Below are 57,671 nucleotides of genomic sequence, written 5' to 3'. Positions count from 1 at the left end.
TGTAGATCAGGGAATAGAATGGATTCTGTAAGCCTCTGTACCCTAATTGTTGTGCATTAGCCAGCTGTGGATCAGTTGCAACTGTATTGAGCGTATCGATCTTAGGAAGAATCGGCACAGAATGATAGGCATTGAACCAGGCCGCGTTACTGCCATCATAACGTGTGGCATGACTTCCATTGATGTTACCTCCCACGGTAAGCCAATTGGTCAATATGGCATCAACCCGTGTTCTGATGTTAAACCGCTGGAACTCGTTGCGGGTCTCATTCAATAAGCCTTCCTGATCAATAAACCCGAGCCCAATGGAGTACTTTGTTTGGTTAGTTCCTCCGCTAAAGCTCACATTATGGCTCTGCATAGGGGCAGGGCTCATAATGAGGTCATACCAGTCTGTATTCACCGCAGGGATGTTGGGGTCCACAGTACTTCTTCCGTAGCGCTGCATGGCGTTGTCAATAAACCCTTGGTCTGCCGCTGAACCCGTCTCCTGGATATACTGTGCAAACTGCTGAGCATTAGACATCTGAATGACGTTCTGTGGATTTTGTATACCGTAATATCCGTCATATGTAATCTGAGGTGCCTGGTTGTAGGAGCCGGACTTTGTTGTAATCAACACGACTCCATTACCTGCCCGGACTCCATAGATCGCCGCAGAAGACGCGTCCTTTAAAACTGACATTGTTTCGATATCCGAAGGATTAAGGAAGTCGATGTTATCTACAAACATGCCATCAACAACGAACAAGGGTGCTCCGGCACCCTCAAAGGAACCGATACCACGTACCCGGACGGTAGGTGCACCACCGGGGGCACCGTTACTTACAATTTGTACGCCGGCAACCCTTCCTTGCAATGACTGCATCGCTTGTGGTGTGGGTGTTTTCACGATATCATCCGACTCCACGGTAGAGATAGCAGAAATCAAATCGCGCTCCCGTTGAGTTCCGTAGCCAATAACGACTACTTCCTCCATATTAACCGCGTCGGTTTCCAAAGCCACGTCTATAGTGGTTTGAGCCCCAACTAATACTTCCCGTGGAAGAAAACCAACATACGAGAAGAGGAGTGTGTCACTTTCGGTTGCCCGAATGCTGTAGGCGCCGTCAACGTCTGAAATCGTCCCGGTCACGCCACCTTTGATCTGAATCGTTGCCCCTATGAGGGGTTCATTTTCCTCTGCCGAGAACACGGTCCCGGTAATCGTTCTCTGCCCAAAAGAGGTGAAGGCTGTAAAGCTAAAGGCAATCCCTAGCAAAATAGCCCTCACAACAGCTGAGTTTTTGAAAATCTTGTTCATAAACTAAGAGTGAGTTTAAATAATTTGGTACTTGATCGTTCTCTATAGAAATCCAAAGTACTAAGCTACCAATAAATTGTAAGTCGGCGAAGAAGCGTTGTGCCTAAATTTTATTTGGCAAAGCACCCTACACATTTAACATAAAAATTGTTTTTAAACAAGAAGGAGGGCTAAACACGCAGGTTTCTACCTCTGCCCGTTACTAAATAGTTTTTTGCCTGCCAAAATGCCTGAATAAATTCTAATCTTTTCCCTAAACCTAACATTTTAGCACACATTCTGCTCCTGGCCTACTTGTCTGCAGGGAATCCTCAACCAGCTCATAATCAAAGATCAAGAAGCCAAAACACCTATTTGGGATCGCCAAGCCATTTGTTATCGCCATTTTCCAGCAGGGGAACTTTTCTTTTTTCAGCAGACGAAAATCTAAAGCGTTAAACCGAAAGGTAGTACAGCAAAAGAAGAATCGTTAGGCACTTATTTTTTCAATCTGTATAAACAATTCCACTGCGTCCTGAAATGCCATTTTCATTAAAGGCTTCCACCTGATAATAGTAGCCTTGGTCCGTATTCAGCGCCCGCAGTTCGTATGATGCCTGATCGTACATCTGTGCCGACAAGTTGAGTTTATCCTCGGCAATGCCCCAGTAGATGACGTGCCCTGTCGCTTCGGGATCCGGCGTCCAGGAAAGCAGGGCGTTGCGGCGGTCTTCCTGCCGTTCTACTTTGAAGTCAGCCGGCGCAGCAGGTAAGGCTTCCTTTCCATTGCCAAACACCCTGAACTCTGAGATCGCCAAGTTTTTGGTGCTGCAGTGCACGTGATCGTATTTGATATAACGGGCTTCCACCGCCTCCGGCAGCTCAATGTAGCCGTGCGGCATGTCGCGTTGGTTGTCCGAGTAATCGGCAATCACTTCCCACTGCTCGCCGTCCAGGGAAGCGCTGATGACGAATTGCTGCTTCAAAGTATCCGGCCGGCCGAAAATCTCACTTTTGAAATCCTGGAAGTTGATTTGAATGGCTTTCACGTCCATTACTTCTTTCAGGTCTACCTGCACATAAATGGAATCGTGGTTCGCTACCGACACCCAGTAGGAACGGATTTCTTCATCGTTGATCTGCTCAATGCCAAAATCTGTGATCTGCCCGAGCATATAGCCGTCTCCGCTTTCGTCCACCACATTCACATCCGACTCCACCAGCTTGGAGTTGGTGGTGACCGGCTTGCCAAAAGACAGCAGCATCCAGCCCGTAAAGCGGTTTTTGTGATTCTCCACCTCCGTATCCGGCAGATAGTGCGGGTAATCGCCGTATGCGGTATTGACGTACATCTGCCCGTCCTCGTCAAAGCCTGCCGGGTACATGCCGATGCGGCGCTCAAACTTGAAGTTGACTGAAATCGCCATAGTGGCAAAGTGCCAGTAGTTGCCGTTATTGTCCTGCACCGTGCTGCCGTGGCCGGAGCCTTTCAAAAACCCTCCCGGCTTGTACGAAATGGGGTTATAAGGCGCATATTCGAAGGGGCCCAGCGGGGATTTGCTGGTGTACACGCCATCCGCGTAGACGTTCCACTGCGTTCCGGGGGCACCGTACTCAAGGTAGTACGTATCGCCGTGCTTCATCATCCAGGGGCCCTCGATGAAAGGCTTCAGGTCTGATTTATGGTCTTGCCCGAAGCGCTCCCAGCCGTGCTTTTCCGGGTTCAGATTGAACAGATCCACCTGCTCGCCAATGGGTACGTACCAGTTGTTGGGATCCAGCTCAATACCGTGGATAGGCCACTTGTTGGAGGACTCTTCGTACAAATAGACCCGCCCGTCGTCGTCTACAAACAGGTTGGGATCCTGTACGCCCCTCGGTACGTTGATGACGGCGAAGTTGGTTGTCCAGTCTCCCAGCTCGGGATTATCCGTCTCAATCACCGCACCCCGGCCGGAGGGGTCTCCCAGTAGGATGATTTTGCCATCCTTGACGGCTGCCGCCGGAGCGTTGCAACCATTAAAATACCAGCTCTGCGGGCGGATAAATTTCCAGTTGCTCATATCGTCAGAAACCCAATAGCCATGGGAGCGGGTGACGAAGAGGTAGTATTTCCCCTTGAAATTAACCACCGCCGGGTCTGCCCCGGAACGATAGGAGACATTGTTCCGGGCCCGGTAGTGCGACATGTAGGAGTAGTCGATGTCTATCGGATTGCAGTAGGTTTTGTAATTGCGTTCTGTAGCCAGGTCCGTAGTGCTTTCCTGCGCTTTGCCGACAGGCTCCATGCAGCTGCCTAAAAGAAAGAGCAGCAGCAGGTATACCTGCCAGCGAAAAATTGGCTTATTCATCATCGTTTTGTTTTGGCATACTCAAAGGATAGCATCTGCACATCCCGGGAATTCGGACCCACAAACACCTGAAACTCGCCGGGCTCCGCCGCCCATCCGTTCTCGGGGGTCCAAAATTCCAGCAAAGATTCATCGATGGCAAAACGGACCGTTTTTTCCTCTCCGGGCTTCAGCAAGATTTTTTCGAAGCCCTTCAGTTCTTTGACCGGTCGGCTGATGCTGCCTACCACATCGCGGATGTACAACTGTACGACCTCCTGCCCTTCGCGTTCACCTGTATTTTTTACGCTTACGCTAACCGTCACTTTCCCGCCTTTTTCCATTTCTGTTCTGGAAATAACAGGCGTTCCATACTCGAATTGGGTATAGCTCAGCCCGTAGCCGAAGGGATAAAGCGGCTCGTTGGGGATGTCCAGATAATTGGACAGGAACTTCCGGCGGCCTCCTTTCACGTAGGGGCGCCCAGTATTCAGCATGCTGTGGTAAACGGGGATTTGCCCCACAGATACAGGGAAGGAAGTAGTTAATTTCCCGGAAGGGTTCACCTCGCCGAACAGCAGGTCCGCCACCGCATTGCCCGCTTCGGTGCCTGGGTGCCAGACGTCGAGTATGGCGTCCATGTTTTCATCTTCCCAAGTTAAGGTCATCGGCCGGCCGTTGAATAGCACCAGCACAATGGGCTTACCGGTTGCCTTGAGGGCCTTCAGCAGTCGTTCCTGAGCGGGTTGCAACCCGATGAAAGCCATGCTTGAAGACTCTCCGCTCATATCGGCAGCCTCCCCCATTACTGCTACAATCACATCCGACTGATTAACGATATCGACCGCCTCCGCAATCATGGTTTCTGGTGAGCGCTCGTCAATGACAATCTGCGGATTAAAAGCATTTACCCGTTTGGCGAAGGTGCTATCATCAGAAATATTGGCTCCTTTGGCGTAGCGGATGCTTCCGTTTGCTCCAAGCTGTGCTTCCAGCCCCTGACGTACGGTGATCGACTTTTTATAATCTCCGGATACACTCCAGGTACCCAGCATATTGGTTTGGTTGTCCGCCAGTGGGCCGATCAGTGCGATATTCGCCGATTTGTCCAGCGGCAGCACACCACCTTCATTTTTCAATAGTACTGCCGACTGACCTGCCACTTCGCGTGAAAAACGGCGGTTCTTTTCCGAAAGGATTTCCTTAGGCGCCCGGGTTTCATCGAAGTAACGGTAAGGGTCATCAAACAGGCCCAGCCGCTCTTTGGCAATCAAAATACGCTGGCAAGCCAGGTCAATCTGCGCTTCCGTAATCAGCCCCTCTTCCAGGGATTTTTTCAACGTGGTTACATAGCCTTCCCCTACCATATCCATATCGACACCAGCCTTGAGCGACAAAGCGGAGACCTTCTGTAAGTCGCCCATGCCATGTTCGATCAATTCGTTGATGGTCGTGTAGTCGGTCACTACGAACCCATCGAAGCCCCATTGGTCCCGCAGGATGGTCTGGAACAGGTATTCATTAGCCGTAGCGGGCACATAATCGATGACGTTAAAAGAGGTCATGATGGAGCCCACACCAGCATCCACGGCCGCTTTGTAAGGCGGCAGGTACTCATTGTGCAGGCGCACCCGGCTCATGTCTACGGTATTGTAGTCCCGGCCCCCCTCTGAGGCACCATAAGCCGCAAAGTGCTTTACGCAAGCCATGACAGTGGTCGGGTCAGTGAGGTCATTCATTTGGTAGCCGCGCACCATGGCTTCGGCGATCCGCGCTCCCAGGAATGGGTCTTCTCCGGCACTCTCCGCCACCCGCCCCCAACGTGGGTCGCGGGCAATGTCCACCATAGGCGAGAAGTTCCACATCACACCATCGGCCGTGGCTTCCCGGGCTGCTGTACGGGCCACTTGCTGCAGCAGATCAGGATCCCAGGTGCAGGACATACCGATTGGGATTGGGAAGATAGTCTGATGCCCATGAATGACATCCATTGCCGTCAGCAGGGGGATGCCCAGGCGGCTTTGCTCTACGGCAATCTGCTGAATATCCCGCATCTTTTTAGCGCTGCGCGAGCCGAAGATGCCGCCCACGTTTCCGTCTTTGATCTTTTGCTCTACATCGCTGCTGATGACCGCTCCGGTTACGGCTCCACCTTGTGTGACGAGGTTGAGCTGTCCAATCTTTTCTTCCAGTGTCATGATGGAAAGCAGGGAGTCTACCAACAAAGAATAAGGCTCCCCCTTATACTTTGAAAAGAGCCAGGGCAAGTAGTCCGGATCGGCAAAAGTGGGGTCCCAGGAATTGTGGTTAGCGTCCGGAAACAGGGTGATTTTGGCTAACCCGCCTTCGCGCTGCACCGCCCGCACCATATTAATGGAAAAGCGGGGCTGCACGACATCGTCTTTCAAACCATGAAACGCCCAGATGGGCACCTCAGTCATCTTGTGCGCCATTTCCGGTGGGCCGCCCCCGCAAATGGGCGCTGCTGCGGCGATCTTCTCAGGCATCCGCCACAGGAGCTCCCATGTGCCCATACCGCCCATGGAAAACCCCGTGACGTATAGGCGGTTTTCATCTACATACGGCTTTTTCAATTCCTGGTCTACCAAGTCCATTACTGCTGACAGTGCGGGATTGGCAGGCCGGTCAGAGGGGAATTTGAATTGCAATCCGCCGCCATCTTTTTCAATACGATCGATATTCGACCAATAATCAGAGGTTGGGCATTGCGGAAAAATCACAATAGCCGGATACTCCGTTTGTGCTTCTAAAAACAACGAACTGCCGTGCACGAGCTGCTTTTCGTTATCATCGCCGCTTTCGCCCCGTCCGTGCAGGAATAAGACGATTGGGTAGCGTTGATGGTCATCAAACCCTTCCGGATAAAGCACCCGGTAATTGAGCGTATAATCGCCATGTTGATGCTGCCGGTACAGATAGGTTCCGGTCTCTGTCTGGCTCCACGCCAGGTTAGCGAATAAAAGTGAGACAAAGGAAAGAATAGTGGTACGGTTCATTATTTTGTGGTTGTATGCTTTTGTATATCCAGTTTTTTCAACCCCTCCTGTATTTCAGGGGCAGACATAAATAGTTCCCAAATCAGGCCCGAGCGGTAGTTCTCTATCATCACGGGGATGGGTAATTGGTCGATGGCCAGGTAGCAGGGCGGGCACCAGCCAGATTGCTCGCTAAAGGCATCGTAGGGACCATATTGCCCGATATAGTCCGGGTGATTAGTGTACAAATGCCGCAAAAAGGCCATGCTCTCATCCGGTGTGTAGGGAAAAGAGGAAAGCGCCGCAGTGGGCGTAATCACCCCCATGTCATTCGAAGGGGCGTGAGCAGTATAACCACCCAGGGAATAACTGGCCGTCATTCCCCAACAGGCTTCCGAATAGCCCTTGTACTCCCTTGGATTTTCAACAGCGTAGGCATGGTGGATCAGGGCGTGACTGCGGTTCAGCTCCCAATAATCGGCGTAAGAATCTTGCAGCCCCTGTGGGTTCAGCCCCAGAAAAGAATAGTGGGCCCAAAACAACGGACCTACCGGGATGGTCTGCTCGCCGTTGTGGTCAAGCACGACATCATAGCCGTAAGCGCTTTCGTTGGAGACAATCTCTCCATCCTTCATATAGCCTTCGTGCCAGGCGGCCGGGTCAATCGGGTGGGTAGGCGAAGCGGCAGCCAGAATGTACATGATGGTGCACTCGTTGTAGCCCGTCACTGCAAAGTTCATGCGCCATTCGTGGGTGGGGGACCAATGCCAGTACAGCACATTCTCACCCTGAGTATACCACGACCACTCTACCTCCCGCCACAGCTGATCCAGCAGCTCTGCCAGCTCGCGCTCTTTTTTGTTGCCCTTTCGGAAATACTGCCGCGCCACAATCAGTCCCTGTACCAGGAAAGCGGTTTCTACCAAATCGCCTCCATCATCGTAGCGGCTAAAAGGCTTGACCTTGCCGGAAGGGTACATCCAATGCGCCCAGGCACCGTGAAAGCGGTCGGCATCGCGTAGCCATTCCGCCAGCTTTTGCAGGCGCTTTCGCCCGGCCTTACGGCTGATATATCCGCGCTCAATGGCAGCGATCGTAGCCATAATACCAAAGCCCGTGCCACCACTTGTGACCACATCGGCATCGTCCTGAGGGTAGACGTCTTCGTGTATGCGTTCCGGTGCAGCGCCTGAGATGGGCTCTCCGCCCTCCCAAAAGTAGTTGAAGGTTTGCTGCTGTACCCGGTCGAGCAGCGCTTCGTCGGACTGCGCAACAGCCGGGCTGCCCAATAAGGCGCACAGTAAGCCTAGTGCAATGTATCGAATCATGTTTTCTGTTTTTTAGTAGGTGAAATCTAAAGCATCCAGCCCCTGCTGTACTTCCGGAGCGGACATGAACAACTCCCACAACAGCCCGGTCCGGTAGTTTTCCATCATACAGATGATAGGGCCCTGATCGATGGCCAGGTAGGAGTCCGCTACCCAGTTTTCGCCGGGGTGGAAGGCGTCGTAGAAACCGTACTCGCCCCAAAGGCGGTCTCCCAAATCGTAATAAAAATGACGTAAAGCAGCCATGCTTTCTTCCGGGGTGAATACAATAGATGACAAGGCGGCTGTAGGGGTAATAACACCGCGATCGTTGGTGGGGCTATGCGCCGTGTATCCGTTGAAGCTGTCACTTGCGGTCAAACCCCAGCACTGTTCGGAGTAGCCAAAGAATCTCCGTGGATTATTAGCACAGTACAGATGATTGATGAGGGAATGATTGATATTTTGTGTCCAGTAGTTGGCATAGTCGTCTTCCAGATTTCGGGGGTCGAGCCCGAGGTAGGAATAGTGGGTAAAAAACAGAGGCCCGCCAAAGTCACTATTGCCCAATGGCAGGGTGACGCCGTAGAAGGAGTCGCCATTGACCATTGCCCCTCCCCTTGCGTAGCCCGAATGGTATACGGATGGTTCTATCGGATAGGTTGGTGAGGCAGCTGCCAGGATATAGGTCATCTGGGTTTCGTTGTGCCCGCGTATTGGCAAATTGATTTCGAATTCGTGATCCGGCGACCAGTGCCAGTACAGTGCCTGATCCTGCCCTTTGGTGTACCAGTCCCACTCCACCCCTTCCCAGAGCACTGTGATACGGTCGATCAGATCAGTTTGTCCTGGCACTTCTTGTTTCAGGTACTCGCGCACGGTCAGCAGGCCCTGTACCAAAAAAGCGGTTTCTACCAAATCTCCCCCATTGTCCAGTGCGCTGAATGGCCGGGCTGCTCCGGTTTCTCCATCCATCCAGTGCGCCCACGCCCCGTGGAACCGATCGGCATTTTCCAGGAATCCGACGACCTGCTCCCAGCGACCGACGGCCTCGCTCAGAGTGATGAATTCCCTTTCTACAGCCACAATCATCGCCATAAGGCCAAAGCCACTGCCGCCGCTCGTCACCGTATTCAGGCTGGTATTGCGCTCGCGGGCCATACCCGAAACCGGGTGCCCGAAGTCCCAAAAGTAGCGGAAGGTCTGCTCCTGCACTTTGGTCATTAGGTCTTCATCTGACAACAACGGGAAATCCAGCTCTGCCGAAGCCCCGGTGTAAAAGGTCAGGTCCAAACCGGTAAAATCACGCCCGGCGACTGCTCCCAGGCTTGGGGACACCGATAGCTGGTAGGTTGTAAAATCGGCCAGTGGCTGCGCAAACTGCAACTGAAAAACGGAGTCATTCTGTGCCGAAACGGTAAAGTCCACCGCCTCAGGCCCTTCTATAGCCATCTGCCCCCCCAGTTCCTCCGGCGACATGGACAATGCGTGCGAAAAAGTAATGGTAAATGGCCCCGCCACCGGGATTTCGTCATTAAGGGACTCACCATCGAGTGCAAAGGCGACTGTATCAGACGTCAGCGCTTCGACAGAGAGCGCTCCAAGGCCGATGGTAAAACTAATGGAGAAAGCTTCCAGAGGCTCCAGTCCCGGGCTCGTGATTGGTGTACGTGTCTGTAAGGTATAGGTTTGGCCTTCCACCCAATCTTCCTCTAGCTGAATCGTTAGTCTTTCATCCAGCGAATTCCAGGATTCTGTATCCTCCAATAGTACCCCATCGGCGTATATCTGGAACAGGTCGTTTGAGGTCACTTCCACCGGGCTGGAGAACCGCATGGTAAGATCCCCATCGCCGTCCACGGTACTCATATCGGAAATATTCTGGCTCCCCAGGCGGACGAAAGTTATCGTCAGGCGCTCCATCCCCATACCTGAAGGGTCTTCTTCCTCTTCACAGGAAAGGAAGCAAAGGGACGCGAATAGTAGTAACGCCAGGAAAGGTAGCAGACGATTGGTTAGTGGCATATTACGAAGTGAATATTTCGATGATTGATGGATTGTTGTGTGAATCAGGGCTTACACAACGAAAGGGTAACCCTTTGCAGCGAACTGGGTGGTGTATTCTTTCAGCTTTTGAGTAGCTGTTACAACCGTGGGCTAATGAATTATGAAGATATGCAATTCCCGGAATCTCCCTGAATAAAGACACAACATTCTGTAATAATCGGTGGGCACCCGACATGGCAGTGAGCGAAGATCGATTTTGTTATTCCTGTGACAGGCCATTGCTTACCCCAAAAAAAAACGCCTGACCTCTGCGCAGGTTGCTATGATGTAAGCATATGAGCCGATTAGCAGCATCCTTTTGAAATTATAATGGCTTTCAGCAGATAGACTAAACTGAGTAGTTTTTTGTCTATTGATTATTCTTCGGAATGCTAATCCTGGCTGCCATGCAGATTCTACTGTCCTGAAGGCAATAGACTTGATGGGTTACTGCTTCTCTTTAATGATCCCCCGCTCCCGGTACAATTCGATGTATTTCTGGTCCAGTTCTTCTGAATCCTTGTACTGCTCCCGAAGCTCATAAAGTTTTTGCGTAAGCTCTTGCACTACTTTGGCGTAAGCCGGGTCATTGTAGACATTATTCAGCTCTCTGGGGTCTTTTTTGCGGTCGTACAGCTCCCACTCATCAATATCGTAGTAAAAGTGCGCCAGTTTATAATCCTCAGTGACGATACCATAGTGGCGCTTAACCATGTGCGCACCGGGGTATTCGTAGTAGTGGTAGTAGGCGGCATCCCGCCCCCACTGTCTGTTATCACCTTGCAGCAAGGGCATCAAGCTTTCGCCCTGCATATCTTCGGGAGCTTCCACGCCTGCCGCCTCCAGGAAAGTCTGGGCGAAGTCGAGGTTTTGTACCATTGCATTAGAGACAGAGCCGGGCTTGATCTTTTTGGGCCACTTGACCAGCAGCGGAGTCAGGAAAGATTCATCGTAGATGAACCGTTTATCGAACCAGCCATGTTCGCCCAGGTAGAAGCCCTGATCAGATGTGTAAACCACGATGGTGTTGTCGCTAAGCCCGTTTTCATCAAGGTAATCGAGGACGCGTCCCACGTTTTCGTCTACAGCTGCCACGCAGGCCAGGTAATCCTGCATGTAGCGCTGATACTTCCACCGCATGAACGTAGAATCGTCCATAGTGGGGTACAGCTCCGCAAATTCTTCGTTTATAGGCCCGTAGACGGCATCCCACTCTTGTTTTTGTTCTTCGGTGAAGCGGGAGTATTTGCTCTTGAATACCCGATAGCCCCATTCACTGGGCTCTTCCACGCCGAGTTCTTTGGCCAGTTCGGGGTAGATTTTATTGTCGGCAGATATGGTCATATGCTCCAGCAAATTCATCTCCGCCTCTTTAGCCGCTGTGCCCCGGCCTTTGTAATCGTCGAAAAGGGTAGCTGGCTCCGGGAAGGTACGCTTAGTAAACTCCTTGTAGTGGCGTGGAGCCGGGAACCACTCGCGGTGGGAAGCTTTGTGAAGGTAGAACAGCATAAACGGCTTGTCTTCCTCCCGGCGGTTGCCCAGCCAGTCGAGGGTCATATCCGTAATGATATCCGTCACGTAGCCTTGTATGCTGGTATCGCCTTCGCTGGTGATGAAATCCGGGTTGTAGTAATCACCTTGCCCGGGCAGGATTTTAAATTCATCAAAGCCTTTTGGGTTGTTCCCAAAGTGAAGTTTGCCGAACATGGCCGTTTGGTAGCCATTGTCATGCAGGATTTGTGGAAAAGTGATGTTGGTCGTATCGAAAGGAAAGACATTATCAATTTTTCCGTGGATGTGGGCGTGCTTGCCAGTCAGTATTGTTGCCCGGGACGGTGCACAGATGGAATTGGTGACCGACGCATTCGTGAAGAGCATGCCTTCTCTTGCGAGTCGGTCGATATTGGGCGTACTGATCAGGCGCTCATCGTAGGCGCTAATCGCCTGATAAGCATGGTCATCACTCATGATGAATATGATATTGGGGCGCTCTTCCGCCTCTTCGGCAGCTTGCTGGCAGGCCGAAAATGATAGCATGAATACCGTAAAGAATAACAGCAATCTCATAGTGCTAAGGTTAATACTTGTTTATATTTCCTGAACTTCAATCTTTTATTGCCAGCCCATAATCAACTACAAGCCTTCAGAAAAAGTATGGTTTTCGGCTATGCCCCGGTAAGGTGTAAACCGTAAAGATGTACTCTTTAAATGATAATGCCCCCAACACCTACTGCTTCAGCAACATGTGCACCGCTGTACCACCATCCTTTTGCAGAAAGCGCACCCAATATACACCCACCGGCAGTTCTTCGATAGAAAGCTGCTGCCTGCCCGCCGTTTGCAGCGGCACTTCTTCCAGCAGTTGGCCGGTAGCGCTCCAGAGCTGTATTCGACCCGCAGCCTCTGTCTGCACCCAGCAGTGCGTCTGGGCGGGATTTGGGAATAGCTTGAAGGGCGCTTCATCGGTTGCCTCAGCGCTCGACAAAGCCGGATCGAAGTACAAACCGACCAGGTCAACCCAGACCTTATTGGCGCTGGGTAGCGTAACATCCTGCACAAATTCCATATCGATCTTTTGAATCTCCGACATACTGGGTGGGTTAGTTGCCCAGCTCGCAAGGTCGAATTCCTCAACGGGGAGGTCAATCAGCGTCCAATCCGTGCCAATATCGATAAAAGTTTCGCTGCCACCGTCCTGACCATTGACACCTTGCGTATCCTGCAAGTTGATTTTCACATCTATAGCCGGATTTTCTGCCCGGGCCACGATGACGATGCGGTTGAAGGTACTCAAGTCCACGGGCGGGAAAGCCCACATGTAGTAAACGGTGCGCGATGTGCTCAACTCGGTATCGAAATCCAGCTCGACTGCCACGTCGCCGTATTCGCCAACGCCTGATTGATCCACCGCCGTCATACTGCCTGCTGAGAAGCCAGCAACCTCACGGAAGCCGCCCACATTGGTATATTCCCTCCCATCCTCAATAATGCTGAAATCGGAATAAACAAAGTAGTCAGCAGGCTCCACTGCTTGCCCCGTCAGGTCAATCTCCACGCCCTGAATGTGCAAGGTGGCCTGTTTTGCACCGACTGTCTCCGGTGCGAAGGCAATGGAAATACTGGTCTCTTCGAGCGTCGTCAGGGTGACCTGCTGAGAGATGTTTTCCAATACAAAATCGTCGGCATCCGCTCCGTCAATAAAGATATCTTCCGGTTGAAGAGTCAGTTGCCCGCCGCCTGCGTTGCTAAAGGTCAGTGCAGCCGGCGCGGAAACATCGCCGGTCTCCTGTTCACCAAAATCAATAACAGCTGTGCTCACCGTCAGTTCCGGATTTTCGGGTATGAAACCCAGCGTGATGTCATCAATATCCCATTGGGTAATATTATCGGTCTGCCCCTCAAAAATCCAGGCGAAGCGTAGATCATCCGCACCCAACCCATGCTCCTCCTGAGTGAGGATAGCGGAAAAATCAGCGGCATCAATGAGAGGTGGATCCACCCATTCTGCGATGAGGTGCTGCTCGCTCCCGGTCATGGCTACTACCTTCAGGGTATAAATACCCGGCGAACCAAAGTCACGAATGCGATACCTGAAGGAGAACAGAAGGCTATCTGCATCCCCCGTCAGCACCTTGGGCGAATACAGTGGGAAGGCACCCTGGGTTTCCGGCTGCCACCAGAAGGTCATCTCCGGGGATTCACCGCCGGCATTATTTGCGTTAAAGGCACCCCAGTTCTCCACTTCTGCATCCCAGCCGATAGGCAGCCCACCGCCAGCCAGCCCTTCGAAAGGCTCGATCCATGGCAGCTCAGCTATGGTAGGGTCCACGCTCGTTCCCGTGAGGGGAATGCTCAGGTGCTGCACTTGTAGTACGGCTTCTTGCAGCCCTTCCCCCATCGGTAATAAAGAGACAGCAACAGAGACCTGATCACCAGCGCCCAGCGCTACTTCTTCCGTCAGGTTTTCCAATACATACGCCTGCGCTGCCGGACCGGATATGGCAATATCCTGAGGGCTTATCCGCAGGGTATCGCCCCCGATATTGCGAATGGTGAAGGAGGTGGGCTCGGAAACCTCTTCCAGTACCACCGCACCAAAATCAGCAGAATCAGGGCTGACGCTCAGCGCCGGCAGTGCCCGCAAACCTATATCGTCAATATCCCACTGTGTAATGTCTGCGGTGTTGCCTTCGAAAACCCAGGCCAATTGCAGGGGTGCTGTCCCGATACCGTGCTGTGCCTTGTACAATGTAGTCTCGTACTCATTAGCAGCAATATCAGCGGGGTCCGTCCATTCTTGGATCAGGGACTCCTCACCTTCAGCGATGGCAAGTACCTTCACAGAAAAGGGGCCAGGCTCCCCAGGGTCCAGCACCCGGTGTTTGAAGGAAAAAGCCATACTGTCCAGGCCACTGGTAAAAATACCAGGCGTGGTCAGCCTCAGCTCGCCCGTAGTGATGGGTTCCCTCCAGAAGTTCATTTCCGGCGCACTGCCACCAGCCGAATTGGCATCGACAGTCCTCCAGTTCGGATGGGTCCGCGCCCACCCCTGAGGCAAACTGCCATCAGTCAGGTCGTCAAATCCCTCGAACCAAGGGAATGAAAGCACACGCGCATCGAAAGCCGTGCCGCTCACCGGTATTTTCAGGGTATCAACGACCAGAAAGATTTCCTTGAGCCCCACCGTCTCAGGCACAAAGCTTACTTGTACTGTGGCGCTTTGATTAGGTTGCAGGATCACTTCCGCATCCAGGTTTTCCAACACGAACTCGTCAGCATGAGAAAGCACATCAAAAGATGCCCCAACCGCGAAGTGGTCTGAGCCGTAGATACCGGTAGGCGATGGCTGATTCAGCAAAATACCGGCTTGCAAAGGCCGGAGCTGCTCCGCGCTCTCCCTGCTGAAGAAGATGTAGTCGATACGCCGCTGTTGATGATCCAGGTTAAAATTAAGCGTACCGTGCTCGGGTGCCAGATCGTTCTCGTGAAAGAGCGGATAGACATCGATAAAATCTTCATACACCAGCTCCATCTCTTCCCAGTCGGGATCGGCGTTGAAGTCGCCGCAAAGAAAGGTTAGATCACCTGTCTGTGTTTGGTCGATAAAGCTTTTCAGGCCCTCGATTTGCTCAACCCGGATTTGCTGGCCTACTGCCGAGTTATGCAGGTGGGTATTGTAAATGTCGATCACATTGCCCCCGATCTCGATCTGCGCGTGGATGGCGGTACGGAAATCACTAAGCGGCGACAGGTCCACCGCGTTACTTTCCTCAATGGGGTAGCGAGAGAGAATGGCATTGCCGAAGCGGGTCGGCGCGCCTTCCGGGTCGCGTGAGGTAAATACGTAGAAATAGCCCAGCGAGTCCGCCATTGAGGCCGCCTGATTGGGCAGATTGGGCCGTTGGATAACTTCCTGCAGGCAGATCACATCCGGATCGGCTTCCCGGATTTCACCCAGCATGTAGTTGAAGCGTGCGGGCCAGTTTTGAGAGTCAAACCAGAGGTTGTAAGTCATGATAGAAAAGGGAGCCGACTGTGCGCCCTGAGCCTCCAGATAAATCTGGTCGGGATTAAGTGCCAGAGGAGCCGAACCCGTATTTTGAATGTCAAAAGCCTGTGGGACCGAGCTCTGTAAAATCTGTTGATCAGGGAAAGAGTGGCTGGCCGGGCTCACCGCCAGCTCGGTCATCATACCTGGAAAAACCAGTATATCACCGCCTGTTTCTACCTCACGGGCATTGCGGTTGGCATTGTTCAAGCCGAAAGCCCCCTGGTTAGTTGTAGCGTCGCCTATCTGATTGGCTAATAACTCGCCACCAGTCAGACCATTTAAATCTGCTTGCCAGGTGATGGATTGCGCTGCGGAATACACCCAGGAGAAAAGTATGAGTAAAAGCAATGTCAACCTTGTAAGGGTGTTTTCTTTTATGTTTTGGTGAAATATCGTAAAAATTGTCATTGGTATCTGATTTGTAATAATGCCCGGCACCAGCCCTCCGTGCAAGGTCAAATTCATGGGATCTTCCATTTCCCACTTCTATTAAAGGAGGCATAACAATAAATATACATTTTTTCTCGCACAAACACATCCAGACCAAAAAGGAAGATCAACTTATGTTTTGCTTTTTTTAACTATCTTAGCAGACAGACGAAAACCAGTTAACTCATTTTACATCAGTACTTTTCGCAAAGCGCCAACGTAACTCAACTTTCCCTGGTCGCTAGTGGCTCAAGTTCTAAGTCTCTGATAATTAAGCCGCCGGAATTTTGTTCGCTGATAAAGCCTGGAAACGTAGGCGTAGCCGAAGCTACGGCGAGGCTTTTAGGTTACATCAGCGGGCAAAAGAGCAAGGCTTGGGTTGTCAAGGATTTAGGACTTGAGCCACTAGTGGTCTGTCAAGGCTAAAACTAGGGGTTGCCTGCGGCGACTTTTGAGGCTACTCTTCGTTGGATAACCCCTTACGTAGCGCTGCTATGCGCGGGAACATCCGCCTTGATTAGCCTCAAAATTCGCTCCCACTCAACCCATAAATTAACACTTGACAGACCACTAGTGCCCTTCCATGAAATTTCACAAATCTCAAAATATTTAGTTCCGTCTCCTGGTAGACGAAGTGCCGGTCACAATCGTTATAATAAAGAAGCTAAGGCATCTGGTCAGTGGCTTCCCAATGAATACTGATCTTTTAAAACCAAAATCTTTAAAAATCAAGACATCTATGAAAAATTGGCATTATTTAATTCTTAGTCTTTTTGCTATTTCCGCCCTCACTTTCATGGGCTGCGATGACGATGGTGATGACACCATCTCAACGGTAAACTTTACAGAGGATATTTACAATCTGACTACCAGTGACTTAAGCCCGATTGAGGTGGAGCTGGCTATTTCTCCAGCAGCTACTCAAGACTCAGAGATTGAGATTGAGATCTCTGGCGCAGACGCAGGCGTAGCTTTCAGCACTGATCCTGCTATTTCAGGCACTACAGTGGTGATCCCAGTACAGTCCGGTGCCAGCACGGCCTCTTTCACCTTTACGCCCATTGAGGCGGGTATTGAAGGGCAGCTTACTGCAAACCTTATGCTGACCAGCACTGGTCCTGGCCTTACGACCGGCATCACCATTGAATCCATCATTACAATTGTAGATGTAGGGGCTGACTTGCCGCTTATGGAAGATTTTGCAGGCTGCGAGGAAGACCCACAGCAGCCCATACCTGACGGATGGACCGAGGCCGTAATCCAGCAGAACGGCGAGGGCTCAGCGACCTGGGTCTGTGGCGATGCCAACTTCCTTGGCTCTAATGCTGTGCAGGTCAATGCTTTCGTCCCCGGCTCAGCCGACAATATGAGTTCAGAAGTTTGGCTGGTAACGCCCCGCCTGAACCTGACCGAAGCGACTAATCCAGTACTTAGCTTTGATGTTGACCGGCGCTTTGACCCTACTGCTGATTTCCCTTATCCGGAAGGGGCTTATGACGTACTGATTTCTACGGACTACTCAGTTAGTGTGGAAAATGCCACCTGGCAGCGTTTTGAGGCTGGTCATACCGCTATAGCTGATAATGATCCCGGTGTAGATAACCTTGCCAATACCGGTGACCTGGACCTTTCTGCTTACAATGGTGAAGTGATTGCCATTGCATTTGTGTACCGGGCAGGTGCTCCTGCATCTTTTGACGCTACGATACTCAGAGTAGGCAACGTATCCGTTACGGATAACTAGTAATTGCTCTGTAAAGGATTTAAAAATGGCTACGCTCTTCGGTGGCTTTCGCTTGAGAGCGTAGCTGTTTTTTTATCGTTTCATTTGCACACAGTTCGATTCTGCTTGTTTTTTATCCCTTCCTGTCAGGTCAAAAAAGCTCTTAAGAAATGTACCATACAATTGCCTCATATATCAACCGCCCATCAATGAGGAGCCTACTGTTCGCCGTACTGGTAGGCTTTGGCTTGCTGCAGTGCGCTTTTGAAAAAAAGGCGGTAGAAGTCACAGGTAAATCCATTACCCGGGATCAGGTTAAAGCAGCTTCTTTTAATATCCGATTGGATCACGCAGGTGATGGAGCCAACAACTGGCACAAACGCAAAGCAGCAGTGGCGGCCTATATTGAGTCGGAAAACCTGCACATTATTGGTATGCAAGAGGTGCTTGATAATCAGTTCCAGTACCTGAAAAATGAATTAGACCAATACAAAGTCATCGGCGTAGGCAGAGAGGATGGTATTAGTAAAGGAGAGTATGCTCCTATTTTCTACCGTGACGACATGTTTACCGTTTTAGACAGTGGCACCTTCTGGTTATCCGAATCGCCGGAGCAGCCTTCTGTGGGCTGGGATGCCGCCATGGAAAGGATATGTACCTACGCTGTTTTGAAAGACAAGCGTAACGGCCGGGAGGTACATTTCTATAATACCCACTTCGACCATGTCGGGAAAGAGGCCCGTGTAAACAGCGCTGCCCTGATTATGGACTCTATAGCTGCTAAAAGTGCTGGCCATTGGGTCATCCTAAGCGGCGACTTTAATGTTGAACCCAACACGGAAGCTTACCAAACTATCGTGCAAACCGATTTACAAGACAGCTACGAACAGGCAAAAGTTCGGCTGGGGCCAACCGGAACCTTCAATGGCTTCAATCCGAATTCCAGCCATGATCGCCGCATTGATTATGTCTTCTTCAAAGGGTTTTCAGTGGAGCTTTATGAAACCAATAACCTTTCGTACAATAATAATTATTTGTCTGACCATTTCCCAGTTATCGCTTTGATGGAATACCAGCCACATTAAAAGCATATCATCTATTGGTTGTCATTCCAAATATCGTGAGTCGTTTTCCATTCGCCGTTGGGCTGCTTTTGCAGGATATTCAGGTATTTGGAAACCGAAGCTGTTGTACTATCCCCATTTTTTGGGATGAGTGTCACTTCCGCTGTGCCTCTTCCAAATGCTAAGTCACCGGAAACCTCAACTTCATCGTAGTAACTGTGTAGACGGGTTTCATACTGGTCAAAAATGGATTGATAATAGGCTTCCACCTCTTTGGGGCCTATTTTAGGTTCAGCGCCCGGTGCCAGCAGAACTGCATCTTCAGAAAAATAGGCGGCTATCGTCTTTGCATCGCCCTCATTGAATGCCTTTGCCCTTGCGTTGCTCATAGCTTCTATAGCCTTAATATCTGAAGAAACGTCTTTTCCCATTTGACAGGAAACCAGCAATGATAAAACCAATATAAAAAAAGAAGTACCTTTCATTTTTTGTTATATTCAGTTACGTTTTCTTTTCTAACCTTAAAGATGACTTCCCGGTTGCCAATTAAAAATATTCATGGAAAGGACCAACAGCTGGGATAAGTACTCAGCATTTTCAGATTCTAACGGAGGAAGAATTTTTAGAACAACTGCAGTAATTTATGTAATTTGAAAACGCAAACATTGATTTGCACCGATTATAAACGAAAAACAAAAAACTATGGGTTTAATCTACACCTTAATTATCGGCCTCATTGCAGGGGCGCTCGCCAAAATGATTACGCCGCAAAATGAGAAGGGCGGCTGGATTTCTTCTATTGTCATTGGTATCATTGGCTCCTTTGTTGGCCACTTTTTAGGAGGCATTCTCGGCATTGAAAGCACCCATTTTATCGGCAGGATTCTGATTGCTACGGGCGGTGCCGTGCTCGTGCTTTTCATTTACCACCGTTACCTCGCAAAAGAATTGAACCTGCCGATCTAAGGCAACGAAGGGTTTGCGGCCAGTAAATTGCCTGCCGACGATGCCAGCCCCTAAACATTTATTGCACATCATTCATGACACCAAGCGCGATGAGCAGCAAAAAGTTGAAGGTCGCCCTTAGCCTAATGAGCCTGGGGCTATCCTTATTTTGGGCTGTCAGTGCAGATGGGCAAACCTACCACTTTAAACAGTATACGGCTAATGATGGCCTGCCTACCAATGCCGTATACGGAGGCATTCAGGACCAAAAAGGGTTCATCTGGTTCTATACTGAGCATGGCGTCAGCCGCTTCGACGGGCAGGAGTTCCGCAACTACACCGTAGAGGACGGATTGCCGGTGAATGATGTCTGGTATCTCGCTGAGGACAGGCAAGGGCGCATATGGCTGAATACTTTCGGGACGAAGCTTGTTGCTATAGAAGACGATAGCGTCAAAACTTACTATGAAAGTACAGATCCCCATTTTCAGCGTTTTGACTTTTTCGCAAATGACCAAGACCTGGCCATTTACGAAAAAGGTACCGGGCAGCTACTCATCCCGGATAGTCAGAGGGGATTGCAACGGCTCCCGGTGCCTAAGGTAATTGACAGCATTCCGGACTACCTGCTATTGCCCTGTTCCCGGGATACTTTTTTGCAGTTCCATAAATCCTTATCTCAAATCACCCTGATTGCTAATGGTGGATTCCGGGAAAGTTATCTCCTCGATAAGCAAGACGCTGCAACCTGGCGCCGCCTGAACCATAACCACCGGCATAGCCGTACTTACTGGAATAAAGAACTCTTTTTCTGGCCCCCTAAGGACAGCCTCCTGTATTATTTTTCGCTGAAGACCGGAAAACTACTGCACTACAACCTCAAACAGGTCTTTGGCGCAACCCCTCACCTGCTAAGGTATCAGCAACTGCATGGACAGCTGCAGATTCAGACTAACCTGGGGCTTTTCATTCTGGATAACCAACTGAATGGTGTAGATACGCTAAAGTTTCAACTTGCTGCAGACAGTGATGTCCACCGGTCTTTTCGTGACCGGGAAGGCAACTATTGGGTCTGTACAAAGGATCGTGGTGTCTTCTTTCTAACTGCCCGCCAACGGAACGCTAAACTATTCACGATCGAAGGCCGGTACGAAGTTGGGATCACACACATCCGGAAATCTGGCAAAGGGGCCATCGTAGCCGGCACCCGTAAAGGGGCCCTGCTAAAGTTGAATCCAAATGAAGAATTTCAACTGCTGCTACCTGAACTAAAAGGTCAACTCAATGATAGCCGGAATATCAATGCTATTTGCGTTCGGGACGACCAACACCTGTGGATTGCCCGCCCGATCCTACCGTTGGAATATGTTAAACTAAGCAACCATCAAACCATCACGCAGCCGGTTGATTACGAAAAACTATCTATAGAAGACCACGGTATTCCCCATTTTTTTGATACTCCTGCAAGGAAGCTTGGTCTGGGGCTGGGCATCAAGGACCTCGCCTGGCATGCCCCTTCCCAAAGGCTATGTGTTGCTCGTGGCACCCATTCCTATCTCCTCCATTTTGAGGGGAAAGACAGGCCCCAACGGCTGGAACTCCTGACCAGTAAACGAACTTATGCCTGTGCCTTTTCACCAGATGGCAAGATCTGGCTTGGCCATATTGACGGCCTGGCTGCGTACACAACAGAGGAGGGGTATCAGCCTGCTTTGGCACCCGAACTCATTCAGGGGCTTTACATACAGAAACTCATCTATGATTCCAGCCATGAAATCCTGTGGATAGGGTCTGATGGAGGAGGGGTTATTGCGCTTTACAAAGACACCGCTTTCACCGTCAAAGGCACGGAGGGCTTAAGCATTAATGACCTTCACCTTGAGGATAAGACCTTATTCGTCGCTACTAATCAGGGGGCTCAACTCATCAGAATTAGTCCGGATGTCATCCATTCACAGGTTGCGGAAACTTACAGTATCCGGGAAGGGATCCCCTCCGTGGAAACCCAGGCTATCACCTCAGACAGCGGGGCGATCTACATAGGCAGTGCCATGGGGCTGGCTAAAATTTCAAAGCAGGAAGCCTACTTCAACTACCGGCACCCGAAGCTCTATTTCTCAGGATTAGAGGTCGACGAGGTGCCGCTCCCTCCCGATACCAGCTATACGATGAATAGCGTGCCCTATCAGCTTTCTTTTTCCTTCATAGGCCTGTCTTTTAAGAGCCTGGGGGATATTCAATATTTTTATCAGCTCAAAGGCGTGGACGAACAGGTCATGCAAACTTCCGACCGGCAGATTCGGTATACCAATCTTTCACCCGGCGAGTATACCTTCACGGTGCTGGCAGAAGACAACAATCAACAGCGCAGTGAGATTTATACTGTTAACCTTACGATTCATTCTAATTTTTGGCAGCAATTCATGCCCTGGATAATCGCCATGCTAGTCGTTGCTTTGACGGCCTGGCTGTTTTACCGCTGGCGGTTACATCGTCACCGACAGCAAGCCGAACAGGAAAACGCGATTAACCGGCAGTTTGCGGAGTTGGAACTACAGGCGCTTCAGGCTCAAATGAACCCCCATTTTGTTTTCAACTCTCTGAGCGCCATACAGTACTTCATTGCGGCCAATGAAAAACAACAAGCTGACAACTACCTTTCTAAATTTGCGATGCTGATGCGGCAATTTTTGGAGTCTTCCAAAACCCGTTATCTCAGCCTACATCAGGAGTTGCACCTGATCAGGCTGTATATTGAGCTGGAACAAATGCGGTTCCCCAACCGGTTTGAGGCAGATATTACTATGGAGCCGGATATCAATCCGTATACGACCTTAATCCCCACCATGCTCCTGCAGCCTTTTGTAGAGAATGCTATCAACCATGGTTTGTTCCATAAAATGGCAGGTGGCAAATTGAGTCTGGACATTGTTAAGGATGAGAACCAGATGTTAATTTGTACGTTAAAAGATAACGGCGTAGGTCGTACTGCTGCCAAAAGTATTCAGCAAAAGGCAGGTAAAGCTTATCGCTCCCGCGCCATGCAGATTACTAACGAACGCCTGCATGCCCTTAGGGTCATTGAAGGTTACGATGTCAAAGTGGAAGTAGCAGACCTGACAAACCAGGATGGTTCAGCTGCAGGCACCCGAGTCATCATTGCGGTTCCGGAAATTGAGTAAGCACCCCATGATCAAAGCAATAATTATTGAAGATGAAGCCCACGCCAGGCTTACCCTGAAAAGTAAACTGGAAGAATACTGCCCGGAAGTTGAACTCCTGGGCATAGCAGACAATCCTAAAGAGGGCCGAATACTCATTCAGGACTTAAAACCTGAGCTGGTTTTCCTGGATATTGCCATGCCCGGCGAGAGCGGCTTTGACATGCTTAGCCAACTCGACAGTCTTGATTTTGAGATAATTTTTGTGACCGGCTTTGACAACTTCGCCATCGATGCAATTAACTTCTGCGCGATTGGCTACATCCTTAAGCCCATACAAACCAGCGTGCTCATCAAAACGGTGCATAACGCTGCTCAGCGCATTCGCCAAAAACGGGATAACGAGCGCAACAAAGAGCTCATCCGCAACCTTCAACACCCTGGTAGCACTTCCAACCGGATCGGTATACCCACAGAGGAGGGGCTGGAGTTTATCCCCACTTCCGATATTATCCACTGCGAAGGCCAGAAAAAGCTAACCAAATTATTCCTCGCCGGCAACCGCTCCCTGGTCAGCTCTTATAATATTGGAGAATTTGTCCGGTTGCTGGAGCCCTACGGTTTTTTCCAGACCCACCGGTCTCACCTGATTAACCTCAACCGCATCCTCCGCTACAACCGGGAGGGGCAGGTAACCATGGAAGACCACTCTCTGGTCCCTGTTTCTAAGCGAAGGCGCGGAGAATTCCTTCAACAACTTACCCGCTTGTAAGCATTATCTGCCCTCTCATTCCGCAATGGTGCCCGTTGGTCAGATGTGGGCTACAACCTCCGTGTTTTGGTCCTACCTTTGAAAATCATAAAGCTTTGCAGGCAGATGCACCGCTTCTGCACAAAGCCACCTAAACCTTACCGAATCATCTTCCTTTCTATTAGCCATCGGGCTCACAGAAATGGGAAAAGCCTTAACTCAGTTTGATATTGTCTGCTCTGCAGACTAATACGCTCTCTTAGCATAGCCGGGAGAGCCATCTGCAAACGGTGGCTCTTTTTTTTTATTCCATACACACAAATCCGGTTTGAGGCGTTATGATAGGTAAATGTTCAATCATGAATGCTTCTCAGCTCCTTTCCCTCTTCAGTCTGTTCACGCTGTTAACCGGCATTGCCTGCAGTTGCCCTCCGGATGAAGAAATCGGTCAGCTCGGCCTTAGTGAAGCCGGTCGGAATTTCCTGCCTTACGATGGTACCGAAACGCTGCGCTTTGTGAATGCCAGCGGACAAGCCATGACTTTTTCTGCGCCGCGGGGCGAGGAAGCAGGCAAAAACCAGCTCTGCGTTAATATCATCTGCACCGAGGCCCGGTTCAACAGCCCCTCCAGTTGTGAGTACTACCTAACAGATAACCTACGTTATATTTTTGTCTCTGAAGATAACGAACGTCTGCTCGACCTTGCTGTATTTACAGGGCTCTATGCATGGGAAACAGAACACTTCTTTGATGCGCTCCAGGCGTCTTTTTCTTCCGGCACACCTTCCATTCAGGCCGGGCAGGTCATTGAGCAACGCTTTGACGGCACGCTGATCCCGGAAGAAACCAGCATCACCAACCTGATGCAGAAATGGGAATCTGTAGGGCTCAATGGTACTACTTTTCATAACGTATGGAGTTTTGAGCAGGACAACCTCGGCTTTTTTATGCAGCCGGGCAAGGGCGTGATTGCTCTCAAAGAGAATAGTCAGATTTGGGTTTTAGAGCAGTAATGCCTTTCTTGAGTAGATAAGCATCCAAAACCTACAATGAAGTACCCGCTTTTCTACCTCAGCCTCCTGCTTTTCCCCCTAAGCCTCCACAGTGCGCAACTGCCTGCAGGGTTTGTGGAACAACAAATAGCCACCGGACTTGACCCCACAACGCTTACCATTGCCCCGGACGGGCGGGTTTTTATTGCCGAAAAGTCTGGCCGTATCCGTATTGTAGAGGATGACACGCTGCTCCCGGACCCCTTTTTGAGCATTGAAGTGGACAACTACAACGAACGAGGGCTGAGCGGGCTTGTGCTCGACCCTGACTTTGAAGCGAACAACTATTTCTACGTCTTTTACACCGTGCCCGGCGGCAACTATAACCGGATCAGCCGCTTTACGGCAAACGGCAACCACACCCTGCCTAATAGCGAAACTATTCTCTTTGAACTGGCTCCCCTTTCCGGCACCATCCACAACGGTGGAGCGATGGTTTTTGGCAACGATGGCAAGCTCTACATTGCAGTAGGCGATGGCGCCGACCCACAGAGCGGACAAGACCTGAATACCACGTTGGGCAAGATGCTGCGCATCAACCCGGACGGGAGTATACCTGAAGACAACCCATTCTACAATGAGCTCAGCGGGCAACAACGGGCTATTTATGCTTATGGCTTTCGCAATCCATTCACCATGGCTGTTGACCCTGTGACGGGCACGATCATGGCCAATGATGTGGGCAGTAACAACTTTGAAGAGGTCAATGCCATAATAGCCGGCGGCAACTACGGATGGGCACTACAGGAAGGCCCGGGCGCAGCACCTTTTCCCGATGGCTATGTTGCTCCCCTGCATGCTTACGATCATGGGGTGGGCTGTGCCGTCATTGGCTCCGCTTTTTATCAACCCACTCTGCAGCAATTTCCTCCGGAGTACACCGGCCGGTACTTCTTTGCTGATTACTGTGAAGGCATCATCTGGACCATGGACCCCTCCACAGGTAGCGTTTATGCCCCTTTTGCCACGGGCATTGAACGCCCCATCGCCCTGCACACCGCACCCGATGGCAGCCTGTACTACATTGAGCGTCGGGGACTTGGCGGCGGTTCAGAAATTGACAATACCAGCACCGCTAATGGCGTGCTTTGGAAAGTGTCCTATACCGGCAGCGGAGCTCCATTCGTAGCGGTGCAGCCCCAGCCGGTACTGCGGGTAGTGGGCGAAACAGCACATTTTTCCTGCACTGCTTCCGGTGCCCCTACCCTCTCCTATCAGTGGCAACGCGACGATATTGATATCCCGGGAGCAACAGACTCCATCCTGACCTTGCCTGCCGTCACCCTTGCAGATGATGGCAGCGCTTACCGATGCCGTATCAGCAATGGCGAGGGCGAAGTGTGGACGAGCGCAGCACTGCTTTCGGTAACAGCCAATAACCGCCCCATCCCTGAAATCACACTGCCTGCTACCGGGTTGACCTATCGGGCTGGCGATGTACTGGTATTTGAAGGCACCGCGGTCGACCCGGAGGAAGGAGCGCTGTCTCCTGAGCAGCTTACCTGGCGCATAGACTTCCACCACGATGACCATACCCACCCGGGCTTGTCTCCGCAAACAGGAGGGGGAGGCAATTTCAATATTCCTGTTATCGGCGAGACCTCCCCTAACGTCTGGTACCGTATCCACCTGACTGCTACGGATGCGGAGGGGCTGTCTCAATCCATCTATCAGGACGTCTTACCTGAAAAGCGCAATCTGGAGTTACTGACCGACCCACCTGGCCTGCAACTCCGCCTTGACGGCCGCTCCCTGACTACACCTCAAACCGAAGAAGGCGTTGTGGGTGTCTTAAGGTCACTGCAAGCCCCAAGCAGTCAGGTGATTGATAACGTGCTGTACACTTTCAACGGATGGGCCAATGCCGGTGCAGATCCGTTGCTGTCCTTTGCGATGCCTGAAGCCGACCAAACCTTCCTGGCTTACTACGAGGAAGCGCCCCTGGGCACTGGGACGGGACTCACCGGAGCCTATTACAACAGCCCGGTGCCTGACTTTAGCGGCAACCCGGCATTCTGGCGAATTGATACCACCATTCAATTTGACTGGGGCGGCAGTTCCGCGGCACCGGCATTGCTTGGTACTGACTTCTACAGTATTCAGTGGACGGGCAGTATCGAAGTGCCTTTTTCTGAAACTTATACCTTTTATACCCATTCGGATGATGGAGCCAGACTTTGGGTGAATGAAGAGCTGATCATCGATCAATGGGTACCGCAGCCGCCTACGGAGGTGAGCGGGGAGATTTCCCTGCAGGCGGGACAGCGCTATGCCATCCGGCTCGAATACTTTGAAGAAGGCGGTGGCGCGGTTTGTGAACTGCGCTGGAGTAGTTTAAGAACGCCTAAGGACATCATCCCGAAATCACAGCTTTATCCCAACCTCCCTTCCTCCGATATTGAAGCCCGGGCCGCTGAGCATTATCAAATACTTCCTCAACCCGCCCGTGAATCAGCAACACTTTGGATTAAAACCCAGGAAGACCGACGCTTTCATGCCCGTCTGTACCATATCAATGGTCAGGAAGTTTGGCGGGGGATCTTTCAGCATTTGCCTCCGGTCAGCCAGCACAATATTCCGGTCTCAGCATTGCCTGCCGGCTTGTACGTTTTGCAACTGCAATCCCGGACAGGCCAACAGAGCCTTAGGTTATTAGTGGACTAGCGAACATAGCTGACAGCACACCCGTTGCAGAACAAAAAGTATTCATGGGAAGAACAGCAACTTCCGTATGGAATGGCGCAAAGGCCAATTGCCCTATTTCTCAAGTCCTCAATGCAGACATTTCACTGGAGGCAGAGCTCATCAGCTAAATCAAATTTCCCGGGGGCCTCTCAGTCCAAGCCTCCGGGAATTTTTGACAGCAGCCAGCTCCGTTCCGTGAGGGGTTCCATATTTTCCACTTCCTTTCTTACCCTTGCCCTGCCCGGTATATCATAGGGGGGCAAGGCGATCAGTTGCCGGACTATCCGGATGATATTACCATAATTCTCCCGGTGGTACTGGCTAAACTCCCGCCGGGCTACAAAACTGCGCAGCCTTTCCAAATGGGCTTCCAATAGTTCATATTCGCCTTGCTCATAGTAGATTTTCAATAATAAGGTCCGGGCAATCAAATCATTAACCAAGTCTGTAATTTCCGTAGTCAGCAATAGCTGCCGGGCCCGGTCGTAGTCCTGCTCTGCGAAGTGCAGCCTTGCCTGATTGAACTGACTGGCCGACTCCCGATAGACATCCGGTAATCGGGGCGAGTATTCCTTGATAAATGCCCGCACCGCATCCAGGTAGCTCAGCCGTATCCCAACCGCCACGATATTGTTGAAGGTAAACCTCGAAAGCATCCCACCATCAAACAGTACTTCCTGCGCCAGCCCATCCTGGTACAAACGCCAGCTTTCTTCAGCGTAGAAGATATTACCGGTATTGATCTGCCGGATACAAAAATTCAGAGACAGCATGTATAAGTCCTTTTGCTCTTCAGCAGTGAATTGCCCCTGACAGGCCTGCTGCAGCTCGCGGAATGCCAGGAAATGTTTCTCCTGCTCCGCACTTCCGAGAAATCTAAAGCAGTGGTAGTAGAGGGCAACCGCCGGGTACTGCAAATACCCTCCTGCCTCAATTTGGCTGATTAGCGGTTCCAACAACCCATAATCGTAGGACTTTTTGAAAACGGCCTCGTGCGAGCGTTGGGTACAGGCATGCCGAAGCTTCCGCGCCAGATAATCCACGTCGAGCGTATCGGCAATCTCTTGCAGCTGTAAAGGCTCTGTGCGTCTGTTGTCAGCCTGATGCTCCAACTCGCTGACCTGGTACGTCAGTAAAGCCTGGTAATAGTCCGCATTCCTGAGGGGCTGCCGTTCCAACTGCTGTTTTTGCCGCCGCATGGTGCGTTGGAAGTGGCGGTCGAGGCGGCGATGCCGGTACAGCTTGGCCAATTGGCGGGTGCGGGGCAGACCGGAAGCCCGGGCTTCTTCCATCAACAGGAAATCTTCCAGTAAAGCATGCAGCTCGCTCATGGCATTCCGGAGCTGCTGATTGTCGTAGGGCTGCCCGGGGAAAGCATGTTTGTACAGTAATTTCAGCTCTGGCCAGGGTCTTTTTGCAGCTTTCCTTTCTACAAGGTAACTTAGCATTTGGTGTAGTTCTTCCCGCTTTGTAGCGTAGCCTGAGCTCAAAAACCACCTGAATTTACGAATCTCTCCGCTGGTAAGCGCCCCCAAGAGTTCGTATAATTGATATTTCCCCATACTAAAATGTAGCTTTCATTTCTACAATATAGAAATAATTGCATTGCAGCGGGGCGTTAAACCCTGCACTTTTGTGAGGTAATTAATACCAAACTCATGAAGACCCAGTATATCTACTTTTTACTATTCAGCTTCCTCACCTTACAACTCACGGGGCAGGGCTGGCGGCAGACTTATAACTTCCCAAGCAACTCCTACCGGGTATACAGCCTTGCCCAACACCCAGATGGAGGCTACCTGGCGGCTACCTCTGCCTCCCTGACCACTTCTTTCAATGCAGCCATTCTAAAAACCACAGCTGAAGGCGATTCTGTTTGGCTTAAAAGCTATCCTGGCGGGAACGGTATTTTTATTGCGGAGAACACCGATGGTACCTTCTCTTTTGTCACCGATGAATATGTCAATGTCATCGACACTGAGGGCGAGGTGGTTAGCACGGCTGCTATTCCGGAAACAGACAATTTTGACTTTCTATTCACGGCAAACCAGGCTGTCGCGTCTACAGGTAATGGAGATTTACTGCTTGGCGGGCATAATAATACCGGGCACGCCATGATCACCAGGCTGAACCCCGCCGGACAGGAAATATGGACGCGCACCTTCCCCCACCCCAACGAAGAAGAAGTACATGCCTTAGCGGAAGATGAAGCAGGCAACATCTACCTCGGGCTCCAAAGTACCCCACCGGGTGAGCAATTCTCCACCCGCATCGTACTGAAGGTAGATTCGGATGGAAATACCCTCTGGCGCACCGAGCTGCCCAATGATGGCAATGCCAGTGATACACCGGATGGCATTGTGGTAATGAATGGCACAGAAGGCATTATTATCGTGGGTTCGGGAGTACCACAAATTTCAAGGCTTAGCACCGATGGAAATCTGCTTTGGAGTGATGCCCTTTCCTCCAGTTACTCCCCATCTTCAATCGTTGAAGATCAGGAAGGCAACTTTACCATCACCGGCGTACAGGTTTCCAACGGTATCTACAGGAATGACATCTTCCTGCTAAATCTTGATGAGAATGGCAACCACAATTGGGAGCACACCTACACCCGCCTGGAATTTGAGGGTGGTGATGCGATTTTGCCCACAGTCGATGCAGGTTTTTTAATTGGTGGAAACACCGTGTCACAAGACTTTTCCTCAGGTAGTATGTTTCTTATGAAAACCGATGCCTTCGGCAATCTTTTCACCAATCAAGTTAGCGGGCAGGTATTCCTGGACCTTAACAACAACTGTCAGAAGGAAGATACCGAGCCTACTCTGCCCAATACCGGTCTCACCCTGACCAAACCGGGCTTTGAGAGCATCGCCATCACAGATACGGCCGGGCGGTTCACCATGCAGGCGGACACCGGTGCCTTTAACCTGACGCCCTTTTTTAACTCTCCTTACTACGCATCAGAATGCCCTATGGACGCTTTGGCTTTTTCCGGCTTTTTCGATACCCTTTCCATTGACGTACCAGCCACACCGGTTGTCTACTGCCCGCTGCTACAGGTCAACCTGAGCACGCCTTTCCTGCGCCGTTGCTTTTCCAATACTTACACCGTGGATTACTGCAATATTGGCACGGCATCCGCAGGTAATGTGCATGTGGAAATCACCCTTGACCCTTTCCTGGAGCTGCAGGAAGCTTCCATCCCATTTGAAGAGCTAAGCCCGGGCCGGTATAAGTTTGACGTGGAGAATCTCGATATCGGGCAATGCGGCCGTTTCAATATGACCGTGCTGGTCAGTTGCGAAGCCGAGCTCGGGCAAAGCCACTGCACCGAAGCCCATATTTTCCCGGATGACCTCTGCCTGCCACCTGTGCCCGGTTACTCTGGCGCTTTTCTGGAGCTGGAAGCCCTCTGTCTGGACACCACCGCCTTTTTCCGGATTCAGAATACCGGCGATGGGGATATGGCCGCACCACTCGAATATATCGTCATTGAAGATGCGGTGCTGCTTCAGCAGGAAACCTATGACCTGACGCAGGGACAGGAGACCCTGCTCACCTTCCCCGCCAATGGTAGCACCTATTACTTCAATACACCTCAGGAACCGGGCGCACCGGGGGCAGATTTCCTCAGCGCTGTGCTTGAAGGCTGTGGCACCAACTCCGATGGAGGCTTCAGCACCGGCTTTGTCAACATTTTCCCGCAGAGCGACAGCGACCCCTGGCTCGATATCGACTGCCGGGAGAACATCGGCAGCTTCGACCCCAATGACATACAGGTGTTCCCGAAAGGATATGGCCCTGAAGGGCAGGTAGAGCCGGGCACTACGCTGGAATACCTCATCCGTTTCCAGAATACAGGCACAGACACTGCATTCACAGTGGAAATCCTGAACCCCTTCCCACCTGAACTCAACCTGAGCACATTACAGCCCCTGGGAAGCAGCCACGACTATAAACTGACAGTCCTGGAGGACAACCTGCTCAGCTTCCGGTTTGATAACATCCTGCTGCCCGACAGCACCACCAATCTGGAAGCCTCACAGGGCTACGTACGCTACCGGGCGGAACACCGGGAAGAGCTTCCACTGGGCACCACCATCGAAAATGATGCCGCTATTTACTTCGACTTCAACGAGCCCATTTTCACCAACACGGCATTAACCACTATTGATGAAAACTTTATCCTGGTCAACATGGAAGAGATCTACGTACCCGGCTTGTCCCTGAATGCCTACCCCAACCCCTTTACCGATTTCCTGAACATTTCCTTTGATGGCTTGTCCGGAAATACAGTACAAATCCTGATTTACAACACGGAAGGCAAACTCGTCCGGCAACTGGAGCAGCCGTTTGCGCCGGTCGTTACCCTCCGGCCGGGAGCAATGCCCAATGGGCAGTACGCGCTGCAGGTCTGGGTAGACCAAAAGCTAACCGCCGCCGGCACTATTATTAACCACTAAACGCTGAAGCTATGAAAAGGCTAACCATCGCTAGTTTTCTAATGATCCTATTTGCAACGATCACAACTGCGCAGGACTCCCCATGGAGCGTACAAACCTCACTGGGCTACCAGCAGTTTGAAATCTTCAACGACTTCCGCACGGAGCTTATGACCTTTGAAAACGGTAACTCTGGCAGGAGTACTGGCAACGTGACCTACCCCATCCGAAGCATGCAATTTGGAATTGGCCTTAATTATGCCATACATCCAAGGTGGACTGCCAGCTTACAGGTCAACTATACCGGCTGGAAAGGCGAGTACGGTACTGACCGCTCCATGACTTTCAATGCAGTTGCGGAGAATGAAGTCACGCATAGCCCGAGAAGCCCGCGTGCGCTACGTCTCGCACAGTTCAACCTCATAGGCTATTACCACCTCAACGGCATCGGAGCTAAAAGTCAGTGGCAAATCGGTACCGGTGTGAGCGGGGCTTTCCGCCGGCACCGCTATGAGACCCTTGCGCGATACAATATCACCTCCACCTATGACCTGGAAGTACTGGAAAGCCAGATTGAGACCCTTGATAAGTGGATAGTGGGCATTCCACTGAGTGCACGGGTGCTTATCCCGGCAACAGAAAGATTGCAGCTTGGCGCACAGCTCGACTTCACCTTTTTCGCCAGTGAAGCGTTTCACCGGAGCCTTGTACTAATCGCTGCGCATACCTTCTGAAAAACACCTGACCTATATACCCCAATCATTAAAGAAGCCATCCCAAGGCATTTGCCTGGGATGGCTTACTTTTTTTCAAATTATCTCAACAGAGCAACAGGCTTAGCTCGCCAGTTCCTCCCGGATTTTGTTCAGTGCAGAACCCGCGCTTACCCAATCGATCTGCGCCTGATTGTAGGTGTGTGCTACCTCGAACTCTTCCGTTGAGCCATCCTTGTGGTGCAGCTTCACGGTCAGGTTCTTATCCGGTGCCATCTCATTGAAGCCGAGGATATCGATTTTGTCGTCCTGCCGTACTTTTTCGTAATCATCCGGATTAACGAAAGTGAGAGCCAGCATGCCCTGCTTCTTCAGGTTGGTCTCGTGGATACGTGCGAAAGACTTCACAATCACCGCACGGACCCCCAGGTGGCGCGGCTCCATAGCAGCGTGCTCACGGGAAGAACCTTCACCGTAGTTTTCCTCACCGAATACCACGGTGCTGATGCCTGCGGCTTTGTACTTGCGTGCAGAGTCTGGCACACCCAGGTATTCCGCTTCGTCCTCACTGTCCACGTAGTTCGCAACCTTGTTCATTTCGCCATTGAAGAAGTTGATGGCGCCGATGAAGCAGTTGTTGGAGATGTTATCCAGGTGGCCACGGTACTTCAACCATGGGCCCGCCATAGAAATGTGGTCCGTTGTACACTTACCCTTTGCTTTGATCAGCAGGCGCATGCCTTTCAGCTGCTCCTGAGTGATCGGCTTAAATGGGGTTAGCAGCTCCAGGCGGTCTGAATTGGGATCTACCTTTACCTCAATACCACTACCATCAGCAGCAGGTGGTATAAACCCGGCATCCTCAACGGCAAAGCCCTTGGCTGGCAGTTCAACGCCAGTGGGTGGGTCCAGCTTCACATCCTCCCCGTTTTCGTTCTTCAACGTATCTGTCAGCGGGTTGAAGGTCAGGTCACCGGCAATGGCCATCGCCGTCACAATCTCCGGAGAGGCCACGAAGGAGCGGGTCTGCGGGTTACCGTCGTTACGCTTGGAGAAGTTCCGGTTGAAAGAGGTGATGATGGAGTTTGCCCGGTTGGGGTCATCGGTGTGGCGAGCCCACTGACCGATACACGGCCCGCAAGCGTTAGCCAGCACAACGCCGCCCATCTTCTCAAAGTCCTGAAGTTGACCATCACGGTCTACCGTAAAGCGGATTTGCTCAGAGCCCGGCGTCACCGTGAACTCCGATTTCACCTTGAGCTTCTTATCCACCGCCTGACGTGCCAGAGAGGCCGCCCGGTCGAGGTCTTCATAAGAGGAGTTGGTGCAGGAACCGATCAGCCCTACCTCTAGCTTTTGCGGGTAGTTATTTTCCTTTACGGCCTGAGCAAACTTGGAAATTGGCCATGCCAAATCCGGGGTATAAGGGCCATTGATATGTGGCTCCAGCTCAGACAGGTTGATTTCAATCACCTGGTCGAAATATTTTTCCGGATTAGCGTAGCACTCGGCATCACCGGTGAGGTGCTCTTTCACGCCATCCGCAAGGTCGGCAACTTCGGCACGCTCTGTAGCACGCAGGTAGCGGCCCATAGCCTCATCGTAACCAAAGGTCGAGGTGGTCGCGCCAATTTCGGCACCCATATTACAGATCGTGCCTTTTCCGGTACAAGACAGCGACTCTGCGCCATCACCGAAGTATTCAACGATGGCACCAGTACCGCCTTTCACAGTCAGGATACCCGCCACTTTAAGGATGACGTCCTTGGCAGAAGTCCAGCCACTCATCTTGCCGGTCAGCTTCACGCCGATTACTTTAGGCATCTTGAGTTCCCAGGGCATGCCAGCCATAACGTCTACGGCATCCGCACCGCCCACGCCAATCGCAACCATACCCAAACCACCTGCATTAGGGGTGTGAGAGTCGGTACCGATCATCATACCACCGGGGAAAGCGTAGTTCTCAAGCACAATTTGGTGGATAATACCCGCGCCCGGCTTCCAGAAACCAATACCATACTTGTTGGACACAGAAGACAGGAAGTCGTATACTTCCTTATTCACGTCGTTAGCTTTGGCGAGGTCCTGTGCAGCGCCCTCTTCGGCCTGAATGAGGTGGTCACAGTGCACGGTGGAAGGGACAGCGACGTTATCGCGGCCAGCCATCATAAACTGCAACAGTGCCATTTGTGCGGTCGCATCCTGCATAGCAACCCGGTCAGGCGCAAAGAAAACGTAGTCTTTGGCACGGGAATAATTTTGCAACGGCGACTCAGGGTGCAGGTGGGTATAGAGGATTTTTTCAGTAAGGGTGAGCGGGCGGCCAAGGGTTTTCCTGGCTTCCTCTACTCGCGCAGGCAGTGCTTTATACACTGCCTTGATCATATCGAGATCGAATGGCATAGCAGATGAATTTAATTTGTTTATTGTAATGTGGGACTAGTGCGACTAGACCGGATTATCTGATAGTCTTTTCACGCCTGAACCGCTTTTGTTGACGGGTCTTAAACGGTCAAAATTTGCGGCTCAATTCGTCAGGCATGCGTTCATGCCCTACGCGGTTTTTTATTTGGTGTTTTCAATAGCTGCCTTCAGTAGTGCTCCCTGTTAAAAACAAGCAGGCGGACCGGGGTAAAACCCTTATTTTTCCAAGGATTTTGAAAGGTAGGCAAATGTACAATTTTTACCTCTTTTTGGCAATGCATATGTAATATAGATAGGATGGACCGAAATATTGTTTTGCCGGTTTGCACTTTTCTGCCTATCGTTCCACCGCCCATAGGTTTTGGTAGGCACGCCCCCAGCAGGTGACCTTGCGCAAATTGGGGATACGGGGCAGGCAGCCTTCCACCATAGAGGCGCCAAAGTACTCGTACCCGCAGCGGTAGTTGTCCATGTAGAGGATGTCGCCTCCGGTATTGTCGGCAAGGCAGGCGTATTCCGCGAATGCGTTGGTGTTGCTCTCCGTAGCATCCAGAAAAGTGAGGATATTGATAGTGATTTTCCGGCTGGACAAACGGCTGGCCCACTCACAGATGTCTTCCCCATCGGCCCGGCAAACGTTGGCTCCATCACTGATAAGGAAGATCGACTTCCGGGTTTGCGCATCGTCTGAAAACAGCTCCGGGCTGGCTTGCAGGCGCTCGAGGAGCGGTGTAGTGCCATTGGGTACCAGGAATCGCAGCCGGTAGCGCATATCGTAACGGCTCAGCGCCCCCACCGCATCCCAGGCTTTGGGCTCCGTCCAGCAGTCCCCATCTATGCTGCCCAGACCGAGTTGAGTGGCCTCCGGAAGGCTATCCAGAATGAACAAGGCCGTCTGTTTCATCACTTCAAACCGGGTGGTACCCATACAAGGCACTTTCTCCATTACCATGGACCCGGATAAATCGAGCAGAAAGAGCAGCTCCTCGTAGTCGGTAAACTCCAGGGTCCGGTTCGTATTGCCGGGGAGCTCCCCTACCGGCTTTGGGCCCGCAGAATCCTGTTGCGCATAGTAGTCTTTCATTCCCTCCATGCCGAGGGTGTCGCGCACCAGGAAGTAGTTGTAAAGGGCTGCAGCATTTTTCGTGTCGTACTTCACCGCCTGATCAAAATAGCCAAGAGAGCGGATCAAGTCGCGCCGGTGTACGTGGTAGTGCCAGCCCAGGGTATCGCTGCCGTGGTCGCTGCCCCCCTGATTGAGCATGGTAGCGTAGCCCAACGCGTTGTAATAAATGGATAACCGCTTGGGGTCTCCCAGTTTTTCCTGTAAGCCAATGCTCTTTTCCAGTGGTTGTAAAGCCTGCCCTGCCCGGTCAGCGTAAAGCAGAACCATGCCCTTGAGGAAATAGCGTGTAGATTCCTTTTGCGCGAGGTCAGGGTCGCCGGACCGGAGCAGGATATCGCTCTTTTGCAGCAGTCCCAGCCCTTCGTCCGCCCGGCCAACCCGGCTCAGCGCCAGGGCGAGGGAAAGGTTGAAATTGTAATTGTCCGGAATGATGCTGTGGGCTTTCTCAAAGTGGCTGACAGCCCGCTCATAGTGGGCTTCTGAGTACAGCAACATGCCCTTGTAGTGCGCACGAAAGGCGGCTTTCTGCCGGTTGCTCTCGGGTGCCAGCAAAAGCAGCATCAATGGAAAAATAACCAGGCTACTGTACTTAATGATCATGCACTACAAAGGTTCTGCTCAGAGAAAATCAGGCCATTTCAGCCAGCTCCATCCACCGGAGCTCCAGCTCTTCCAGCTCATCATTGACATCACTCAGCTCCTTCGACAAATCTGTAATTTGCTCAGCACTCAGGCTTGTGTCATTAAACTGCTCAGTTAGCTCCGTCTTTTTTTCTTCCAGTTTCAGAATTTTCTTTTCCAGCCGCTTCAACTCTTTACGTTCATCCTGACTCAGGGCCGTGGCTTTAGATTTTGGCTTTGGCGCAACAGGCGTGGAGGCTTCTGCTTCCTTGGCCAGGCGGGCTTTTTCCCGGTCTTCTTCCTTTTTTACCTCCCGGTAACGGGTATAACTGCCCGGGAAGTCACGGATTTTTCCGTTGCCTTCAAAAACGAAGAGATGCTCCACGATTTTGTCCATGAAGTAGCGGTCGTGGGAGACGATCAGCACACAGCCCGGGAAATCCATCAGGAAATCTTCCAGCACATTGAGCGTCATGATGTCCAGGTCATTGGTAGGCTCATCAAGAATAAGGAAGTTGGGGTTGGCCATAAGGACAGTGAGCAGGTACAGGCGGCGGCGTTCTCCACCACTGAGCTCAGAAACGTATACCTGCTGCTGCTTGCGGTTGAACATAAAACGCTCCAGTAGCTGAGGTGCGGTCAGTTTCTGCCCTTTTTCCATGGGGATAAACTCAGCAATGTCCTGAATCACATCAATAACCCGCTTATTTTCTTTGAGTTGGATGCCGTCCTGAGTATAGTAGCCAAAGACGGTATTTCCGCCCACCACGACCTTGCCGCTATCTGTGCGAATTTCATTCGTGAGCAATTTCAGGAAAGTGGATTTACCGACCCCGTTCGGCCCAACGATGCCTGCGCGCTCCCCTTTTCGGAACTTGTAGGTAAAGCCGTCCACCAGCACTTTGTCATCGTAGGCCTTGCTGATGTTGTGGGCTTCCAGCACTTTTTTGCCCATGCGCTGCCCCTTGATGTCGATCTTCATCTCTTCATCAATACGCTGCTGTGAGACCTCATCTTTCAGGTCGTGGAAGGCATCCACCCGGGACTTGGCTTTGGTACCCCGGGCTTTGGGCATGCGGCGTACCCAGTCCAGTTCCCGTTTGAGCAGTTTCTTGCTTTTCTCCAGCGTGGCAGACTCCACATCATGGCGGGTCGTCTTCTTTTCCAAAAATTCACTGTAGTTACCAGTGTAGCGGTAGAGCTTGCCCAGGTCCAGCTCTACAATGATGTCACAGACCCGCTCCAGGAAGTAGCGGTCGTGCGTCACCATGAACAAGGTGATGCGTGGCTGCTGCAGGTATTCCTCCAGCCACTCGATCATGTCGAGGTCGAGGTGGTTGGTCGGCTCATCGAGAATGAGGAATTCCGGCTCTTCGATGATGAGCTTAGCCAGGGCCAGGCGTTTTTTCTGCCCTCCGGAGAGGTTTTTGACCAATTTATTCAGGTCGCTGACTTCCAGCTTGGTCAGCACTTCCCGAATGCGGGCTTCAAAATCCCAGGCTTTCAGGGTATCCATCTTAGCGATGGCTTTGTGCATGGCCTCAGTATCGTCCGGAAAAAGCATAGCATACTCGTATGCCCGCACGGCCTGAATCATAGCATTGTCTGAATCCAGTACAGCCTCCAGAATAGTATGTTCCTCGAAAAACTCAGGGTCCTGATTCAGGAAGCCAATGCGTACATCCTTGTGCAGGTAGACTTTGGCGGCCTCTCCTTCCGGCGCTTCTTCGCCGGCGATCACCCGGAGCAGCGTGGTTTTCCCCGATCCGTTTTTGGCGACCAATGCGATCTTTTGCCCCTGATTAACCTGCAGGGAAATATTGTCGAAGAGAACTTTCTCTCCGTACATTTTTGTGACGTCTTCGAGGTTGAGATAATTCACGCTTATGGATTCTGTGAATGAATATGCAAAAGTACAAAAGACTTAAGCAGTTGCCCCCTGTGCCGAAAAAAAACGGAGGCTTTCCCACCCAGGTAGAAAAGCCTCCGAAGCTGAGGGGCCCAAAAGCCTATTTCTCTTTGATCATATCATGCATGATCGCCAGTGTTTCCTTGATGTAAATGTCTTTGGAGACACTTTCCAGCCACTCGTCATTACGGGCTTTTTTGGACTCGTCGGCTTCGATGCCAGGCAGGTCTTCCTCCAGGTTGGAGATATTCTCCAGGACCACCTGATCCATGACGCCATCAAACTCATCGGCCTGTTCCTGACGTTTTTCGCGCATTTCGCGGTAGGCCTCCAGCCCAATCGGGTAGGCAGACTCTTCGCGCTGCTGCTCTACGCGCTTGGCATTAGCCAGGATTTTCTGGAAAGCCGCATTTTCTTCAATCCGCTTTTCACTGCGGCGGCGCAGCTTGCTGATGTTATCCACCTGCAGCACATCCTGATCGTACTCCACAGGGTCGATTTCCGTCCACTCCATGGCATACTCCCGGTCGCGCTCGCCGGTCTTGATGTAGAAGAAATTGTCTGGCAGGATAATGTCCGGCGTCACGCCTTTGAGCTGGGTGGAACCGCCATTGACGCGGTAGAACTTCTGAGTGGTCAGCTTGATTTCGCCCAGTGGCTTCAACTCATTGAAGCCACGGATCGTGCGGTCCAGGTCGATAAAGCGCTGCACGGTGCCTTTACCGAAAGTGGAAGGGCTACCTACAATCACCGCCCGGCCGTAGTCCTGCAAGGCTGCTGCCAGAATTTCCGAGGCAGAAGCACTGTAAGAATTGACCATAACTACGAGCGGGCCATCATACTGCACACGCGAATCGGAGTCTTTCAGCACTTCAGGGTCCGAAATACGGGATTTCACCTGTACAATCGGACCTTTCTCAATGAACAGGCCAGTCATTTTGACCACATCCCGCAGGGAACCCCCACCGTTGTAGCGCAGGTCCAGGATGATGCCATCTACATTTTTAGCTTTGAGCTTCTCGATTTCTGCTGCCACATCCGTAGAGCAGAAGCGCCCGTTTTTATTCTGAAAATCTGCATAGAACGAGGGCAGCAGGATGTATCCAATACGCTCTTCGCTGCCTTCCTCCCCTTCCAGGATGAGTGATTTTGCAAACTGCTCTTCCAGGACGACTACATCGCGGGTGATCGTTATATCTTTCACACTGCCATCGATCTTCTTTACTGTTAAGGTCACCTTGGTACCTTTGTCCCCACGGATGAGCTGCACCACATCGTTGATGACCATGCCTGCAATATCCTTAGGCTCGTCTTCATCCTCCTGCTTAACCTTCAGGATGACGTCGTTTTCATCCAGCTCTTTTTGTTTCCATGCCGGCCCACCAACTACGATACTCACCACTTTGGTATAATCATCCTCAGTACGCAGAGTGGCGCCAATGCCTTCCAGCCGGCCACTGAAGCGGATATTGAAGTTTTCTTTATCAATGGGCTGATAGTACTCGGAGTGCGGGTCGAATATATGCGTGAAGGTATTGAGGTAAACACTCAGGCGGTCTTCCCGCTTCAGTTTGCGCATACGGCCGTACCAGTCGTCCAGAAATTCCAGGACTTCTTTGCGGGATTCCTGCTCAATTTCTTCAAAGGACTTTGGGGCTTCCTCTTCCCCTTTCTTTTCCTCTTCTTTGGTTTTGTTGACGATGCGCTCTACCGTTTCGTACTTCAGGTACTTACGCCAGTACTCCTTCAGCTCGTCGTCATGCTGAGCGAAGGGCTTCTTATCGCCATCCAGCTCAATAAATTCGTTGGTATCATAATCAAAAGGCGTCTCCAGCATTTCCCGGTAATAACCCTGTGTTTTATCAAGAGCGGCCTCCAGCATTTGAACAGAGGCATCGAAAAATTCGAACTGCCCGGCCTGCGCCTGATCATCAATACTCGTGCGGTAGCCTTCAAGCTTAGCAATATCTTCCTGTGTCAGGAACCGGCGGCCACCATCGACCTGATCGAGGTAAAAATCAAAAATCTGACTGGAGAAATCGTCATTGATATCCTTCGGCTGATAATGCAGCTGTCCGAAACCGCTCAATACGGCCTGCATCAGAACAGCTTCCTTTTCAGCATTATTGGGTTGCGGGTAGTAAGCCGCGGCAAGTAGGGCGACTAACAAAACGGAGAAGAAGATCTGACCTCTGTACTTCATGATAAATTTCTTTATTGACATCCTAAGGTGTGCTTTCTGGATTAATGCACGGTTTGCAAGTAGCAATATCCGGTGCCAGCTGTCTTAGATTATTCTGCTAATTTTTTCTGCTAGGCAATTCAACGAATAAATATACTTCATTCAACAAGAAAAGGGAATAATCGTACCTGCACGGGTGTTGCTTTAACGGTATGGTAACAAATCCAGTGCCAAATTATCGAAAAGGTAACGATAAAACCAGAAAAGAAGTTGTGCCAGCCCCAAACAGAACAGCCCCGGTAGCGTCATTCTACCGGGGCTGTTACAATTATTCCTTCGCTGAGATTACAGCAGTGGCGCAATTACCAGTGCGACCACAGACATCAGCTTCAGCAGAATGTTCAGTGATGGGCCGGAAGTATCCTTGAACGGGTCACCCACGGTATCACCAACAACGGTTGCTTTGTGGGGGTCAGAACCCTTGTAGTACATTTCGCCGTTGATATCCACCCCTTCTTCAAACATTTTCTTGGCGTTGTCCCATGCACCGCCAGCGTTAGACTGGAAGATGGCCATGAGTACACCGGTTACGGTAACACCTGCGAGGAGGCCGCCAAGCATTTCTGCACCCAGTTGGCTACCCAGGCCTACCAGGCCAGGCGTCAGGCCAACCACGACCGGTGCCAGTACGGCCAGCAGGCCAGGGCGCACCATCTCGCGGATAGAAGCCGCAGTGGAGATTTCCACACACTTGCCATATTCGGCCTTGCCGTCGGCTGCTTCGAAGGTCTTCTGATCGGCATCGCTCCAGTCAGCGAAGTCTTTGCCGTCGTTTTTGCGCATTACGTCAAGCGCTGCAGTCAGCTCAGGGATAGACTTGAACTGACGGCGCACCTCCTGAATCATATCCATTGCCGCACGGCCCACTGCACCCATAGAGAGGGCAGAGAACAGGAAAGGCAACATACCGCCCACAAACAGGGCCGCCATGACATAAGGGCTGGTGATGTTGATGCTGGTTAGTCTTGCATCCGGGTGACTGAGGTTGTACGCAGTGATGAAGGCAGCAAAGAGTGCCAGGGCAGTAAGTGCCGCAGAACCGATTGCGAAACCTTTACCAATTGCAGCCGTAGTGTTACCTACTGCATCAAGCTTATCTGTACGCTCGCGCACTTCTTTTGGCAGCTCCGCCATTTCAGCGATACCGCCGGCGTTGTCGGAAATCGGGCCATAAGCATCTACCGCCAGCTGAATGCCGGTATTGGAAAGCATACCTACTGCAGCAATTGCGATACCATACAGGCCAGCAAAAGAGTAAGAACCTACGATAGCAACTGCCAGGATCAGAATAGGGATAGCCGTTGACTGCATACCCACACCAAGACCAGCGATGATGTTAGTCGCCGCACCCGTCAGAGACTGGTCCACGATGCTCTTTACCGGCTTGGTACCGGTACCCGTGTAGTATTCCGTAATCATACCGATGAGCAAACCGCCGGCAAGACCGAAGATCACCGCCCAGAATACCCCCATAGAGGTGTAAGTGGTGCCTTCGAAAGTCCATTCTGCAGGCAGCATAAAGTTAACGATGGCGAAAGTAGCCGCCAGCATCACACCGGCAGACAGAAATTCCCCACGGTTCAGGGCTTTCTGAGGGTCACCGCCTTCTTTTACCTTCACAAAGAAAGTACCCAGGATAGAGGTCACGATGCCCACACTTGCGAGTACCAGTGGCAGAAGCACGGCATTGAGCCCTCCAAAGTCATTTGAATTTTCAAAACCGGTCAAACCGATGAACGCAGCACCCAGTACCATCGTACCGATGATAGAGCCCACGTAAGACTCAAAAAGGTCAGCGCCCATACCGGCTACGTCACCTACGTTGTCGCCTACGTTGTCGGCGATAGTTGCCGGGTTCAGAGGGTGGTCCTCAGGGATACCAGCCTCCACTTTACCCACAAGGTCGGCGCCCACGTCAGCAGCTTTGGTATAGATACCACCACCCACACGTGCGAAGAGGGCAATAGAGGACGCACCGAAGGAGAAGCCAGTGATCACGGTAATCACGCGGTTAACATCCCAGCCGATGCTGGAGTAGCCCAGGAAGAGCACACCGAGGCCGACCACACCAAGACCAACCACACCGAGGCCCATAACAGAGCCGCCAGCGAAGGCAATTTCGAGTGCTTTGCCCAGCCCCTGACGAGCAGCGTTGGTGGTGCGCACGTTGGCTTTAGTCGCCACACGCATGCCAATAAACCCTGCCAGTGCAGAGCAAATCGCGCCCAGTACGAAAGACAGAGCGATAAGGGGAGAGGAATCAGCAGTATTACCGCTGATGCCCAGTAGGATTGCCACGGCCAGTACGAAGATGGCCAATACGCGGTATTCCGCTTTGAGAAATGCCATAGCGCCATCCGCGATATTCACCGCGATACGGCCCATGCGTTCTGTTCCAACTTCCTGCTTAGACACCCAGGCAGAGCGCCAGAAGGTGTACAACAGGGCGAGTACACCAAAGACGGGTACTAAATAAGTGATCGTTTGACCCATACCATTTTTTGTTTAAAGTTATAGTTGTTTCCGAGGAACCATCGGTCCCCCTTTGTTTTAGGTTCTGCTAATCGCTTATGATTTAGCGGGGCAAAGCTAACGCAAATTTGTTTTTTGTCCAACTGTTACAGGAGGAGTTGTGAATGACCTTATATAACAAGGTGTAATTTGGTGGAAGCCCCTCAAACCTATTCGTTCGCTATTTTGTAGAATATATCCTAAAATCATTAAACAGACACCTTGCTACTATGACACCTAATTAGTATAGCACTCGACTGGACCCCCAACACCAATCATACCGGCTTCTTTGTGGCGCAGGAGCTGGGCTACTATGAAAACGCCGGGCTACAGGTCCAAATTATTGACCCTTCTGCAGATCAATACGCCACTACCCCGACCAAGAAGCTGGAACTCGGACAGGTAGACTTTGCCATCGCCCCAACGGAGAGCGCCATCAGCCTGAATACTAAATCCAGGAAGGCGGAGGCCAAAGCCGTGGCTGCCATCCTGCAGGAAGATGCGAGCGCCATCGCGGTACTGGCTTCCAGTGACATCAACCGCCCCGCTGCGTTGGATGGCAGAAGCTATGCCTCCTATGGTGCCCGGTACGAAGACAAAATCGTGCAACAAATGGTGCGCAACGACGGCGGCAGGGGCGAAATCTACCTCAGCTATCCCGACAAGCTCGGCATTTGGAATACCTTGCTTGAGAACAAAGCAGATGCCACCTGGATATTCCAAAACTGGGAAGGAGTGGAAGCCGAAACACAGGGCATTGAGCTGCGTTGTTTTGAACTTGGCAATTACGGCATACCTTATGGCTATTCACCGGTGCTTCTGGCGTTGGCAGACCAAATTGAAAGTCGCCGGGAAGCCTACCAAGCCTTCTTACAAGCCACCAAAGCCGGCTACCTCCACGCCCTGGAAAACCCCGAATCAGCGGCCCGTATGCTGGGGGCTTTTGTAACCGCACACGACCGGGAGCGCATTGACCTGGTAAAAGCCCAGAAACGCACCAACCCCTACTACGGAACTGCCCAAACGTGGGGGCAAATGGATGCAGCGCGCGTCTCCAGGTTTGTAACGTGGCTGAAGGCAAACAATATCGAATCCACTTTGGAAGCTATTGAGCAAATATTCACCAACGAACTCCTTTCAGGATCAGGAACTTAGTTCAACAAAAAAATTTGTGCAACTTTATGACCGAAGCCTGACAACGGTTCGAGCCTACACTTCGTATTTATACTTGACTATTGCGACAAAAACGCTGAAACAGAGGCATAGCAGGGCTTTACCAAGCTGTGGCCTTTCAGAAAACCAACATTTCTTTTGTCATTTTTTCGTAAGGAGATATAAGATATTGATAAATGTCATGACAAGAAATACGGTCGATAAATAGTTTTGTTGAACCTTGTTGCAGTTTTGTGACATTGATGCAACGAGCGAAAATTACTTTTGTAACCGAACACTGAATTTAAGGGCTTTATGCTGGCGAAGTACAATATACTTACGGTAACACACAAATGCACTAACCTCAAGGATATAGGCGATTTTGTGATCAAGGTGGACGATCAGGAGGCACTGAAGCAGCAACTGCAGCAGCTTAAGGCGCAGTTTCAAATTGATGAGCTGTTCTACCTGCCCACCTGCAACCGGGTCATGTACTTCTTCACCACCAATCATCAGGTGGACGAGCGCTTCATCGCGCGTTTCTTTCAGCGTATTAACCCTGACATGCCGATCGAGCTTGTGGACGAGCTTGATGATATCGTTTACCACTATCAGGGAGAAGAAGCCCTCAGGCACTTTTTTGATGTTTCCGCTTCCATCGACTCCCTCGTGATCGGTGAGCGCCAAATCCTCCGTCAAATCCGCGAAGCTTACGAGCTCTGCCACAGCTGGGGCACTACCGGAGAGTACATCCGCCTCGTTTTTCAGCAGGCCGTAGTGGCAGCCAAAGCCGTTTACAACCGTACCCGGATTGGCGATAAGCCGGTTTCCGTGGTTTCTCTGGCTTTTCAGCAAATGCTCAAAGCGCACGTCCACAAAGAAGACCGCGTGCTGCTCGTGGGTGCCGGACAGACCAATCAGCTCGTCGGCAAATTCCTGAGCAAGTACGAGTTTTCCAACATCACTGTTTTCAACCGCAGCCTCGACAAAGCTGAGCAGTTGGCCAAAACCCTAAACGGCCGGGCGCTGCCGCTAAGCGACCTGTCTGACTATCAGGAAGGCTTCGATTGCCTGATCGTATGCACCGGGGCTACGGAGCCGATCATTACAGCCCCGCTTTACGAAAAGCTGCTGCAGGGCGACACCGAACGCAAAGTTGTCATCGACCTTTCCATCCCCAACAACGTAGCCGAAGCCGCTGTCGAGCAATTCGATTTCGAGTACATCGAAGTCGAAGGGCTGCGCAATCTCGCCAAGCAAAACCTCGCTTTCCGCGAACGCGAAGTGGAACGCGCCCACAAAGTCCTCAACGAGTACATACAGCAAATGCCTGCCCTCATCAAGCAGCGTCAGATCGAACTGGCCATGCGGCAGGTCCCCATCGAAATCAAGGCCGTCAGGGAGCGCGCCATAAACGAAGTCTTCCACAAGGAGGTCGCCACCCTCGACGATCAGACCAAAGCGCTGATGGAAAAGATGCTGGCTTACATGGAAAAGAAGTGCATTGGCATTCCGATGAAGGCGGCGCGGGAGGCGGTGCTGTAGGGCGTTGAAGTGATGGGTTTTGTGGTGTGATCTTTAGTGCTACTATTCGATTGGTTTCTTGAAAAGCCCCAGCATAATGCATCTGTTTTTAATGATCCCAATCTTCAAACCTCTCAATTGTTAGCTTATAACTGACCTTTCGCACGCGAAATATTTGGAAAATTGATTAATAATGTCAGGGCAGTTATCTTGCAGCTCAAAGGAGCGAAAGATGAAAGACCCAAAGTTACTAGACTTGTATTCGGACTACCTGCTGGCATCGTTTCGCATGGCGACAGCCACCGGCTTGTCCGAGCTGACCGATCAGGCACTGAGCCATGACAAGATCAGCCGTTTTTTAGGGCAGGAAGCCTTCACGGCAAAGGACTATTGGCGTTGCATAAAGCCTTTGGTACGTAAAGTGGAGCACCCGGACGCGGTCATCAAGATAGATGACACGATCGAGGAGAAGCCGCACTCTACGGAGAATGAAGTGGTCACTTGGCACTGGGACCACTCCAAGAAGCCGAAAGCGGGGCACACCAAAGGGATCAACATCCTGAATTTCCTTTACCAGAGCCCACAGGGCATAGAGCTGCCTGTTGCTTTTGAGATCGTGCGCAAGTCGCAAGAATACGTGGATACCAAAAGCGGGCAGGTAAAGAAGCGCAGCCCCCGCAGCAAGAACGAGATGCTGCGCGACCAGCTTTTTGCACTTGTCAAATACAACCGCGTGCCCTTCCGCTATGTGGTCTGGGACACTTGGTTTGCTGCCAAGGAGAACTTTGAGTTCGTGCACTATGAGCTGGGCAAGCATTTTATCAGTGCCTTAAAGAGCAACCGCAAGGCTGCCCTTACCATGGAAGACAAACTGGAAGGCAAGTTCCACCGAGTCGACGGGCTAGAACTGCAAGCAGGCCAGGCCATTACTGTTTACCTTAAAGGGCTGGACTTCCAAGTCCAGCTGGTCAAACAGGTCTTTATAAACCAAGACGGCTCAACTGGAGACTTGTACCTGGTCACCAACGATCTGGAGCTAAGCGGCCCAGCTATCTGCACAACCTACGGGACACGCTGGGGAGTGGAGGTATTCCACAAATCGCTCAAACAAAACGTGGGGCTGGAAAAGTCCCCCACCAAGCACGAGACATCCCAGTGCAACCATGTTTTTGCTGCCATGATTGCCTGGACTAAACTCGAACTGCTGTCTGCAAAAGAGCAGACCAACCACTTTGCCCTAAAAACCAAAATTTATGTCAATGCCCTCAGGGCGGCTTTTCAAGAGGTGCAAAGGCTCAAAGCCTATGTCCCTGCAATTGGGCCGCCAAACGGGCTAGCCACCCCTCTTTTGGGGTAAGGCTTTGATTAACTTGTTCATGCGAGTGCTTTTTCAGTGCCATGCACTGAGTGGGATTGCTGTGCCAAGCACCCTGAATACTGCTAATTTTTTCAATTATCATAACCTTTCGCGTGCGAAAGGTCAGCTTATAATCTCTTTTGTTGACGTTTTTCAAGCTATCTACTATATAGGTGGTTGATCTAAGCTTTTCTCCTTCTTTACCAAACCCGAACCAGTCTCTACCTATACGATACCCAAATACTACTACCGTATTAGAGTCAAGGTTTAAAGTGCTATCTGCCCTTGCAAACACATATTGCTTTAGCTCTAGTAAGGTATCTGGTTTTTGGTAATAGAAATTCAAATCCTTCCTTGCATCTATCGTGCCGCTATTGGATTTAAATTTGGTTCGCAGCACTCCGGATTTTGGAATCCTGTAAACCCTTGCATTTTCATCATATTCTCTTGCCCTGCCCTCGCTCTGATTAAAAAATATATATACTTTCCCCGTGTAGCCATCCGGCAAAAAATGTGTTTCAGGAGCCATTCTGTTACAGCCCCCTCCAAACGCAAGGATTGCCCATAAAATATAAGCTCCGTACAGAAGAACCATAATGAATAGGGCTGAGATTATTATACTGCGTATTTTCATGTAAAACTTGCCATGCTTTTAAAATTGTGAGTTCCTGAAATTAGGGGCTTGGCTTTAGTGCTACTATTCGATTGGTTTCAGTAAATAATTTGTGCTCCTCCCCCCTGCATGATCTTTAACCAAGATTCCTTTTTTCAACAAATCCTGAATATCCCTTAATGCCGTATCAGAAGAGCATTTTGCGATTTTAGCCCATTTCTTCGTCGTCAGGTTTCCAAAAAAATCATCTATAGTTCAAGTATTCCCCTTCTATCTCTGTTGATTTCACAACTTCTAAGGTGAGTGATTCCAGGGTCGCCTCATTTTGAAGGTCAAACCCTAAACTTTCCATCTTGCCGATTAACCGGCCTTGCGCGTTTCTCACTTTGCCCAACAGGGTGATTAAGCGTTAATTATTCCAGATAAAATTCGGCCAGTTTGGTTGTTGATGGATGTAAGCGCCTCTATTCACCGCTATTTTTGCGGTAAATATACGCTTTATTCACCGCAAATGCTATAATCAAGTGGCCTTGCATACCCGATTATTGCTACACAACTGCTGATATCTGTATGTTGGCGCCCTTCACGATTCGTGTTTCTTCGTGTCATTATTGGCTTTACTGATTTTCAGGATTGCCGCAGCGCAAAGTGTCTGGTGAAGCTTAGCGAAGGTGGAACTGCTGGCGTTTTCACCTCGAACCTGATAGCTGGGGAATCCCATGCTGCCCTTAAGCTTTCAAATACAACGCAATGCTCGTACCAGCCTGCAGCTACGATGCCGCTATTGGTAGCAGGTCTACCCTTCCGCCCAACGCAAAACAGCCCCATCCTGATCTGGCTCTCCATAAGCGCTGGCGCTTTTTAGTTGTGTATGCATGCCCTCCCAGTCAACCGGCTCCAGCCAGTGGCTAAAGGCAGATGCCCGTTCCATCATCCTTACGAATACGCTGGCATCTCTTTGCCTCGTCAATCTTCGTAAAGCCAGCATATAATCGTCACGATAAACAGTAGGGATGATGATTTTGGAGCTTCCTCCATGGACTAATTCCGCATTCATCATTATCCTGGCAATACGTCCGTTGCCATCATCAAAGGGGTGCACTTCACTGACCAGAAACATCATGTAAATGGCCCGGGCAATAGGGTTCATATCAAATGTTTGCGCATAAAATAACTGACCTCTTTAAAATTGTTAAATTATTGCGCACAAAACAAGTTAAGAGGCAAATTATTGCGCGTAAATATCTTTTATTGTTGATCGCCTCAAGGCATAGACTGATCGCCACGGGATTGAACCCCGGTATATACAGCCGGGTAAACTTAGCTTCCCCCCAATATTAAACCAGTGAAGCCGAATATTTAGTTGGAGTGAAAAAAGTTTTTTTTTCCCGAAGAAGACCTCGGCAGGCTTCTTCCGCAAGCTTATGTCAGAACGGCAGACAGCGAAGGTTATGTGCAAGTGCATGGCATGAAACTGGTGTGGTAGCCTGTTTTCAAGAATCGACAGCGTTTCAGTCTTTCACTGCCTGATGCTTGCGGTGAGTGAATTTGGTTATCCTCCTTCGCATCCGAGAATAGTAGGCGTATCGCAAAAGATTGAGTGTCCTCTTCCCGCCCTGATAGCTAGCGCGTAGACGCAGTCTACTTGCAGCGTTGGGCTTGGTTTTGGGTTTCATGCTACGGGCAGCGGGGGGGGGATGCACGCACAGCCTACCTAACCGGGTCGCAGTTGTTTTTTATGTGATACTGCTATGACGTAGGCGTAGCTTGCGCCTAACCGGATTATCTTTACTGTGTAAAAGATAGGATATGTCAACAAGAGATAAATATCATGACGTTGTAAAGCAGGCGTTAGAAAAGGAAGGCTGGACCATCACCGATGATCCATATTCTTTCAGCTACGGAAAAGTTGACTTCAGGATAGACCTTGGACAGAAAAGCTAATAGCAGCGCAGAAGGACAACCACAAGATAGCGGTAGAAATAAAGAGCTTCATCAAACCTTCACCAGTACAGGACATGCACGAGGCTGTTGGGCAGTATGAAATGTATTCATTGGCTCTTGACTTTGATGACCCTAATCGCGAACTTTACTTGGCAATACCCAAACGGACTTACGATGGCTTTTTTCAACGGCCATTCATCAAAGAAATTGTCACAAGGAAAAAAATAAAGCTATTGGTTTATCAAATTGGAGCCATAAAAATATCAGCATGGATAAAGTAACAAGATACCAGGAAGCAATACTAAAAGTGTTAAATGAATATGCTAAAATCAAACCAGCGATTCCCGCTTTGGCACACAACCCACTGATAAAGAATAAGGTGTACCTTTGAGGAAAAAAGAGAATGAAAAAGCCAAGCGGCACCAGCTATGACAGCCTATATGGCTTATGCAGAGCGTTTTACAGTGGAGTGCCTGACCCGCGTGCGCCGAATGCGTCCATCAAATTGCCCGATTATTTTCTGAGCGCCATGGCGATGTTCCAGTTGAAGTACCCTTCCTTATTGGCCTTTGACAAAGGGCGGACAAAGAAGGAAGAGGTTAACCTTCGGCAGCTGTTTGGCATAAACAAGGTGCCATCAGACACCAGTATGCGCCAAACGCTGGATGAAATCCCCCCTTCTCAGCTTCAGCCTTTATTCGGGCAGGTATTGGGCGAAGTTGAGAAGAGCGGCAAACTAAAGCAGTACGAGCTCTTGGGCGGGCACCTCCTGGCCCCGATGGACGGGGTAGAGTTTTTTTCGTCTAGCCAGGTAAGCTGCGAGTACTGCCAGCAAAAGAGAAGCCGCGGCAAGGACAAGGCAGTCCGCTACTCCCATGCTATGTTGGGTGCTGTGATTGTAAAGCCGGGTGCTGGGGAAGTCCTGCCATTGGACTGCGAGCCGATAAACAAGCAAGACGGGCAAAAGAAGAACGACCATGAACTGGTAGCGGCCAATCGGCTGTGGGGCCGCTTGTGGGAACGCCACCCAAACTGGAAGTTCTTGCATGGGGGGGATGCCCTGTTTGCAAATGGCCCGATGATCAGGGAAATCACACAAGCGGGGCACAGCTATATTTTGAGCGTCAAGCCTGATAGCCATGAAATGCTTTTCGCCCACTATGGCCACCCTGGAAATAAGCATGCTTATCAGCACCATTACCAAAAAGTGGGCGATGAAGAATGGCATCTTTCCTGGTGTGATAATTTGCCACTGAATAACAGCGCGGCAGATGTGCGCACGAATTTTTTAATTTTAAAAGTCACGGGCAAAAAAGGCAAAACCGCTACTTTTACTTGGGTTACAAATATTAAAATTAACAAAAGAAATGTAGTGCTTCTTGCCCGATGCGGCCGCGGCCGGTGGAAAATCGAAAACGAAACGTTCAACACGCTGAAAAATCAGGGCTACAATTTTGAGCACAACTATGGGCATGGGAAAAAACATCTATCAAATTTGCTAGCGACTTTGATGATGCTCGTTTTCCTCATTGACCAAATCCAGCAATTGGCCAGCAAGGTTTTCAAAAAGGTATTGTCTGCGGTAAAAACTAAAACCCGTCTTTGGGATGAATTCAGGGCTGTTTTCCGTTTTCTGGGGCTCAACTCATTTAAACACCTGCTCATGGCTTTAGCTTCAAATCATTCAGCTTCAGGGCCTTAGATGCCAAAGCGGGAATCGCTGAAATCAAACCTTCAAATATTAAAAATATTGAAAATCAGGTAATTGCTGATAAAGCTAACAACCACTATCAGCTCATGCGTGTAGGATGGGAAAAAAACGAGTTCGTCCATGACTGCGTTATGCATTTTGATATAAAAGAAGAAAAGGTATGGATTCAGTGCAACTGGACAGATATTGACGTTGCTGAAGAACTAATGAGCTATGGGGTAGCTCGCCTTGATATCGTTCTTGGCTTTATTCCAGAAAATGAGAGAGCGTTAACCGGTTATGCAGCATAGTATTATAGGGATTGCCGAGGTTGTAGTAGAGCCCCCATGCTGCCCGTAGCTTGCCACCCCAAACGTAACGCTCGCCCAGGTGGTTTGTCAAGGCTCAAATCTGAGAATTTTAAAGAAAACCTGTTATCTTATCCTCAAAAACATGGGTGCATTTCTCTCTATAGGGCTAGTCAATGAAGTCAGCGTTAGTTGTGATACAATGGCAATCGAAGAAGTGAAAGTTCCACTCGCCGAACACGGTATCCATCTAAACATCTATGAAGGCAAAATCAAGGAAAGCAGCTGGGAAGGCAAGCTACGTCCAGATATTCTGGAAAAAGAACTGCTGCCTTTTCTTCGAGCGTTGTATGATTCTATGGGTACATTCACTAAGTTTGGCGATGCAGAAGACATCATAGCTCTGCTGGAAAAAACGCCTGCTAAGGAAAGATACAAGCGATTGTTAGCAGCAAATTTTTCCAGTTTCTCTGATATAGGACTTTCACAAATAATTCGTCTGCCAATCCATCAGCGGCATGTCGGCGTACGCTATTATAGCATCAGGCTTCATTCAGCAGGAAAAATATTGATGGAAGAGGACGGTGGCATGTTTGATATTTTCACCATCGCCCTGCAAAAGCAGTTTAAGGAATTTGAGTTATCTAAAGCTATCATGGTCGATATTCTTTAATACCCTCCGCTACCCGTAGCTACCTGCTCCAACCAAACAAAACGCTCGTCGTTGCTTGCGGCTGCGACGCCCTATTGACCTAAACTGCCATTTAGCAGGTTGCGCCTGCTGGAAATCCCCAAGCGTCAGACAGGACACCTGCGACCTTGCTTTTGATTGTGGTGGCTGGTGGCTTGGATTTGGGGTGTCAGGCTATGGGCAGTGGAGGAGGATGCAGACACAGTCTACCTAACCGGGTTGCAGTTATTTTTTGTGATACTGCTATGACGTAGGCTCAGCCTACGCCGAACCGGGACATTGTCTTGCAGGTAATCAAGAATGTCATTGATATCTTTCTTAGCTGCCTCAGTGACAATTATTTGGTACGTTTCAGCCATTCCTACGATTCCTTTTCAAGTTCTTCCAATGTGATGTACTCGCCTCTCGCGACTTGCTCTATGGCGTCATCAGCTTGCTGCTCTAAGGTTGACGCGGTAATCGGTGTGCCATCTAGCTCACCACCTACAACAGGGTCATCTTCCCGCCGCTTTTGGTAAGTCTCCAGCATGGCGTGAATCGCCTCTAGCGGCGCAGGGTCAACCTCGCCAATTATCTGATGAACCTTGCCTCTCATCTCCACAGTACTCATAATCATTCGTTTAGGACTATGAATATAACATTTCCTGCTTAGCAAACAAAAAGAGGAAAAATCGGAAAGCTTCGATTCTTATAAGTCAAAGATTTAAAGGTTTCTACTTGGAGTGAGAAAGAAATAGAAGCGATGCAGGCAAACAGCAAAAAAATGAATACATGGCAAGTTCCCCAATGGTAGGATGTTTTCATCGGTGCTACGGCATTTATTCACGGATTGCCTGTACTTACTCATAATACGAAACATTTCGACCGAATTGATGGCTTGTCAGTTCTTTAAGTTGAAGAGCACAGCATACGCCAAACAGAGGGTTACGGTAAATTCTCTAAGCTAGAAGGGCTCATTTTTTGGTTATCAACACGGATAACTACAACAATTAGCTGTTTTTCTTCGATAGTGAAAATGATCCGATATGACCATTTCAATACCCTTCGGTATACGATGCTGCTGGAATGACCTTTTAATAGCCCGTTTGCTTCCGGTGATTGCGATAGTCTGGCAATTGCTGCCTCCAAGCCTTCTTTCACGTGTTCTGCTGTCTCAAGAGAAACGTGATCATGAAGATAATCATAGATGTCACGTAAATTCTGCTGGGCTCCGCTGGAGAGTACTATTTGGTACGTTGGTTCCATTGCGCAGATTCTTTTTGGAAGTCCTCAAAGGTAGCGAACTCCCCACGAAGGACAGCGGCAACTTCTTCTTCAAGAATAGCCGTCAGCTCAGAAGCAGACCTAGGCGTTCCAGTCACTACGTCATAACTCGCAACAGAGTCATCTTCCTGCCGCTTTTGGTAGGTTTCCAGCATAGCGTGGATCGCCTCTAGCAGCGTATTATCAACTTCGTCGATCATCTGATGAACCTTATCTCTCATCTCTACCGTACTCATAAGCATTCGTTTAAGTCCATAAATATAACGTTTCCCAGTGCAAATGATTCATTTCAAAGTATGATTTGTTTTTCCGCTACCCATAGCTTACCCCCAAGCGCAACGCTCGTCATAGCTTGTGCATACTGACGCTTCGGTGTATGCTGGAGAACGAACTGCGTTGTCAGCTTCCGAGAACCGATAGCGTCCGTACGCCTTGCAGCGGCATGGCTGCTAACCTACCGACAGCGGGGGAAAAGAAATACTCCAATGATTCCCGAATTCTAATTGGTCACCTTTAGTCCGATTTGTCAATTGAGTACCCGACTTTGACATAAAAATAACCTCCTATTGTACGGTATTGCTCTACTCTTATCTCATTGTCTGAAAAATCTGCTAAAGCGTAGCTGTTGCCATTGAAATTGAGCAGGTCAAATACGCCCATCTCCGTTTTGAGTTTAGAGGTAGGTGCCCACTGTATATTAAATGAAAGTATATTCTGCGGGTTGAAATTTCTCAGGCTATCGTACCTCCCTGACATTTCAAAATACCACTTTGCAATTTTGTAGGATATATCTACCCTTGGGACGATACGGAATGCCGAGTAGGCCAATGTGGAGCCTTGAAAGGCCTGCCTGGTGTAGCTCAACTCGAAGTGCGTACTAGTCGAAAACCTTTGTCGTACCGGAAAAAACTGATAGCCCGGCTGCACTTGATACAGCGTGGTTGTGCTTGCCCGGGGCAGCCCATCTGCATTCAGGGTTTTGCCTTTGATTTGCATGCCTGTTCCTCTGATGGTCATTCTGTTTTTATTCGCACACCGAAAGGACCCTGCAAATATGAACCCTGCTCGGGTATTGCCTTCAATCATCCGTCCTGATTGCACCTGATAGCCCTCCAAGTATAAGGGGTAGCCATATATTACGCTATCTGTGCTCGAATAGAAAATATTGACGAAGGCAAAGGCAGGAATACTCGGGCGTAAATATTTGATGTTAACATTGAGGCTGCTCATCGCTATATCCGGGAAGGTACGCACCGGGTCGAATTCGTAGTTCCGATTATCCTGTACTAAAGGTACGCGCCTTCTTTGTAGTGGCGAGATATAATCTTCGCGATACTGGTACCTTAGTTCTGCTTGCACATTTTGGGAGAGCTCATACTGCAACGACACCTGTACATAAGGTGCATTATTTTGTCGGATATCCTCGTCGATTACGGTAGTGCTCCCATAGGAAAAGGCATTTTTTGACTTTAGCAGAACAGAAGACTTGAAGGCATCTCTATTGAATGAAGCTTTTAGGAAAGGGGAGTACTCAAATATTTTCTTTTCGTAAAGCAAATTAAAACGATTCGATTCAACAGGGCTTTCGGATTGGTTGACAACACTAGCCCACACAAGGTTGCTGCCAACTGCCAATTCAAGGTTTTTCATTGCTTTTTTAAAGCTGAAAGCATTGAAGGCGCTCTTGGTTGTTACAGCTTGATCTGTCGAAAAGCTAAACTGTCCGCTAGCGAGCAGTTCAGCTGCCTCAAAAACATCGTAGCCGTCTAATATATCGTGGCTGGAGGACTCTCTGTCGAGGGTAGTGCTATTGTAAAAATCAAAGTAGTACCCATTCCCTAACGCGTAGATAAGGTTTGCGCTCACATAGCCCACAGTATTGGCTTGCTTGGATTGGTAAGAATGGGTTTGCTGCGCTCCCTGAAAGAAAGAGCTTCCTGCCGATTCATTGCTCAATATGGCTAAGTTTACTCCTGCGAATAACTTGAGAGAAAGTCTGTCTCTATCAAATTGATGGGACCCCCTCACTAAGGCGTCTTGTTTTCTGCGATTGCTCAGCTCTTCCGACCCACCAATTGGCGCATTGTCAAAAACGGAAAAGAAAATATGCTCTTTCTCCACTGTTTTATCAGATCCCAGGTAGCGTACAAAAATATTAGTCGTAGAAGCATCATTTTTCCGGTTCAAACTTAACTGAAAAAGCGATTCCTCTTTATCAGAAAAAACAGGAGGCGAAAAGGTTCCAAGGTCTAAATCGATGGATTCGGAGCGATTATATTTCCGCTTCAGGACTATGTAGTCGAAGTCCTGAGCTCTAAGGAAGTCTTGTTCTGATAAAACCGGATTTGCCCAATTGTTAAATCTCGCTGTGACAACACTGCTCCATTCACTTCCAGGCTGCAACTTTAGCCTATTGGCGTCCAATTCCACGCGCTTATCGTGCGTTAAGCCTCCGGCTATTTGGAACTTTTCCTTTCGGGGCTTATCCAGAATCAAATTTAGCATCAAGGGCGCCTCTTCCTTTTTTGCGTTTATCATTTCGGCAGTAAGCAGTTCATCAGGCCGAAATAGGTTATTCAATACTTCAAATTGGCTTTGGATGACGTTTTTGTCATTCAATAATATCTCATCCACTTTCCTGCCATTGAAGCTGATGCTCCCATTTTCACCTATCTCCAGGCCAGGTACAGCCCTTAGCAGAGATTTGACATCATTTTCATTGCCCGTCCGCAATACGCTCAGGTCAAAAGAAATAGTATCTCCCTTGAAAATCACGCCCGACCTGCGCGAGCTGACAACTACTTCTTCCAACTCAATTTTTTTTGCTGCTAGATTTATTGCAAGTTTATTTCCCTGCCATTCCGCCTTGTTCTTTTTTATTTTATGTATTCCATACGAGAGGTGACTAAAAAAAAACAGTAAACTGTCATACGTTCCTGCATCAAAGGAAAACATTCCCTTTTGATCAGTTATTTCAAAGAAAAGTAAATCACCGCCCTCCTCGGAATAAACCTCTACGCTTGCGTCAGCAACAGGTAAGCTGTCTTGTGAAAAAACGGTCACCAGAACTCGATTCTGAGCATATAATTGAGCGAAAGTACTACTTGCGGATAGTACCAGAAAGACAAATAAAATGGCTCTTCGCCATTAATAGTGGGTTTTGTATTTTTAGCAGATGAAAGACACCGAACTATTTGCAGCAGCCCTAGCGCTAAAGTCACCGTGGTATATCAAGAAAATTGACTTTCGAGATGCAGCACAAGGAGAAAAGGAGCTCCATATTGAAGTAGACCACCATAAGCGGGTCAAATTTGAGTACGAGGGCGAGCTGTGCCCTGTGCACGATCATCAATTGCGGAGTTGGCGGCATCTGCGTTTTTTCCAACATGACTGCTATCTGCACGCACGTGTGCCGCGGGTGAAGACGGAGTCAGGAGAGGTACGCCTGGTAGCTGTGCCCTGGGCTGAGCCGGGCAGCTCCTTTACCCTTTTGTTTGAGCTTGACGTTCTAAAGCTTATGGATAAAGGCATGAGCGCCTCTGCAGTTGGCCGCCACTACAGCTTTGATTCCCGTATAGCTAGCCGTATAGTGGGCCGCCATGTAAGCAACGCTTTGGCTACTCAGGAGCTAAGAGCGGTCAAGGACCTATCTGTCGATGAGACCTCACGAAAGAAAGGGCACAACTACCTGACCATCCTATGTGACCGGCAAGCTAAAAAGGTAGTAGGCGTATCTCTGGGCAAAGACCAAAAAGCTGTAGGCGAAGCACTTATCGATATGGAAGCTCGTGGCGCAGACAGAACCACAGTACGGTC

Annotated in this window: 36 protein-coding genes and 2 pseudogenes (1 of these 38 running past the window's edge); 17 read left to right on the top strand and 21 right to left on the bottom strand. The window is 50.2% G+C overall.

The window, feature by feature from the left end; translation table 11 throughout:
* The 7 genes from IX84_RS12595 to IX84_RS30965 all read right to left on the bottom strand — a co-directional run.
* Positions 1 to 1,303, bottom strand: the 5' portion of a protein-coding gene (locus tag IX84_RS12595; RefSeq protein ID WP_081968733.1) for a SusC/RagA family TonB-linked outer membrane protein. The gene continues 1,748 nt to the left of window position 1, outside the view; 1,303 of the gene's 3,051 nt are visible here — the first part of the coding sequence; it begins with the start codon at positions 1,301 to 1,303; its stop codon lies off the left edge, out of view.
* A 485-nt stretch (positions 1,304 to 1,788) separates the two neighbouring features.
* A complete protein-coding gene (locus IX84_RS12590) occupies positions 1,789 to 3,636 on the bottom strand; it encodes a family 43 glycosylhydrolase (RefSeq protein WP_202965245.1) in 1,848 nt (615 codons plus the stop codon).
* The gene (gene bglX, locus IX84_RS12585; RefSeq protein WP_052515980.1) at positions 3,633 to 6,629 is read right to left on the bottom strand and encodes a beta-glucosidase BglX; all 2,997 of its coding nucleotides are present in this window, start codon (positions 6,627 to 6,629) and stop codon (positions 3,633 to 3,635) included. The genes IX84_RS12590 and bglX overlap by 4 nt, the downstream gene beginning before the upstream one ends.
* Positions 6,629 to 7,936, bottom strand: coding sequence for a glucoamylase family protein (locus tag IX84_RS12580; RefSeq protein WP_052515979.1), 1,308 nt, complete (start codon positions 7,934 to 7,936; stop codon positions 6,629 to 6,631). Before IX84_RS12580 ends, bglX begins: the two co-directional genes overlap by 1 nt.
* Positions 7,937 to 7,948: 12 nt before the next feature.
* On the bottom strand, positions 7,949 to 9,940 hold the full coding sequence (locus IX84_RS34105) for a glucoamylase family protein (protein WP_044221046.1): 1,992 nt from the start codon (positions 9,938 to 9,940) through the stop codon (positions 7,949 to 7,951).
* Positions 9,941 to 10,408: 468 nt separating this feature from the next.
* On the bottom strand, positions 10,409 to 12,028 hold the full coding sequence (locus tag IX84_RS12570; RefSeq protein WP_044221041.1) for a sulfatase family protein: 1,620 nt from the start codon (positions 12,026 to 12,028) through the stop codon (positions 10,409 to 10,411).
* Between the two features lie 160 nt (positions 12,029 to 12,188).
* Positions 12,189 to 15,866 carry a choice-of-anchor D domain-containing protein gene (locus IX84_RS30965; protein ID WP_160213762.1) on the bottom strand — a complete coding sequence of 1,226 codons (3,678 nt, stop codon included), beginning with the start codon at positions 15,864 to 15,866 and terminating at the stop codon, positions 12,189 to 12,191.
* Between the two features lie 814 nt (positions 15,867 to 16,680).
* On the opposite strand from IX84_RS30965, the gene IX84_RS12560 reads away from it, so the two are divergent.
* The gene (locus tag IX84_RS12560; RefSeq protein ID WP_044221038.1) at positions 16,681 to 17,685 is read left to right on the top strand and encodes a choice-of-anchor J domain-containing protein; all 1,005 of its coding nucleotides are present in this window, start codon (positions 16,681 to 16,683) and stop codon (positions 17,683 to 17,685) included.
* 188 nt (positions 17,686 to 17,873) lie between these two features.
* Positions 17,874 to 18,749, top strand: a complete 876-nt coding sequence (locus tag IX84_RS12555; RefSeq protein WP_044221165.1) for an endonuclease/exonuclease/phosphatase family protein — start codon at positions 17,874 to 17,876, stop codon at positions 18,747 to 18,749.
* Between the two features lie 11 nt (positions 18,750 to 18,760).
* On the opposite strand, the gene IX84_RS12550 is transcribed toward IX84_RS12555, so the two are convergent.
* The gene (locus IX84_RS12550; protein ID WP_044221036.1) at positions 18,761 to 19,213 is read right to left on the bottom strand and encodes a YybH family protein; all 453 of its coding nucleotides are present in this window, start codon (positions 19,211 to 19,213) and stop codon (positions 18,761 to 18,763) included.
* Between the two features lie 217 nt (positions 19,214 to 19,430).
* Between IX84_RS12550 and IX84_RS12545 the strand changes: the two genes are divergently transcribed.
* From IX84_RS12545 to IX84_RS12525, 5 genes are all read left to right on the top strand, one after another.
* The gene (locus IX84_RS12545; RefSeq protein ID WP_044221033.1) at positions 19,431 to 19,694 is read left to right on the top strand and encodes a GlsB/YeaQ/YmgE family stress response membrane protein; all 264 of its coding nucleotides are present in this window, start codon (positions 19,431 to 19,433) and stop codon (positions 19,692 to 19,694) included.
* An 89-nt stretch (positions 19,695 to 19,783) separates the two neighbouring features.
* Positions 19,784 to 22,855 carry a sensor histidine kinase gene (locus IX84_RS12540; protein WP_160213760.1) on the top strand — a complete coding sequence of 1,024 codons (3,072 nt, stop codon included), beginning with the start codon at positions 19,784 to 19,786 and terminating at the stop codon, positions 22,853 to 22,855.
* Positions 22,856 to 22,862: 7 nt separating this feature from the next.
* Positions 22,863 to 23,606 carry a LytR/AlgR family response regulator transcription factor gene (locus tag IX84_RS12535; protein ID WP_044221025.1) on the top strand — a complete coding sequence of 248 codons (744 nt, stop codon included), beginning with the start codon at positions 22,863 to 22,865 and terminating at the stop codon, positions 23,604 to 23,606.
* 338 nt (positions 23,607 to 23,944) lie between these two features.
* Positions 23,945 to 24,598 (top strand): hypothetical protein, encoded by a 654-nt coding sequence (locus IX84_RS12530; RefSeq protein ID WP_044221023.1) that lies wholly within the window; start codon positions 23,945 to 23,947, stop codon positions 24,596 to 24,598.
* A 36-nt stretch (positions 24,599 to 24,634) separates the two neighbouring features.
* Positions 24,635 to 27,301, top strand: a complete 2,667-nt coding sequence (locus tag IX84_RS12525) for a PQQ-dependent sugar dehydrogenase (RefSeq protein WP_044221021.1) — start codon at positions 24,635 to 24,637, stop codon at positions 27,299 to 27,301.
* A gap of 170 nt (positions 27,302 to 27,471) precedes the next feature.
* On the opposite strand, the gene IX84_RS12520 is transcribed toward IX84_RS12525, so the two are convergent.
* Positions 27,472 to 28,884, bottom strand: a complete 1,413-nt coding sequence (locus IX84_RS12520; RefSeq protein WP_044221017.1) for a hypothetical protein — start codon at positions 28,882 to 28,884, stop codon at positions 27,472 to 27,474.
* 96 nt (positions 28,885 to 28,980) lie between these two features.
* Here IX84_RS12520 and IX84_RS12515 point away from each other — a divergent pair, with 96 nt between their 5' ends.
* Positions 28,981 to 31,788, top strand: coding sequence for a DUF7619 domain-containing protein (locus IX84_RS12515; RefSeq protein WP_044221014.1), 2,808 nt, complete (start codon positions 28,981 to 28,983; stop codon positions 31,786 to 31,788).
* Between the two features lie 11 nt (positions 31,789 to 31,799).
* Entirely contained in the window at positions 31,800 to 32,501 is a 702-nt protein-coding gene (locus IX84_RS12510; protein WP_152605029.1) for a hypothetical protein, read from the top strand.
* Positions 32,502 to 32,603: 102 nt separating this feature from the next.
* Here IX84_RS12510 and IX84_RS12505 read toward each other — a convergent pair whose 3' ends face one another.
* The 5 genes from IX84_RS12505 to IX84_RS12485 form a co-directional block, all read right to left on the bottom strand.
* Complete coding sequence (locus tag IX84_RS12505) at positions 32,604 to 34,883, bottom strand: aconitate hydratase (RefSeq protein WP_044221008.1); 2,280 nt, start codon at positions 34,881 to 34,883, stop codon at positions 32,604 to 32,606.
* Positions 34,884 to 35,241: 358 nt separating this feature from the next.
* The gene (locus IX84_RS12500) at positions 35,242 to 36,630 is read right to left on the bottom strand and encodes a VWA domain-containing protein (RefSeq protein WP_044221004.1); all 1,389 of its coding nucleotides are present in this window, start codon (positions 36,628 to 36,630) and stop codon (positions 35,242 to 35,244) included.
* Positions 36,631 to 36,658: 28 nt separating this feature from the next.
* Complete coding sequence (locus IX84_RS12495; RefSeq protein ID WP_044221001.1) at positions 36,659 to 38,533, bottom strand: ABC-F family ATP-binding cassette domain-containing protein; 1,875 nt, start codon at positions 38,531 to 38,533, stop codon at positions 36,659 to 36,661.
* Between the two features lie 127 nt (positions 38,534 to 38,660).
* A complete protein-coding gene (locus IX84_RS12490; RefSeq protein ID WP_052515975.1) occupies positions 38,661 to 40,763 on the bottom strand; it encodes a carboxy terminal-processing peptidase in 2,103 nt (700 codons plus the stop codon).
* A 324-nt stretch (positions 40,764 to 41,087) separates the two neighbouring features.
* Entirely contained in the window at positions 41,088 to 43,295 is a 2,208-nt protein-coding gene (locus IX84_RS12485; protein WP_044220995.1) for a sodium-translocating pyrophosphatase, read from the bottom strand.
* Between the two features lie 258 nt (positions 43,296 to 43,553).
* Between IX84_RS12485 and IX84_RS12480 the strand changes: the two genes are divergently transcribed.
* The 3 genes from IX84_RS12480 (at position 43,554) to IX84_RS12470 (ending at position 47,346) form a co-directional block, all read left to right on the top strand.
* Entirely contained in the window at positions 43,554 to 44,468 is a 915-nt protein-coding gene (locus tag IX84_RS12480) for an ABC transporter substrate-binding protein (protein ID WP_044220991.1), read from the top strand.
* A gap of 312 nt (positions 44,469 to 44,780) precedes the next feature.
* On the top strand, positions 44,781 to 46,010 hold the full coding sequence (gene hemA, locus IX84_RS12475; RefSeq protein ID WP_044220988.1) for a glutamyl-tRNA reductase: 1,230 nt from the start codon (positions 44,781 to 44,783) through the stop codon (positions 46,008 to 46,010).
* A gap of 211 nt (positions 46,011 to 46,221) precedes the next feature.
* On the top strand, positions 46,222 to 47,346 hold the full coding sequence (locus IX84_RS12470; protein WP_044215897.1) for an IS701 family transposase: 1,125 nt from the start codon (positions 46,222 to 46,224) through the stop codon (positions 47,344 to 47,346).
* On the opposite strand, the gene IX84_RS12465 is transcribed toward IX84_RS12470, so the two are convergent.
* The 3 genes and pseudogenes from IX84_RS12465 to IX84_RS12460 form a co-directional block, all read right to left on the bottom strand.
* Positions 47,285 to 47,980, bottom strand: a complete 696-nt coding sequence (locus IX84_RS12465) for a DUF6843 domain-containing protein (RefSeq protein WP_044220985.1) — start codon at positions 47,978 to 47,980, stop codon at positions 47,285 to 47,287. The genes IX84_RS12470 and IX84_RS12465 overlap by 62 nt on opposite strands.
* A gap of 232 nt (positions 47,981 to 48,212) precedes the next feature.
* A pseudogene (locus IX84_RS34785) lies at positions 48,213 to 48,431 on the bottom strand (DUF4172 domain-containing protein); the annotation flags it as partial.
* 324 nt (positions 48,432 to 48,755) lie between these two features.
* The gene (locus IX84_RS12460; RefSeq protein ID WP_044220982.1) at positions 48,756 to 49,109 is read right to left on the bottom strand and encodes a Fic family protein; all 354 of its coding nucleotides are present in this window, start codon (positions 49,107 to 49,109) and stop codon (positions 48,756 to 48,758) included.
* A gap of 659 nt (positions 49,110 to 49,768) precedes the next feature.
* Here IX84_RS12460 and IX84_RS34570 point away from each other — a divergent pair.
* The 4 genes and pseudogenes from IX84_RS34570 to IX84_RS12440 all read left to right on the top strand — a co-directional run bounded on the left by IX84_RS34570 (position 49,769) and on the right by IX84_RS12440 (position 52,574).
* A pseudogene (locus tag IX84_RS34570) lies at positions 49,769 to 50,184 on the top strand (element excision factor XisH family protein).
* A gap of 428 nt (positions 50,185 to 50,612) precedes the next feature.
* Complete coding sequence (locus IX84_RS12450) at positions 50,613 to 51,605, top strand: transposase (RefSeq protein WP_152604899.1); 993 nt, start codon at positions 50,613 to 50,615, stop codon at positions 51,603 to 51,605.
* 14 nt (positions 51,606 to 51,619) lie between these two features.
* Complete coding sequence (locus tag IX84_RS12445) at positions 51,620 to 51,904, top strand: XisI protein (RefSeq protein ID WP_044220979.1); 285 nt, start codon at positions 51,620 to 51,622, stop codon at positions 51,902 to 51,904.
* 142 nt (positions 51,905 to 52,046) lie between these two features.
* Positions 52,047 to 52,574, top strand: a complete 528-nt coding sequence (locus IX84_RS12440; protein WP_044220977.1) for a hypothetical protein — start codon at positions 52,047 to 52,049, stop codon at positions 52,572 to 52,574.
* A gap of 379 nt (positions 52,575 to 52,953) precedes the next feature.
* On the opposite strand, the gene IX84_RS12435 is transcribed toward IX84_RS12440, so the two are convergent.
* The 4 genes from IX84_RS12435 to IX84_RS12420 all read right to left on the bottom strand — a co-directional run bounded on the left by IX84_RS12435 (position 52,954) and on the right by IX84_RS12420 (position 56,918).
* Complete coding sequence (locus tag IX84_RS12435; protein WP_152605028.1) at positions 52,954 to 53,187, bottom strand: hypothetical protein; 234 nt, start codon at positions 53,185 to 53,187, stop codon at positions 52,954 to 52,956.
* 329 nt (positions 53,188 to 53,516) lie between these two features.
* Positions 53,517 to 53,837 carry a type II toxin-antitoxin system RelE/ParE family toxin gene (locus IX84_RS12430; RefSeq protein WP_044220972.1) on the bottom strand — a complete coding sequence of 107 codons (321 nt, stop codon included), beginning with the start codon at positions 53,835 to 53,837 and terminating at the stop codon, positions 53,517 to 53,519.
* Positions 53,816 to 54,091: a hypothetical protein gene (locus IX84_RS12425; protein WP_044220969.1), complete on the bottom strand. Its 276-nt coding sequence runs from the start codon at positions 54,089 to 54,091 to the stop codon at positions 53,816 to 53,818. Before IX84_RS12425 ends, IX84_RS12430 begins: the two co-directional genes overlap by 22 nt.
* Positions 54,092 to 54,368: 277 nt before the next feature.
* Positions 54,369 to 56,918, bottom strand: a complete 2,550-nt coding sequence (locus IX84_RS12420; RefSeq protein ID WP_152605027.1) for a hypothetical protein — start codon at positions 56,916 to 56,918, stop codon at positions 54,369 to 54,371.
* 112 nt (positions 56,919 to 57,030) lie between these two features.
* On the opposite strand from IX84_RS12420, the gene IX84_RS12415 reads away from it, so the two are divergent.
* The coding region (locus IX84_RS12415; protein WP_044220961.1) for a transposase family protein at positions 57,031 to 57,671 on the top strand (641 nt) is incomplete at its 3' end.

This window comes from Phaeodactylibacter xiamenensis (assembly GCF_000759025.1).
In the GTDB taxonomy this organism is placed as follows: domain Bacteria; phylum Bacteroidota; class Bacteroidia; order Chitinophagales; family Saprospiraceae; genus Phaeodactylibacter; species Phaeodactylibacter xiamenensis.
The sequence above is the reverse complement of the archived record's forward strand: the minus strand, read 5'-3'. Positions and strand labels throughout refer to the sequence as shown.

Bases quoted from the DNA above. Each gene is read 5' to 3' on its own strand.
- IX84_RS12425 (WP_044220969.1), bottom strand. From the start codon at position 54,091: ATGAGTACGGTAGAGATGAGAGATAAGGTTCATCAGATGATCGACGAA.
- IX84_RS12525 (WP_044221021.1), top strand. From the start codon at position 24,635: ATGAAGTACCCGCTTTTCTACCTCAGCCTCCTGCTTTTCCCCCTAAGC.
- IX84_RS12590 (WP_202965245.1), bottom strand. From the start codon at position 3,636: ATGATGAATAAGCCAATTTTTCGCTGGCAGGTATACCTGCTGCTGCTC.
- IX84_RS12510 (WP_152605029.1), top strand. From the start codon at position 31,800: ATGAAAAGGCTAACCATCGCTAGTTTTCTAATGATCCTATTTGCAACG.
- IX84_RS12465 (WP_044220985.1), bottom strand. From the start codon at position 47,980: ATGAAAATACGCAGTATAATAATCTCAGCCCTATTCATTATGGTTCTT.
- IX84_RS12555 (WP_044221165.1), top strand. From the start codon at position 17,874: ATGAGGAGCCTACTGTTCGCCGTACTGGTAGGCTTTGGCTTGCTGCAG.
- IX84_RS12550 (WP_044221036.1), bottom strand. From the start codon at position 19,213: ATGAAAGGTACTTCTTTTTTTATATTGGTTTTATCATTGCTGGTTTCC.
- IX84_RS12570 (WP_044221041.1), bottom strand. From the start codon at position 12,028: ATGAGATTGCTGTTATTCTTTACGGTATTCATGCTATCATTTTCGGCC.
- IX84_RS12490 (WP_052515975.1), bottom strand. From the start codon at position 40,763: ATGAAGTACAGAGGTCAGATCTTCTTCTCCGTTTTGTTAGTCGCCCTA.
- IX84_RS12500 (WP_044221004.1), bottom strand. From the start codon at position 36,630: ATGATCATTAAGTACAGTAGCCTGGTTATTTTTCCATTGATGCTGCTT.
- IX84_RS12560 (WP_044221038.1), top strand. From the start codon at position 16,681: ATGAAAAATTGGCATTATTTAATTCTTAGTCTTTTTGCTATTTCCGCC.
- IX84_RS12515 (WP_044221014.1), top strand. From the start codon at position 28,981: ATGAAGACCCAGTATATCTACTTTTTACTATTCAGCTTCCTCACCTTA.
- IX84_RS12540 (WP_160213760.1), top strand. From the start codon at position 19,784: ATGAGCAGCAAAAAGTTGAAGGTCGCCCTTAGCCTAATGAGCCTGGGG.
- IX84_RS12505 (WP_044221008.1), bottom strand. From the start codon at position 34,883: ATGCCATTCGATCTCGATATGATCAAGGCAGTGTATAAAGCACTGCCT.
- IX84_RS12430 (WP_044220972.1), bottom strand. From the start codon at position 53,837: ATGGAACCAACGTACCAAATAGTACTCTCCAGCGGAGCCCAGCAGAAT.
- IX84_RS12545 (WP_044221033.1), top strand. From the start codon at position 19,431: ATGGGTTTAATCTACACCTTAATTATCGGCCTCATTGCAGGGGCGCTC.
- IX84_RS12485 (WP_044220995.1), bottom strand. From the start codon at position 43,295: ATGGGTCAAACGATCACTTATTTAGTACCCGTCTTTGGTGTACTCGCC.
- IX84_RS12440 (WP_044220977.1), top strand. From the start codon at position 52,047: ATGGGTGCATTTCTCTCTATAGGGCTAGTCAATGAAGTCAGCGTTAGT.
- bglX (WP_052515980.1), bottom strand. From the start codon at position 6,629: ATGAACCGTACCACTATTCTTTCCTTTGTCTCACTTTTATTCGCTAAC.
- IX84_RS12435 (WP_152605028.1), bottom strand. From the start codon at position 53,187: ATGAGAGGCAAGGTTCATCAGATAATTGGCGAGGTTGACCCTGCGCCG.
- IX84_RS12580 (WP_052515979.1), bottom strand. From the start codon at position 7,936: ATGATTCGATACATTGCACTAGGCTTACTGTGCGCCTTATTGGGCAGC.
- IX84_RS34105 (WP_044221046.1), bottom strand. From the start codon at position 9,940: ATGCCACTAACCAATCGTCTGCTACCTTTCCTGGCGTTACTACTATTC.
- IX84_RS12460 (WP_044220982.1), bottom strand. From the start codon at position 49,109: ATGAACCCTATTGCCCGGGCCATTTACATGATGTTTCTGGTCAGTGAA.
- IX84_RS12470 (WP_044215897.1), top strand. From the start codon at position 46,222: ATGAAAGACCCAAAGTTACTAGACTTGTATTCGGACTACCTGCTGGCA.
- IX84_RS12530 (WP_044221023.1), top strand. From the start codon at position 23,945: ATGAATGCTTCTCAGCTCCTTTCCCTCTTCAGTCTGTTCACGCTGTTA.
- IX84_RS12520 (WP_044221017.1), bottom strand. From the start codon at position 28,884: ATGGGGAAATATCAATTATACGAACTCTTGGGGGCGCTTACCAGCGGA.
- hemA (WP_044220988.1), top strand. From the start codon at position 44,781: ATGCTGGCGAAGTACAATATACTTACGGTAACACACAAATGCACTAAC.
- IX84_RS12535 (WP_044221025.1), top strand. From the start codon at position 22,863: ATGATCAAAGCAATAATTATTGAAGATGAAGCCCACGCCAGGCTTACC.